53 protein-coding genes, 1 pseudogene and 1 riboswitch (2 of these 55 only partly in view) are annotated in these 54,774 nt (G+C 71.8%); of the genes and pseudogenes, 22 read left to right on the plus strand and 32 right to left on the minus strand.

Going from position 1 to position 54,774, the window contains the following annotated elements; genetic code table 11:
• A protein-coding gene (locus tag ACIREI_RS18440; protein ID WP_403333877.1) for a DUF6158 family protein crosses the window boundary here: on the minus strand, positions 1-152 show its 5' portion. It extends 112 nt beyond the left edge of the window; 152 of the gene's 264 nt are visible here — the first part of the coding sequence; its start codon is at positions 150-152; its stop codon lies off the left edge, out of view.
• Positions 153-210: 58 nt separating this feature from the next.
• On the opposite strand from ACIREI_RS18440, the gene ACIREI_RS18445 reads away from it, so the two are divergent.
• Positions 211-1,317, plus strand: coding sequence for a Vms1/Ankzf1 family peptidyl-tRNA hydrolase (locus ACIREI_RS18445; protein ID WP_403334343.1), 1,107 nt, complete (start codon positions 211-213; stop codon positions 1,315-1,317).
• A gap of 252 nt (positions 1,318-1,569) precedes the next feature.
• Here ACIREI_RS18445 and ACIREI_RS18450 read toward each other — a convergent pair whose 3' ends face one another.
• Both ACIREI_RS18450 and ACIREI_RS18455 read right to left on the minus strand, forming a co-directional pair.
• Positions 1,570-3,189 (minus strand): ABC-F family ATP-binding cassette domain-containing protein, encoded by a 1,620-nt coding sequence (locus ACIREI_RS18450; RefSeq protein ID WP_403333879.1) that lies wholly within the window; start codon positions 3,187-3,189, stop codon positions 1,570-1,572.
• Between the two features lie 235 nt (positions 3,190-3,424).
• Positions 3,425-4,078: a histidine phosphatase family protein gene (locus tag ACIREI_RS18455; RefSeq protein ID WP_403333881.1), complete on the minus strand. Its 654-nt coding sequence runs from the start codon at positions 4,076-4,078 to the stop codon at positions 3,425-3,427.
• Between the two features lie 72 nt (positions 4,079-4,150).
• Here ACIREI_RS18455 and ACIREI_RS18460 point away from each other — a divergent pair, with 72 nt between their 5' ends.
• The 3 genes from ACIREI_RS18460 (at position 4,151) to ACIREI_RS18470 (ending at position 6,847) form a co-directional block, all read left to right on the plus strand.
• Positions 4,151-5,644: a bifunctional phosphatase PAP2/diacylglycerol kinase family protein gene (locus ACIREI_RS18460; RefSeq protein ID WP_403333883.1), complete on the plus strand. Its 1,494-nt coding sequence runs from the start codon at positions 4,151-4,153 to the stop codon at positions 5,642-5,644.
• Positions 5,645-5,801: 157 nt separating this feature from the next.
• Positions 5,802-6,635 carry a class I SAM-dependent methyltransferase gene (locus ACIREI_RS18465; RefSeq protein WP_403333885.1) on the plus strand — a complete coding sequence of 278 codons (834 nt, stop codon included), beginning with the start codon at positions 5,802-5,804 and terminating at the stop codon, positions 6,633-6,635.
• Between the two features lie 41 nt (positions 6,636-6,676).
• Complete coding sequence (locus tag ACIREI_RS18470; protein WP_062702272.1) at positions 6,677-6,847, plus strand: hypothetical protein; 171 nt, start codon at positions 6,677-6,679, stop codon at positions 6,845-6,847.
• Positions 6,848-6,902: 55 nt separating this feature from the next.
• Here ACIREI_RS18470 and ACIREI_RS18475 read toward each other — a convergent pair whose 3' ends face one another.
• From ACIREI_RS18475 to ACIREI_RS18535, 13 genes are read right to left on the minus strand one after another with little or no spacing between them, the layout of a single operon-like run.
• Entirely contained in the window at positions 6,903-7,187 is a 285-nt protein-coding gene (locus ACIREI_RS18475; protein ID WP_274245718.1) for a gas vesicle protein K, read from the minus strand.
• Positions 7,184-7,372, minus strand: a complete 189-nt coding sequence (locus tag ACIREI_RS18480) for a gas vesicle protein (protein WP_031475810.1) — start codon at positions 7,370-7,372, stop codon at positions 7,184-7,186. The genes ACIREI_RS18475 and ACIREI_RS18480 overlap by 4 nt, the downstream gene beginning before the upstream one ends.
• Positions 7,369-8,163, minus strand: coding sequence for a GvpL/GvpF family gas vesicle protein (locus ACIREI_RS18485; RefSeq protein ID WP_403333887.1), 795 nt, complete (start codon positions 8,161-8,163; stop codon positions 7,369-7,371). Before ACIREI_RS18485 ends, ACIREI_RS18480 begins: the two co-directional genes overlap by 4 nt.
• Entirely contained in the window at positions 8,160-8,486 is a 327-nt protein-coding gene (locus ACIREI_RS18490) for a gas vesicle protein (protein ID WP_403333889.1), read from the minus strand. The genes ACIREI_RS18485 and ACIREI_RS18490 overlap by 4 nt, the downstream gene beginning before the upstream one ends.
• Positions 8,483-9,589 carry an SRPBCC family protein gene (locus tag ACIREI_RS18495; protein WP_403333891.1) on the minus strand — a complete coding sequence of 369 codons (1,107 nt, stop codon included), beginning with the start codon at positions 9,587-9,589 and terminating at the stop codon, positions 8,483-8,485. The genes ACIREI_RS18490 and ACIREI_RS18495 overlap by 4 nt, the downstream gene beginning before the upstream one ends.
• Entirely contained in the window at positions 9,589-10,314 is a 726-nt protein-coding gene (locus tag ACIREI_RS18500; RefSeq protein WP_403333893.1) for a DNA primase, read from the minus strand. The genes ACIREI_RS18495 and ACIREI_RS18500 overlap by 1 nt, the downstream gene beginning before the upstream one ends.
• Positions 10,311-10,574 (minus strand): gas vesicle protein GvpG, encoded by a 264-nt coding sequence (locus ACIREI_RS18505; protein WP_403333895.1) that lies wholly within the window; start codon positions 10,572-10,574, stop codon positions 10,311-10,313. The genes ACIREI_RS18500 and ACIREI_RS18505 overlap by 4 nt, the downstream gene beginning before the upstream one ends.
• A gap of 4 nt (positions 10,575-10,578) precedes the next feature.
• Positions 10,579-11,349 carry a GvpL/GvpF family gas vesicle protein gene (locus ACIREI_RS18510; RefSeq protein ID WP_403333897.1) on the minus strand — a complete coding sequence of 257 codons (771 nt, stop codon included), beginning with the start codon at positions 11,347-11,349 and terminating at the stop codon, positions 10,579-10,581.
• A complete protein-coding gene (locus tag ACIREI_RS18515) occupies positions 11,346-11,771 on the minus strand; it encodes a gas vesicle structural protein GvpA (protein ID WP_403333899.1) in 426 nt (141 codons plus the stop codon). The genes ACIREI_RS18510 and ACIREI_RS18515 overlap by 4 nt, the downstream gene beginning before the upstream one ends.
• 58 nt (positions 11,772-11,829) lie before the next feature.
• Positions 11,830-12,162, minus strand: a complete 333-nt coding sequence (locus ACIREI_RS18520; RefSeq protein WP_403333901.1) for a gas vesicle protein — start codon at positions 12,160-12,162, stop codon at positions 11,830-11,832.
• A gap of 60 nt (positions 12,163-12,222) precedes the next feature.
• A complete protein-coding gene (gene ligD, locus ACIREI_RS18525; RefSeq protein ID WP_403333902.1) occupies positions 12,223-13,152 on the minus strand; it encodes a non-homologous end-joining DNA ligase in 930 nt (309 codons plus the stop codon).
• On the minus strand, positions 13,149-14,996 hold the full coding sequence (locus ACIREI_RS18530; protein ID WP_403333904.1) for a transketolase: 1,848 nt from the start codon (positions 14,994-14,996) through the stop codon (positions 13,149-13,151). Before ACIREI_RS18530 ends, ligD begins: the two co-directional genes overlap by 4 nt.
• Positions 14,993-16,810 carry an FAD-dependent oxidoreductase gene (locus ACIREI_RS18535; RefSeq protein ID WP_403333906.1) on the minus strand — a complete coding sequence of 606 codons (1,818 nt, stop codon included), beginning with the start codon at positions 16,808-16,810 and terminating at the stop codon, positions 14,993-14,995. The genes ACIREI_RS18530 and ACIREI_RS18535 overlap by 4 nt, the downstream gene beginning before the upstream one ends.
• Positions 16,811-17,006: 196 nt before the next feature.
• On the opposite strand from ACIREI_RS18535, the gene ACIREI_RS18540 reads away from it, so the two are divergent.
• Together ACIREI_RS18540 and ACIREI_RS18545 are read left to right on the plus strand one after the other, a co-directional pair.
• On the plus strand, positions 17,007-17,963 hold the full coding sequence (locus ACIREI_RS18540; protein ID WP_403333908.1) for an LLM class F420-dependent oxidoreductase: 957 nt from the start codon (positions 17,007-17,009) through the stop codon (positions 17,961-17,963).
• A gap of 19 nt (positions 17,964-17,982) precedes the next feature.
• Positions 17,983-19,074, plus strand: coding sequence for an enolase C-terminal domain-like protein (locus ACIREI_RS18545; protein ID WP_403333910.1), 1,092 nt, complete (start codon positions 17,983-17,985; stop codon positions 19,072-19,074).
• A 22-nt stretch (positions 19,075-19,096) separates the two neighbouring features.
• On the opposite strand, the gene ACIREI_RS18550 is transcribed toward ACIREI_RS18545, so the two are convergent.
• Together ACIREI_RS18550 and ACIREI_RS18555 are read right to left on the minus strand one after the other, a co-directional pair.
• Positions 19,097-20,134, minus strand: a complete 1,038-nt coding sequence (locus ACIREI_RS18550) for an SDR family oxidoreductase (protein WP_403333912.1) — start codon at positions 20,132-20,134, stop codon at positions 19,097-19,099.
• Between the two features lie 6 nt (positions 20,135-20,140).
• Entirely contained in the window at positions 20,141-20,662 is a 522-nt protein-coding gene (locus tag ACIREI_RS18555; RefSeq protein ID WP_403333914.1) for a phage holin family protein, read from the minus strand.
• Between the two features lie 113 nt (positions 20,663-20,775).
• On the opposite strand from ACIREI_RS18555, the gene ACIREI_RS18560 reads away from it, so the two are divergent.
• Positions 20,776-21,132, plus strand: a complete 357-nt coding sequence (locus ACIREI_RS18560) for a VOC family protein (RefSeq protein ID WP_403333916.1) — start codon at positions 20,776-20,778, stop codon at positions 21,130-21,132.
• 57 nt (positions 21,133-21,189) lie between these two features.
• Here the strand turns inward: ACIREI_RS18560 and ACIREI_RS18565 are convergent, their stop codons facing one another.
• The 7 genes from ACIREI_RS18565 to ACIREI_RS18595 form a co-directional block, all read right to left on the minus strand.
• Positions 21,190-21,738 carry a GNAT family N-acetyltransferase gene (locus tag ACIREI_RS18565; RefSeq protein ID WP_403333918.1) on the minus strand — a complete coding sequence of 183 codons (549 nt, stop codon included), beginning with the start codon at positions 21,736-21,738 and terminating at the stop codon, positions 21,190-21,192.
• A gap of 20 nt (positions 21,739-21,758) precedes the next feature.
• Positions 21,759-22,001, minus strand: coding sequence for a DUF1049 domain-containing protein (locus ACIREI_RS18570; RefSeq protein ID WP_403333920.1), 243 nt, complete (start codon positions 21,999-22,001; stop codon positions 21,759-21,761).
• Between the two features lie 58 nt (positions 22,002-22,059).
• Positions 22,060-23,826 carry a CocE/NonD family hydrolase gene (locus tag ACIREI_RS18575; RefSeq protein ID WP_403334345.1) on the minus strand — a complete coding sequence of 589 codons (1,767 nt, stop codon included), beginning with the start codon at positions 23,824-23,826 and terminating at the stop codon, positions 22,060-22,062.
• Positions 23,827-23,982: 156 nt separating this feature from the next.
• Positions 23,983-24,921 carry an LD-carboxypeptidase gene (locus tag ACIREI_RS18580; protein WP_403333921.1) on the minus strand — a complete coding sequence of 313 codons (939 nt, stop codon included), beginning with the start codon at positions 24,919-24,921 and terminating at the stop codon, positions 23,983-23,985.
• Positions 24,918-26,882, minus strand: coding sequence for a prolyl oligopeptidase family serine peptidase (locus ACIREI_RS18585; RefSeq protein WP_403333923.1), 1,965 nt, complete (start codon positions 26,880-26,882; stop codon positions 24,918-24,920). Before ACIREI_RS18585 ends, ACIREI_RS18580 begins: the two co-directional genes overlap by 4 nt.
• Before the next feature lie 5 nt (positions 26,883-26,887).
• Complete coding sequence (locus ACIREI_RS18590; protein WP_403333925.1) at positions 26,888-28,192, minus strand: M20/M25/M40 family metallo-hydrolase; 1,305 nt, start codon at positions 28,190-28,192, stop codon at positions 26,888-26,890.
• Positions 28,185-29,018, minus strand: coding sequence for a M55 family metallopeptidase (locus ACIREI_RS18595; protein ID WP_403333927.1), 834 nt, complete (start codon positions 29,016-29,018; stop codon positions 28,185-28,187). Before ACIREI_RS18595 ends, ACIREI_RS18590 begins: the two co-directional genes overlap by 8 nt.
• A 151-nt stretch (positions 29,019-29,169) precedes the next feature.
• A riboswitch (cobalamin riboswitch) is annotated at positions 29,170-29,358 on the plus strand.
• A gap of 29 nt (positions 29,359-29,387) precedes the next feature.
• Here ACIREI_RS18595 and ACIREI_RS18600 point away from each other — a divergent pair.
• From ACIREI_RS18600 to ACIREI_RS18620, 5 genes are read left to right on the plus strand one after another with little or no spacing between them, the layout of a single operon-like run.
• On the plus strand, positions 29,388-30,095 hold the full coding sequence (locus tag ACIREI_RS18600) for an energy-coupling factor ABC transporter permease (protein ID WP_403333929.1): 708 nt from the start codon (positions 29,388-29,390) through the stop codon (positions 30,093-30,095).
• The gene (locus ACIREI_RS18605) at positions 30,092-30,466 is read left to right on the plus strand and encodes an energy-coupling factor ABC transporter substrate-binding protein (RefSeq protein ID WP_403333931.1); all 375 of its coding nucleotides are present in this window, start codon (positions 30,092-30,094) and stop codon (positions 30,464-30,466) included. The genes ACIREI_RS18600 and ACIREI_RS18605 overlap by 4 nt, the downstream gene beginning before the upstream one ends.
• A gap of 6 nt (positions 30,467-30,472) precedes the next feature.
• Positions 30,473-31,222, plus strand: a complete 750-nt coding sequence (cbiQ, locus tag ACIREI_RS18610) for a cobalt ECF transporter T component CbiQ (protein WP_403333933.1) — start codon at positions 30,473-30,475, stop codon at positions 31,220-31,222.
• Positions 31,219-32,052 (plus strand): ATP-binding cassette domain-containing protein, encoded by an 834-nt coding sequence (locus ACIREI_RS18615; protein WP_403333935.1) that lies wholly within the window; start codon positions 31,219-31,221, stop codon positions 32,050-32,052. Before cbiQ ends, ACIREI_RS18615 begins: the two co-directional genes overlap by 4 nt.
• A 59-nt stretch (positions 32,053-32,111) precedes the next feature.
• Positions 32,112-33,587, plus strand: a complete 1,476-nt coding sequence (locus tag ACIREI_RS18620; RefSeq protein WP_403333937.1) for an APC family permease — start codon at positions 32,112-32,114, stop codon at positions 33,585-33,587.
• A 19-nt stretch (positions 33,588-33,606) separates the two neighbouring features.
• On the opposite strand, the pseudogene ACIREI_RS18625 reads toward ACIREI_RS18620, so the two are convergent.
• A pseudogene (locus tag ACIREI_RS18625) lies at positions 33,607-33,780 on the minus strand (FAD-binding dehydrogenase); the annotation flags it as partial.
• Positions 33,781-33,855: 75 nt separating this feature from the next.
• Positions 33,856-34,947, minus strand: a complete 1,092-nt coding sequence (locus tag ACIREI_RS18630; protein WP_403333939.1) for a hemin ABC transporter substrate-binding protein — start codon at positions 34,945-34,947, stop codon at positions 33,856-33,858.
• A gap of 95 nt (positions 34,948-35,042) precedes the next feature.
• On the opposite strand from ACIREI_RS18630, the gene ACIREI_RS18635 reads away from it, so the two are divergent.
• The 4 genes from ACIREI_RS18635 to ACIREI_RS18650 all read left to right on the plus strand — a co-directional run bounded on the left by ACIREI_RS18635 (position 35,043) and on the right by ACIREI_RS18650 (position 40,276).
• Entirely contained in the window at positions 35,043-35,852 is an 810-nt protein-coding gene (locus ACIREI_RS18635) for a hypothetical protein (protein WP_403333941.1), read from the plus strand.
• A 38-nt stretch (positions 35,853-35,890) separates the two neighbouring features.
• Positions 35,891-36,859, plus strand: a complete 969-nt coding sequence (locus ACIREI_RS18640) for an HtaA domain-containing protein (protein ID WP_403333942.1) — start codon at positions 35,891-35,893, stop codon at positions 36,857-36,859.
• Between the two features lie 217 nt (positions 36,860-37,076).
• A complete protein-coding gene (locus tag ACIREI_RS18645) occupies positions 37,077-37,616 on the plus strand; it encodes a hypothetical protein (RefSeq protein ID WP_403333944.1) in 540 nt (179 codons plus the stop codon).
• Between the two features lie 116 nt (positions 37,617-37,732).
• Complete coding sequence (locus ACIREI_RS18650; protein ID WP_403333946.1) at positions 37,733-40,276, plus strand: immunoglobulin I-set domain protein; 2,544 nt, start codon at positions 37,733-37,735, stop codon at positions 40,274-40,276.
• Between the two features lie 93 nt (positions 40,277-40,369).
• Here ACIREI_RS18650 and ACIREI_RS18655 read toward each other — a convergent pair whose 3' ends face one another.
• The 4 genes from ACIREI_RS18655 to ACIREI_RS18670 form a co-directional block, all read right to left on the minus strand.
• Positions 40,370-41,095, minus strand: coding sequence for a class I SAM-dependent methyltransferase (locus ACIREI_RS18655; protein ID WP_403333947.1), 726 nt, complete (start codon positions 41,093-41,095; stop codon positions 40,370-40,372).
• A gap of 154 nt (positions 41,096-41,249) precedes the next feature.
• On the minus strand, positions 41,250-43,679 hold the full coding sequence (locus ACIREI_RS18660) for a SpoIIE family protein phosphatase (protein ID WP_403333949.1): 2,430 nt from the start codon (positions 43,677-43,679) through the stop codon (positions 41,250-41,252).
• 111 nt (positions 43,680-43,790) lie between these two features.
• On the minus strand, positions 43,791-46,175 hold the full coding sequence (locus ACIREI_RS18665; protein ID WP_403333951.1) for an MFS transporter: 2,385 nt from the start codon (positions 46,173-46,175) through the stop codon (positions 43,791-43,793).
• 146 nt (positions 46,176-46,321) lie between these two features.
• Complete coding sequence (locus ACIREI_RS18670; RefSeq protein WP_403333953.1) at positions 46,322-46,765, minus strand: SRPBCC family protein; 444 nt, start codon at positions 46,763-46,765, stop codon at positions 46,322-46,324.
• Between the two features lie 245 nt (positions 46,766-47,010).
• Between ACIREI_RS18670 and ACIREI_RS18675 the strand changes: the two genes are divergently transcribed.
• The 4 genes from ACIREI_RS18675 to ACIREI_RS18690 all read left to right on the plus strand — a co-directional run bounded on the left by ACIREI_RS18675 (position 47,011) and on the right by ACIREI_RS18690 (position 51,006).
• Positions 47,011-48,054: an Rv2578c family radical SAM protein gene (locus ACIREI_RS18675; RefSeq protein WP_403333954.1), complete on the plus strand. Its 1,044-nt coding sequence runs from the start codon at positions 47,011-47,013 to the stop codon at positions 48,052-48,054.
• A gap of 136 nt (positions 48,055-48,190) precedes the next feature.
• Positions 48,191-49,765 (plus strand): alpha/beta hydrolase, encoded by a 1,575-nt coding sequence (locus ACIREI_RS18680; RefSeq protein WP_403333956.1) that lies wholly within the window; start codon positions 48,191-48,193, stop codon positions 49,763-49,765.
• 268 nt (positions 49,766-50,033) lie between these two features.
• Positions 50,034-50,432 (plus strand): RidA family protein, encoded by a 399-nt coding sequence (locus ACIREI_RS18685; protein WP_403333957.1) that lies wholly within the window; start codon positions 50,034-50,036, stop codon positions 50,430-50,432.
• Positions 50,433-50,472: 40 nt separating this feature from the next.
• Positions 50,473-51,006 carry a GNAT family N-acetyltransferase gene (locus tag ACIREI_RS18690; protein WP_403333959.1) on the plus strand — a complete coding sequence of 178 codons (534 nt, stop codon included), beginning with the start codon at positions 50,473-50,475 and terminating at the stop codon, positions 51,004-51,006.
• Between the two features lie 129 nt (positions 51,007-51,135).
• Here ACIREI_RS18690 and ACIREI_RS18695 read toward each other — a convergent pair whose 3' ends face one another.
• A complete protein-coding gene (locus ACIREI_RS18695) occupies positions 51,136-51,765 on the minus strand; it encodes an adenylosuccinate lyase (RefSeq protein WP_403333961.1) in 630 nt (209 codons plus the stop codon).
• Positions 51,766-52,175: 410 nt separating this feature from the next.
• On the opposite strand from ACIREI_RS18695, the gene ACIREI_RS18700 reads away from it, so the two are divergent.
• Both ACIREI_RS18700 and ACIREI_RS18705 read left to right on the plus strand, forming a co-directional pair.
• Positions 52,176-53,993 (plus strand): 3-hydroxyacyl-CoA dehydrogenase family protein, encoded by a 1,818-nt coding sequence (locus ACIREI_RS18700; RefSeq protein ID WP_403333963.1) that lies wholly within the window; start codon positions 52,176-52,178, stop codon positions 53,991-53,993.
• A gap of 208 nt (positions 53,994-54,201) precedes the next feature.
• Positions 54,202-54,774, plus strand: the 5' portion of a protein-coding gene (locus tag ACIREI_RS18705) for a TetR family transcriptional regulator (protein WP_403333965.1). The gene runs 240 nt beyond the window's last position; the window shows 573 of its 813 coding nt (coding positions 1-573); it begins with the start codon at positions 54,202-54,204; the stop codon falls past the right edge of the window.

Below are 54,774 nucleotides of genomic sequence, written 5' to 3' on the forward strand. Positions count from 1 at the left end.
TTGTGGGCCCGCAGTGCGTCGTTCGAGCCGTACAGCAGCGTGTCGTGGCGCGTCCGGTGGATGGTCTCCAGCTCTTTCATGAGCTGTTGGTCGTCCAGCCGGCCGGGGTCGACTCCGGTCATGGTGGTGCCCCGCTCGTCGTGTTCATTCATGCGGTCCGGGTACCCGCCCGTGGAGCACACAGCCCCCGAGCGGCGTACGGGAGAGACCATGGATCTCGCCTTTCTGCATCCACTGTACGAACACTCCGGGCCCTGGGCCTCCGTGTACGTGGACACCTCACGGCACACGGAGGACACACCGCACGAGCGCCACCTGACCGCCCAGGCCCTGTCCCGGGAACTGGCCGATCAGGGCGCCGACGACGCGACCTGCCGGGCCGTACGGAACGCGCTGGAGGAGCTGGAGCACTCCTCCGAGCCCCATGGGCGTGCGGTCTTCGCCCGCGCCGGTGAGGTGGTCCTCGATCCGCCCCTGGCCCGCGCCCCGCTGCGCGACACCGCCCACTGGGCGCCGCTGCCGCACACCGCGCCGCTGCTGGAGCTGGCGGGTGAGGACCCGGTCTGCGTGGTGGCCTACGTCGACCGCAGGGGCGCCGCCTTCGAGCTGCGCAGCGCGCTGGGGCGGCAGGACGTCGGTTCGGTCACCGGCCGCCGGCATCCGATCCACCGTACGAGTACGTCCGACTGGTCCGAACGGCACTTTCAGCTCAAGGTGGAGAACACCTGGGAGCACAACGCGGCCGAGATCGCCGACGCGCTCACCGTCTGCCAGGAGGAGACGCGGGCCGACCTGCTGATCCTCGTAGGTGACGACCGCGAGCGGCGGACCGTGCACGAACGGCTGCCGCAGCGGCTGCACGACCTCGTGGTCGAGGCCGCGCACGGCACCGGCAGCCGGCTGCTCGACGAGGACGTCGAACGGGCTCGCCAGGAGCATGTACGGCAGCGGGCGGAGCGTGAGCTGGAGCGGTTCCTGGCGGCCCGTGCGCCGGATTCCGAGGGGCGCTCCGCCGCGGTGGAGGGCGTGCCCGCGCTGATCGAGGCCGCCCGGGAGCACCGGATCGACGAGCTTCTGATTCGCCCGGACGGTCCCGACGCGCACCGGGAGGTGTGGATCGGTGAGGAGCCGGACCAAGTGGCGGTGCGCCGTACGGATCTGAAGATCCTCGGCGAACAGCGCTCGTGGGCGGCGCGTGCGGACGACGCGCTGATCCGCTGCGCGGTCGCGACGGGCGCCCCCGCGCTGTCGGTGACGCCGGCGGCCCAGGGGGAGGCCCCGGTGGGCGGCCTGGGCGCGCTGCTGCGCTGGCAGTGACGGCCCCGGGTACGGACCGCCGGGTTTCTCGCCCCCGCCGCCCCTACCCGTCCCATCCTCCAGGGGCGCTGCCCCTTCGACCCCGCTCCCAGGGGGCTCCGCCCCCTGGACCCCCGCTCCTCAAACGCCGGAGGGGCTGAGATCTTCAGCCCGTCCGGCGTTTGAGGACGAGGCCCCTTCAGGGCCGAAGCGGGGGTCGGGGGCGGCAGCCCCCGGGGACGGGACGGGTAGGGGCGGCGGGGGCGCAAGAAGCTACCGGGTTCGCTCCACCCGGCGTTCGTCCCACACCGCCTCCGCCGTCTCCCGCACCCGCCCATCGCTGCCGAAGACCAGGTACCGGTCGAACGACCGCGCGAACCAGCGATCGTGCGTGACCGCCAGCACCGTCCCCTCGAAGGCCTCCAGCCCCTCCTGGAGCGCCTCCGCGGACTCCAGGTCGAGGTTGTCCGTCGGCTCGTCGAGGAGCAGGGCCGTGACCCCCTCCAGCTCCAGCAGCAGGATCTGGAAGCGGGCCTGCTGCCCTCCGGAGAGCCGGTCGAAGGCCTGCTCGGCCTGATGCGTGAGCTCGTAGCGGCGCAGCCGGGACATCGCCGCGCCCCGGTCCTGGGCGTGCTCCTTCCACAGGATGTCGAGGAGCGTACGACCGACGAGCTCCGGATGCGCGTGCGTCTGCGCGAAGTGCCCGGGCACGACACGCGCCCCCAGCTTCCACTCCCCCGTGTGCGCCACGTCCTCGCCGGCCAGCAGCCGCAGGAAGTGCGACTTGCCGGAGCCGTTGGAGCCGAGGACGGCGACGCGTTCGCCGTAGAAGACCTCCAGGGAGAACGGCTTCATCAGCCCCGTGAGCTCAAGTCCCTCGCAGGTGACGGCCCGCACCCCGGTACGGCCGCCCTTCAGCCGCATCCTGATGTCCTGCTCGCGCGGCGGCTCCGGGGGCGGGCCGGCCTCCTCGAACTTGCGCAGCCGGGTCTGGGCGGCGCGGTAGCGGGAGGCCATGTCGGGGCTGTTCTCGGCGGCTTGACGGAGCGTCAGCACCAGCTTCTTCAGCTGGGCGCGCTTCTCGTCCCAGCGCCTGCGCAACTCCTCGAAACGGGCGAAGCGTTCACGCCGTGCCGCGTGGTACGTCCCGAAGCCGCCGCCGTGCACCCAGGCGTCGGCGCCCGCCGGCGAGGGCTCCACCGACACGATCTTCTCGGCGGCGCGGGCGAGGAGTTCGCGGTCGTGGGAGACGAACAGGACCGTCTTGCGGGTCTCCTTCAGCCGCTCCTCCAGCCAGCGCTTGCCGGGCACGTCGAGGTAGTTGTCCGGCTCGTCGAGCAGGAGCACCTCGTCGGTGCCGCGCAGCAGCGCCTCCAGCACCAGCCGCTTCTGCTCGCCGCCCGACAGGGTCCGCACCTGCCGCCACTGCGCCTTCTCGTACGGCACGCCGAGCGCGGCCGTGGTGCACATGTCCCACAGCGTCTCGGCCTCGTACCCGCGCGCCTCGGCCCAGTCGGCGAGCGCCTGCGCGTACTTGAGCTGGGCGGCCTCGTCATCGACGGTCATGAGGGCGTGCTCGGCGGCGTCGACGGCCCGCGCGGCCTCGCGGATACGGGGCGCGGCGACCGAGACGAGCAGGTCGCGCACGGTCGTCTCGTCCCGTACGGACCCCACGAACTGCCGCATCACGCCGAGGCCGCCGCTGACGGTGACGGTGCCGCCGTGCGGTTTCAGCTCGCCGGAGATCAGCCGCAGCAGGGTCGTCTTGCCGGCCCCGTTGGGCCCGACCAGGGCGACGACAGCCCCTTCGCCCACCCGGAAGGACACGTCGCCGAGCAACGCCCTCCCGTCGGGGAGGTAGTACTCGAGATGCGCGGCTTCCAGATGTCCCATGGGGCCGAATTCTGAGGTCCACCGACGGCACGGGGCAAACGCTTATCCGACACACACGGTCCCGCTAAGCGTCGGCCCGCGCATTCCAGCCTGTCCGGCGTTTGAGGACGAGGCCCGTTCAGGGCCGAAGCGGGGGCCTGGGGGCGGCAGCCCCCAGGGGCGGGGTCGAAGGGGCGGCAGCCCCTTGAGGATGGGACGGGTAGGGGCGGCCGGGGCGAAAACCGCGGCGCAAGCCCTACTCGGCGTCCACCGGCCGCCCCGTGGGCCCACCCTCCCCCGCCGGAGCCACCACGGCCCCCGCCCAGCTCAACGCCTTCCACCCATCGGACGGCGTCCCCTCCAGAACCACCACCCCGGTGTTGTCGAGGGGATGCGCGGCGGCGAAGGGAACGTCGACGTTGTCCGCCCGGGCCGCCGTCCACATACGGATCGCGGCGCCATGGCTGACCACCGCGACGGTCCCGGCCCCGCTGGAGGCGGCCTCGGCCACCACGGCGTCATACCGCCCCAGCACCTCCGCCCCGCTCTCCCCGCCCGGCATGCGCAGCTCCGTGTCACCGGCCGCCCAGGCGAACACCGTCCTCATGTACAGCTCGCCCTGCGCGGTGTCCCCGCGCAGCATCTCCAGGTCCCCCGCGCACACCTCCCGGATCCCGTCGCGTACGAGCACGTCGAGGCCGCGCGCGGCGGCGAGCGGGGCGGCGGTGAGCTGGGTGCGGATCAGGGTGGAGGCGTAGATCGCCTCGATGTCCTCGTCGGCCAGCGCCTCGGGGAGTACCGCCGCCTGCTGTTCGCCGAGCGCGGTCAGGCCGGCGCCCGGGACGGCCGTGTCCAGCAGGTAGTCCACGTTGGAGGGCGTCTGGCCGTGGCGGACGAGGAGCAGGCGCATGTACGGGTTCCTCCGTGTGTCGGTCACCGTCGGCCGGACAGGAATCGGCCACTTCAGGGTACCCAGCCCTGTATGAGCCCAGACGTCGACCTCACCGTCCCGAAGCCCGGCCGGCACGCCCTGCGCGACCGGCTCCTCGCCCTCGACTCCCGGCTGTTCGAGTTCGCCGCGGAGCGGAACTGGCCGTATGCCGAGCGGGTCCTGCCGCGGCTGAGCCGGAGCGCGAACCACGGGGTGCTGTGGTTCGCGACGGCCGCCGCCATCGCCGCCGGCCGCACCCCACGGGGCCGTCGGGCCGCGGCCCGGGGGCTCGCCTCGTTGAGCCTGGCCTCGCTGACCATCAACACCCTCGGCAAGCGGTCGGTGCGCCGCCCCCGCCCGCTCCTGGACCCCGTACCGCTGGTCCGGCAGCTGAAGCGGCAGCCGATCACCACCTCGTTCCCGTCCGGGCATGCCGCGTCGGCCGCCGCGTTCGCGACCGGTGTCGCCCTGGAATCGCCCGCGTGGGGCCTGGCGGTGGCCCCGATCGCGTGGTCGGTGGCGCTGTCCCGCGTGTACACCGGCGTCCACTTCCCGAGCGACGTACTGGCGGGCGCCGCCCTGGGCGCGGGTGCGGCGTTCGCGGTGCGGGGCATGGTGCCGACGCGTGACCGGCTGATCCCGCCGGCCCGGCCCCGCACGGACGTTCCGGCGCTGCCGGACGGAGCCGGCCTGGTGGTGGTCGCCAACCAGGGGGCACGCACGGCGGACCGGGTGCACGCCCTGCTGGACGCGCTGCCGCGCGCCGAGGTCGTCGAGTGCGAACCGAGCTATGTCCGCGCCGAGTTGCGCAAGGCGGCGGCCCGCGCGCGGGTGCTCGGCGTGTGCGGCGGCGACGGCACGGTGAACGCGGCCGCCGAGGTGGCCCTGCGGCACGGTCTGCCCCTCGCGGTGCTGCCCGGCGGCACGCTGAACCACTTCGCCCACGACCTGGGCGTGGAGGACGAACGCGATCTGGTCCGGGCCGTCCAGCGGGGCGAGGCGGTGCGCGTGGACGTGGGCCGGTTCACCTGCGACGGCCGGCACGGTCTGTTCCTCAACACCTGCAGTCTGGGCGTGTATCCGGAGCTCGTGCGCAAGCGCGACCGCTTCGCGCCCCGGATCGGTGCCTGGCCGGCCGGCGTGTTCGCGGCCCTGCGCGTGCTGCGCAGCGGCCGCCACCCGCTGCACGCCGAAGTCGGCGGCCGCGCCCACCCGTTGTGGCTGCTGTTCGCCGGGAACGGCACCTACCACCGGCTGGGCCTCGCCCCCGCCCGCCGCCTGGACCTCGCGGACGGCGTGCTCGACGTACGGGTCGTGCACGGCGGCCGCCGCCCCGCCCTGCGCCTGCTCGCGGCCGCCCTCGCGGGCCCGCTGACCCGCTCCCCGGCCCATGCGGCGGTCCAGGTGGGCCGACTGCACCTGTCGGGGGTCACACCGGGCGCGCTTCTCGCGTACGACGGTGAAGTCACCGAGGTGGGGGGCGAGGTGACGCTGGAGAAGCTGCCGGAGGCGCTGACGGTCTACCGTCCGCTGCACAGCTCCTGAGCAGCCATCTCCTGACGATCAGCCATCTTCTGACGGCTAGTCAGTCCAGATGGCAAAACATGGGTCTCACCATTCGACATGCGAGCGTACGGTGTCACGTACCGCCCGGCAGGGCCGCGCGCCCCGTGAGCGGTACGACGAGACGAGGGGAACAGCCATGTCGAAGGCACCGTCGAAGGCACAGGAGACCGCCGTCTACACGCACGGGCACCACGAGTCCGTGCTGCGCTCGCACACCTGGCGCACCGCCGCCAACTCGGCGACCTATCTGCTCGGCTCGCTGAAGCCGCACATGAGGATCCTGGACGTCGGCTGCGGACCGGGCACCATCACCGCCGACCTGGCGGCCCTGGTCCCCGACGGGCACGTCACCGGTGTCGACCGGGCGCCGGAGATCCTGGAGCAGGCCCGGGCCACGGCCAGCGGACGGGGTCTGACGAACGTCGATTTCGCCGTCGCGGACGTCCACGCCCTGGACTTCCCGGACGACACGTTCTGTGTGGTCCACGCCCACCAGGTGCTCCAGCACGTCGGCGATCCGGTGGGTGCGCTGCGCGAGATGAGGCGGGTCACCAGACCGGGCGGCTTCATCGCGGTCCGCGACTCGGACTACGCGGCCATGACCTGGTACCCCGCGTCCGGGGGGATGGACGACTGGCTGGACCTGTACCGCCGGGTCGCCCGTGCCAACGGTGGCGAACCGGACGCCGGACGCCGGCTGAAGTCGTGGGCACTGCGGGCGGGGCTCACCGACGTCACGGCCACGTCGAGCACCTGGACCTTCGCCACGCCGGACGAGCGGGCCTGGTGGAGCGGTCTGTGGGCGGACCGCACGCTGGCCTCGGCCTATGCCGAGCGGGCCACGCAGGGCGGGCACGCGAGCGCCGAGCAGCTGCGGGCCGTGTCGGAGGCGTGGCGGGAGTGGGGACGCCAGGAGGACGGCTGGTTCAGCGTGCTGCACGGGGAGATTCTGTGCCGTAAGGAAGTCTGAATCGCGAATTTCTGGTGACTCGGCAAGCAGGAGGTCAAATCATGGTTCCTATTCTGCTCGTGTTGCTACTGGCCCTGATCCTGTTCGGTGCCGGATTCGCGCTGAAGGCCCTGTGGTGGATCGCGATCGCGGTTCTCGTGGTGTGGCTCCTTGGTTTCGTCATGCGTGGCACGACCACGGCAGGCGGCCGGGGTCGCTGGTATCGGTGGTGAGTTGATTTCATTCCCAGGGGAATCAGGGGGAATCGGGAAATCATTTCCCTCCCTTTCACTCCCTGGGAAGCAGCGGTCCCAGCGGCCCGAGGTCCAGGTTCAGGTCCTCGGGCCGCAGTCCGTAGCGCTCGCGCAGCTCGGTCATACGGTCGTCGAGCAGCATCAGCGTGAGCCCGATCCGTTCCTCCTGCTCCTCGCTCAGGTCACCCTCGTCGAAGCGGCGCAGCGCCTGGCGCTCCATGAGCTGGCGCAGTAGTTCCACGACTGTCAGGACGAGCTTCACCAGGTCGCGTTCCACGGTGTCGGGCTCGAGGTCCAGCCGGTTGCGGCGAGACGTCATGTCAGCTCCCCCCAGGGTGACGGGACCTGCTCGTTGACGGAGCTGATCAGCGCGTTCAGATCGATGCGGACGAGGTCGACGTCCGCGATGCGCAGGGTGATGTCCCCCGTGACGACGACGCCTCCGGCGAGCAGCCGGTCGAGCAGATCCACGAGGGCGATCTCACGGCGTTCGACGACGGTCACGGGCCCACCTCCGGCTCCTCCACCGCGAACTCCCCGGTGAAGGAATAGGCCGCCCAGGGTCCGGTGAGTTCGACCCGAATTCCGGGGGCGTCGTCCTTGGCGCGGTCCACGAGTTCCACGAATTCCTCGGAATCCGCACGCGGCACCAGATAGGCGGCGTTGAGCACATTCTGCCCGGGCGCGCGGGAAAGGGCGGAGTTCTGCGGGGCGTGCATCCGGGAATCCTCGGCGAACGAGGAAAGCGTTTCGTGCAGTCGGCCGGCGAATTCGGTGGCCCGGTGCCACACGTCCTCGCGGGCCTGTGTCTGCATACGGCGGCGGCGCAGATAGTCGCGGCCCGACACGGCCTTGGCCTCGGGCCGGGGCTCGGCGGGCTTCGCGGCCTCCGCCGGTTGCGTCTCGGCGTACACCTTCACGCCCCACTCCACCCGCCCCTCCAGCCGGTCGAGGACGCGGCGGAAGTCCTCCTCGCGTGCCTCCATCATGGTCCGTACGCCGCTGTCGTCCCGGAAGACGGTGGCCAGCCGCAACGGCAGCGGGGTCGTGACGACGGTGAGCGCGTCGATGACCGTCTGGTGGGCGCGGGCCGTCGCGGTGAGCCAGTCCAGGTCCTCCAGGTGGGCACGGAGCGGCTCCTCGGCGAAGTCCACCTCCGGCACCGTACTGACCACGGCGATCAGGCCGTGGTGCGTCAGCTGCTTCGGCGGCGCCCCGGCGACCCCGGACAGCTGGGCCTGCAGGGCGGAGCGAAAGGGGCGGCAGACGGCGTAGACGTAGCGCAGGCCGGTCATGGGGCCTCCTCCTCTTCCCCTGCGGGCTCCAGCTGGGCCAGACGTTCGCGCAACTCGGCGTTCTCCCGGGCGAGTTCGTTGCGGCGGGCACGGGAGGACAACGCCGGGTCGTCCTCCCACCAGTCGATGCCCATCTCCTTCGCCTTGTCGACCGAGGCGACGATGAGGCGCAGCTTGACGGTGAGCAGCTCGATGTCGAGCAGGTTGATCCGGATGTCGCCCGCGATGACGATGCCCTTGTCCAGCACCCTTTCCAGGATGTCGGCGAGGTTGGCGCCGCTGCCCTGGCCGTAGGGCTCGGGAAGCCGGCTGGACATCGTCATCGTCGGCTCCCGCCGCCGGCGTACTCGGGTTCGTCCTCGTCCTCGTACTCGGGCTCGTCCTCGTACGCGTCCTCGGGCTCCTCTTCGTCCTCGTCCTCTTCGTCCTCTTCGTCGACTTCTTCGTCTTCCTCGTACGCGCCCTCGGGCTCCTCGTCCTCCGCGTACTCGCCGGTCTCCTCGCTCTCGCCGTTCTCGTCGTACTCCTCCTCGTCCTCGTCCTCCGCGACCGCGTCCTCATGGCTGCGGACGACCTCGCCGTCGCGGATCTCGCCACGCCAGCCGTCCTCGGCCTCTCCCTTGAGGGTGACGAAGCGGACGTAGTTCTTGAGGTCGAGACGGGCCCGGCGGCCCTGGGCGCGCCAGAGGTTGCCGGTCTTCTCGAACAGGCCCTGGGGGTAGTACTCGACGACCAGCAGGACGCGGGTGAGGCTGTCGTCGAGCCGGTGGAAGGAGACGACGCCCTTGGTGGTGCCCTTCGCACCCTCCGACGTCCAGGCGATCCGGTCGTCCGGTATCTGCTCGGTGGTGTGCGCCTTCCAGCTGCGGTTGGACCAGAAGACCTTGAGCTGCCAGTCGGAGGTCGTGTCGTCGGCGCGCTTCGCGCTCTTCACGCCCTTCGCGAAGGTGCTGAAGTCCTGGTACTGGGTCCACTGGTCGTACGCGGTGCGCAGCGGCACGCCCACATCGACGTACTCGATGATGACGGTGGGCTTGTTGCCCGCCGCGCCCTTGCCCTTCCCCTTGGCGTCCTTCGCCTTGCCGGCGAGGTTCTTGAACGCCCCGACCACGCTGTCCTTGGCGCTGGTGGCGCCGACCTCCAGCGCGCTGCGCAGCGGGCCCTTGCCCTCGGCGAGCTTGCGGCCGCCGTCGAGGGCGAGCTTGCCCAGGCCCGGGCTGCGGCCCTCGGCGACATCGGTCAGCTTGACCGTGGCCTCGCCGAGTTTGCGTCCGGCCCCGACGAGCATCCGCTGGGCCTGCGCGGCGAGGTACTCCTGGAGTTCGGCCTTGAGCCGGTCGGCGGCCTCGCTGTGGGCCAGACCGGCAAGTGGTTGCTTCGCCGCTCCGCCGGCCGCGGAGCTCACGGATCCGAGGGTGTCGGTCATCACCCGTCACCGCCCTTCGACTGGCGCGCCCGGCCGCTGCGGGCGGATCCGCGAGCCCCAGCCGTCTTGCGCTCGGCCGACTTGCCGGTCCCGCTCCGCTTCGCCGCCGCCTTCCCGGGCGCTGTCCTGCCGGCGGTGGTCTTCTTCGCCGCCGTTTTCTTCGCGGGGGCCTTCTTGGCCGCCTTCTTGGCGGTCTTCTTCGGCGCGCCCCGCTTCGCCGTCGCCTTCCGGGACGGCTCCTCGTCCTCGGGCTCTTCCTCGGACTCCTCGGACTCCGCGAGCTCCTCGGATTCCTCGCGGTCCTCGGGCTCGTCCGATGCGCCTTCCTCGTCCTCGGCGCGCGGCTCCTCGTCCTCGGCCTCCTCCTCGGACTCCTCGTCCTGCCCGCCGAGATCCGGCGTCGGCACCGCCCCCGAGAGCTGCTCGCGCATCTTGGTGGTACGTCCGTGCAGCCGGTCGGCGAGCGCGTCGAGCCGGCGCTCCACCAGGGCGCCGGACGCTGCCCCGCCGACGCCGCGCAGGTCCTCGCGCAGCTGGTCCCCGATTTCCTTGAGCTGCGGGTTGTTCTGCAGCTGCTGGGAGACCGCGTCGGTGATGGCCCGTGGGCTCAGATGCATGCGCTTGCCCGCCACGAGAGTGCCGACGGCGACCGCCATTTTCAGTTTCCTCGTCCGTCCGAGGACGTATCCGGCCCCTACCGCGAGGCCCAGTCCCGCTCGGTTCATCGTGCTGTCCCGTCGCCGTTGCCGTACCCTGCGCGCAGGCCGATCTCCAGCCGGTCGAGGAGTTCGTCCTCCCGGCGGTCGAACTCCTCCTCGTCGATCTCGCCCGCGTTCAACTGCTCTTCCAGATTCGCCAGTTCGGCCCGTACAGCGGACGGGTCGTAGTAGAGGCGTTCCGCCTCGCGCAGCACCTGTCTGATCACCCAGCCGCTGCCGCGCACCGGGGCGAACGGCAGCAGCAGGACCTCTCCGATCAGTCCCACGGCCTCACCCCTTCGCCGTTCCGCCGCCGGACATGCTGTCCGCGGGCTCGGCGGGGCCGGGCTCGACGAAGCTGTACGGCGGCAGCGGGCCGTTGACCCGCAGGTCGAGGTGCGGATGACCCTTGCGCAGCTGCTCGACGGCGGTCATGAACGTCTCGGCCGAGTCCCGGGCGACCAGGAACGACACGTTGGCGAGCCAGCCGGTGGACTCGGGACCCACGCTGACCGCGTCGGCGACCGGTTCCAGCGTGTGCTGGACGTCGGTCGCGTCCTCGGCCTCCTGGGCCTTGACCGCGGCGACCACCATCTCGCCGAGCCGGAGCCGGTCCTCGTAGGTTCCGCCGCCGGACTGCCGGTTGGCCTGCGTCATGGCCCGGATCTCCGGGTTCTCGGCCAGGACGCGGTGCAGCACGGCCTCCTCGGCGTGTGTGGCCTTCACGTTGTACTCGACCTTGCCGTCGAGGGCCCGCAGGCGTTCCTTGTAGTGCTCCATGCGTTCGGCGAGCACCCCGGTGACCGTGTCGTCATCGGGGGCGACGCTGCCGAAGCGCATGGGCAGGACGCAGCCGGTCGCGCCCGCCTCGGCGAGCACGTTGGAGTGGGCGAGCAGCTCCCTGCGCTTGGGGCGCAGATCCTCCGGGGCGTCGCTGACCAGGGCGGCGAGCGAACCCTCCGTCAGGACGCGCACCGGGCGCGGCGGGTCTCCGACACCGGCCAAGTCCTTCGGAAGGTCGGAATGCGAGCTCGCGGTGATGCCGTACACATAGGTACTCACTCCTGCTCCTCCTTCCTACGCGTCGTGCCGGCCTTGCGGGTCCGCTGCCTGGGCTGCTCCTCGCCTTCCTCACGCGCCTGCTTGAAGGCGTCGGAGATGGTCTCGGCGGCGCCGGACAGCGCCCCCTTGGACTTGCCGCGCGCACCGGACTCGGTGATCTCGCCGACCATGTCGGGCAGGCCCGGGCTCTTGCGCGGCCCGGCCTCCAGGTCGAGCCGGTTGCACGCCTCCGCGAAGCGGAGATAGGTGTCGACGCTGGCGACGACGACTCGGACGTCGATCTTCAGGATTTCGATGCCGACCAGGGAGACTCGCACGAAAGCGTCAATCACGAGCCCCCTGTCGAGGACGAGCTCCAGTACGTCGTAGAGGCCGCTGCTGCCGCCTCCGCCGCCGGTCTGCTGTGCCGGGACAACGGTCATGCCGACCGTTCCTCCTTGTCCTTGTCTCATGACGGTGTGCTGGGCGTGGGCGGACGGCCTACCGACCGCCGCTCCTGTGAGCGTCGGAACGCCCACGTTCGTACCGGCGCACGCGCCGGTACCCGGTGAGCTGCCCCTCGGGGTCGAGATCGACCTGGTAGCTCGCCATCAGGCTCATCGTGTCGGGGACGCGGGCCAGTTCCAGGACCTCGATCTCGAGCGTCCAGCCGTCCTCCGTCTGCTCGAAGGACGACACCGTCTCCGCGTTCATGCCGGTGAGTTCGGCGAGCTGTGTCCGTGCCTGGCGCAGGACCTCCATCGGGGTCGGCCGTTCGTCCGCCCCGCCCGTCTGCCGTCTGGATGACTTGGGTGTGTTCTGTGAATCATTCATGGGCGCCTCCTGCGCCGAGTGGCCAGGAAGGCGCGGGCCAAACCCTCCGGGGCGGCTTCTTCAACCCCGCAGGGCGTCGAGCCTGCGCCGCGCCGGTCCGAGGGCGCGGCCGCGGTCCAGCAGCCCGGACCACGGGTTGGTGCGGGCGTGCTCCACCGCGTCGGCGATGCTCCAGCGGCGGGCGTCCAGGTCCGGGTCGTCCAGCTCGGCCCAGGTCAGGGGTGTGGCGACGGGTGCGCCGGGCCGGGCGCGGACGGTGTAGGGGACGACGGCGGTCTGGGCGTAGGCGTTGCGCTGCACGTCGAGGTAGAGGCGGTCGCCGCGGTCCTTCTTGCGGGCGGCGGTGGTGAGCCGGTCCGGGTGGGCCGACTCGAGCAGGCCGGCGACGTCCTTGGCGAACTCCCGGACCTCGTCGAAGTCGTGGTGCCCGTTCAGCGGGACGACGATGTGCAGGCCGCGCGAGCCGGTGGTCATCGGCGCCGACGGCAGCCCCAGTTCGTCGAGGAGCTCACCGAGGAGCCCGGCCGCCTCCCTGACCTGCGCGAAGGAGTCCTCGGCCGGGTCGAGGTCGAAGACCAGCCGGTCGGGCCGGTCGAGGCGGTCGGTGCGGGAGAGCCAGCGGTGCAGGGTGAGGCAGGCCTGGTCGGTGAGGAAGACGAGGCTCGCGGTGTCGTCGCAGACCGTGTGACAGACCGTGCCGTCCTCTTTGGGCACCTCGATGCGGGTGATCCACTCCGGGTAGTTCTCCGGAGTGTTCTTCTGCATGAACCTCGGCCCGTCGACGCCGTCGGGAAGCCGCTCCAGCATGAGGGGGCGGCCGCGCAGATGCGGCAGCATGAACGCGGCGACGGACCGGTGGTAGTCGACGAGGTCGCCCTTGGTGTACTCCTTGGCGCCGCCGCCCCCGGGAAACAGCACCTTGTCGACGCGTTTGACCTCGACGGTACGGCGACCGGCCCGTACCTTCCTGGTGGCGTCGTCGCCGGTCATCGTACGACGGCCTCCTCGACCAGCAGCTTGCCCGCGGCGGCGATGGACGCGGCGTCGATCCCGGCCGCGTGCAGCTGCTCGTCCGGGGATGCCGAGCCCGGCATCATGCGGACGGCGAGGCGGACCAGGCGGGGCACGGGGCGCCCGTCGAGGAAGGCGTCGAGGACGGCGTCGCCGATCCCGCCCTCCTCGTGGTGGTCCTCCACCGTCAGCAGGCAGCCGGTGTCCTCGGCGGCCCGGCGCAGGGTGTCCCGGTCGACGGGCTTGACGGAGTAGAGGTCGACGACCCTGACCTGGATGCCCTCGCGGTCCAGGGCGTCGGCGGCGGCGAGGGCCTCGTGCACGGTGGCGCCGGCGGCGACGACGGTCAGCCGGTCGTAGGGGCTGGACCGCAGCACCTTGCTGCCGCCGACGGGGAACTCCTCGTCGGATCCGTAGATGACCGGGCTCGCGCCGCGCGAGGTGCGCAGATAGCGGACGCCTTCCAGTGCGGCCATGGCGGCGACGAGCTGGGCGGTCTGGTTGGCGTCGCACGGGTACAACACGGTCGAGCCGTGCACGGCCCGCATCATCGCCAGGTCCTCCAGGCCCATCTGGCTCGGCCCGTCCTGCCCGATCGCGACACCGGCGTGCGAGCCGACGAGGTTGATTCCGGCGCCGCTGACCGACGCCATGCGCACGAAATCGTAGGCGCGGGTCAGGAAGGCGGCGAAGGTGGAGGCGTACGGCACCCATCCGCGCGTCGAGAGCCCCACCGCGGCGGCGACCAGCTGCTGCTCGGCGATGTAGCACTCGAAGAAGCGGTCGGGGTGTGCCTTGGCAAAGAACTCGGCGCGCGTGGAGTCGCTGACCTCGCCGTCGAGGGCGACGACGTCACCGCGGCCGGTGCCGAGCGCGGCGAGCGCCTCGCCGTAGGCGTTGCGCGTGGCGACCTCCTCCCCCTTCTCCCAGCGGGGCAGTTCGAGGTGCCCGGCCGGGACGGCGTGCAGCATGCGGGCGGCGGGCGGTTCGTGGACGCGGACGTGGATGTCGCGGGGGCCGCCGAGCTCGGCGATCGCCTCGTCGGCGTCCGGCAGCGGCTTCCCGTGCAGTCCTTCGCGGTCCTGGACGGACTGGACGCCCTTGCCCTTGAGCGTGCGGGCGAGGACGACGGTGGGCTGCCCGCTGGTGGACCGCGCCTCCCCGTACGCCCGGTCGACGGCGTCCACGTCATGCCCGTCCACCTCGACGGTGTGCCAGCCGAAGGCCTGGAAGCGGCGGGCGTAGGCGTCCAGATCATGCCCGTGCCTGGTCGGCCCGCGCTGCCCGAGCCGGTTCACGTCGACGATCACGGTGAGGTTGTCCAGATGCTCGTACGCCGCGTGCTCGGCGGCCTCCCACACGGACCCCTCGGCGAGCTCACTGTCGCCGCACAGCACCCACACCCGGTACCCGGCCCGGTCGAGCCGCTTCCCGGCCAGCGCGATCCCGACCCCGATCGGCAGCCCCTGCCCGAGCGATCCGGTGGCCGTCTCCAGCCACGGCAGCCGGCGCGGCGTGGGGTGCCCTTCGAGACGGCTGCCGATCTTGCGGAAGGTGAGCAGTTCGCCGTCCTCTATGGCGCCCGCCGCCTTGTACGCCGAGTACAGCAGGGGCGAGGCGTGTCCCTTGGACAGGACGAAGCGGTCGTTGCCGGGGTGGGCGGGCCGGTCGAAGTCATAGCGAAGGTGGTTCGCGAGGAGTACGGCCGTCAGATCGGCGGCAGACATCGACGACGTCGGATGCCCCGACCCGGCCGCGGCTGAGGCCCGCACACTGTCCACCCGCAACTGCTGGGCGAGCTCGACGAGTTCAGCGGTGTTCATGAGGCTCCTTCCGAAGGGTTGTGGGAGCGGGGGTCGGGCGGTTCGGGAGCTGTGGGGGCGTCGGGGTGGGGCTTGTGGGTGGACGGGGTGCCGGGGGGTGGTTCGCCGCCTGCGGGGTCGTCTCCGGCCGGCCCGGGCGCGGGTCGCTTCACGGGGCCGGGGGGCTCGGCGTGCTTGGCGGCGTCGGGATCCTGGACGGGGTCGGGCGGTTCCGGCTTCTCGGGGGTGCCCGCGCGGCCACCCGGGCGCGAGTCCCCGCCGCCCTTGACGGCATCGGGCCGCCGGACGGAAAGGGGCGCGCCGAAGCGCTTGCTGTCCTGGGCCTCCACCGCGTCAGGGTGCTCCGCGGCGCCCCCGGCGCCCGCGGATCCTGGCCGCGCGGCCTTGGCGGGTTCCCCGCCGGGCTGGTTCATCGCAGGCTCCCCACCGGGCTGGCTCTTCGCAGGCTCACCGCCCGACCAACTCCTCGCAGGCTCACGACCGGACCGGCTCTCCATCCCCCGCTCCCCGTCCTTGGCCACCCGGGCCAGCTCAGGCGACGCGGTGTCGAGCGGTACCGACCACGACCGCACCAGGCCCAACTGCACGGCCTGGCGGGGCAGTACGGCGTCCAGGAGCCAGTCGGCGGCGACGCGGACGCGGTTGCCGGGCATCGCGGCGAGGTGGTAGCCACGGGTGACGGCGCCCGCCGCCACTCCGGAGAGGTGGACGCCGAGCGGGTTGGCGGCCGCCTTGACGCCGCCCAGGTCCACGACGAAGCCCATGTCGCGGTGGCGGTAGGCGCGCCGCTCCCCCATGCCGAGGGACGCGGCGACGTTGTGGGCCACGGCCTTGCCCTGCCGCCAGGCGTGCTGGGCGGTCATCGGCGTGTACTGGCCGGGCTTCTCCAGGTCGGGCACGGCGGCCCCGTCGCCGGCGGCGAACACCTCGGGCCGGCCCGGCACTTGGAGGTGCGCATCGACGAGGAGGCGGCCCCGCTCCAGGGGCAGTCCGAGGGACTCGGCGAGCGGATCGGGCCGTACGCCGACGCACCACACCAGCGTGCGGGTGTCGACGAACTCGCCGTCGGTCAGCAGCACTCCGCCGTGCGTGGCCTCCTTCACGGAGGTGCCCATCCGCACCTCCACGCCCCGCTGCCGCAGCACCCGGTCGGCGGTGCGCGACAGCCGCTGGTCCAGCTCGGGCAGGACGCGGTCGGCGATGTCGAGCAGCAGCCAGCGGGGCCGTATGCCTGCCCGCAGAGGATGTTTGCGCACCTGGGCGTCGGTGAACAGCTTGCCCTGCGCGGCGACCTCCGTACCGGTGTATCCGGCACCCACCACCACGAAGGTGCAGCGCGCCGAGCAGTTCTCGGGGTCGTCGGCGGCGGCCGCGAGTTCCACCTGCCGGGTCACGTGGTCACGCAGATAGAGCGCCTCGGGCAGGCCGCGGAAGCCGTGGGCGTGCTCGGCGACGCCAGGGATGGGCAGCAGCTTGTTGACGCTGCCCGCGGCGAGGATCAGCCGGTCGAAGGTGAGGCTCCCGCCGTCGCCCTCGGGGCCGGTGTAGTGCACGGTGTGCCCGTCGAGGTCGATGGCGTCGGCCTCACCCAGCACCAGCCGGACGTGCGGCAGGGTGCCGGAGAGGGAGACGGTCACCCGGCGCGGTTCCAGGATGCCGGCGGCGACCTGGGGCAGCAGGGGCAGGTACAGGAAGTAGTCGGTCGGGTTCAGCAGGGTGATGTCGGCTTGGTGCCGGGTGAGCCGGGACAGGGTGCGGGCTGCCCGGTACCCGGCGAATCCGGCGCCGACGATCACTATGCGGGGTCGACTCACGGTTGACCTCCGGGGCTGTCGCGTACCTCGGGAGCCTTCCGCGTCCCCCTGGCCAGGGCCCCCAAACGTCGTCCCCCGGGCAGCGCCGGTTTCCGGCACGCCGACCCGGCCGGCCCGGTTTCCTGCCTGGCCGCCGGGTACCCGGACGGCGACCCGTCCCGCCGCGACGCGACGCGGCAGTCCCGGAGGTGCCCCCATGCCCGAGTACGGCTATTTCCTGGCGTGCGAGGAGTTCCGTCCCGCCGAACTCGTCGAGCAGGCGAGGATGGCGGAACAGGCCGGATTCCAGTCGCTGTGGATCTCGGACCACTACCACCCGTGGAACGACGCGCAGGGCGAGAGCCCGTTCGTGTGGTCGGTGATCGGTGCGATCTCGGAGGCGGTGTCGCTGCCCGTCGAAACGGCGGTGACCTGCCCGACCGTGCGGATGCACCCGGCGGTGGTGGCGCAGGCCGCGGCGACGTCCGCGGTCATGACGAACGGCCGTTTCCGGCTCGGGGTCGGCTCCGGCGAGGCCCTGAACGAGCACATCCTCGGCCATGTCTGGCCGCCCGCGAGCGTGCGCCTGGAGATGCTGGAGGAGGCGATCCTGGTCATGCGCCGGCTGTTCACCGGCGAGGAGGTCAGCCATTACGGCGCCCACTACCGGGTGGAGAACGCCCGCCTCTACACGGTCCCCGACGAGCCGGTCCAGATCGACATCTCCGGCTTCGGCCCGGCGGCGACGTCGCTCGCGGCCCGGGTCGGCGACGGCTTCATCACGATGATGCCGGACGAGGAACTGGTCACCCAGTTCCGCAAGGGCGGCGGACACGGCAAGCCGGTCATGGGCGGCACGAAGGTCTGCTACGGCACCGACCGCGACGAGGCCGTACACACCGTACGGCGGCTGTGGTCCAACCAGTTGCTGCCCGGCGAGATGGCCCAGATCCTGCCCTCGCCGCGCCATTTCGAGCAGCTGGAACCGCTGGTCACCGAGCGGATGGTGAGCGAGAACACGGTGTGCGGGGACGACGTCGACGAGCATGTGTCCGAGCTGAACGCCTTCGCCGACGCGGGCTTCGACCGGGTCTACGTCAGCCAGATCGGCCCCGACCAGCGCGGGTTCTTCGACTTCTACCGTACGAAGGTGCTGCCGCAGCTGCAGCGGTGACGAGGGGCGGGCCCACGCGATGAAACTCCACCTTCCCGTCGTCTCCGTCTACACGGTGCCCACCGACGCCCCCGAGGCGGACGGCACGCTGGCCTGGAACTCCACGACCGTGGTGATCGCCGAGGTGACGGCCGCCGACGCGACCGGCACCGGCTGGACGTACGGCCCGGCGGCGGTCGGCGACTTCCTGCGCGACCATCTCGCACCCCTGGTCGAGGGCCGCGACGCCCTGGACATCCCGGCCACGCACGAGGCGATGGCGCGCGCTGTCCGCAACGCGGGCCGCCCGGGCGTCGCCGCCTGCGCGATCTCCGCGCTGGACATCGCCCTGTGGGACCTCAAGTCCCGCCTCCTCGAACTGCCTCTGACCCGGCTGCTGGGCAGCTGCCGGGAACACGTCCCCGTCTACGGCAGCGGAGGCTTCACGACGTACCACGACAAGCACTTGGCCGCGCAGTTGAACGGCTGGGTCCACGGCCAGCACATCCCACGCGTGAAGATCAAGATCGGCGAGGACTGGGGCCGCGCGGTCCTGCGCGACGTCTCCCGGGTCGAAGCGGCCCGCCAAGTGATCGGCGCCGAGGCGGAGTTGTACGTCGACGCCAACGGCGCCTACACCCGCAAGCAGGCCGTCCGCGTCGGCCGGGCCCTCGCCGGGCACGGCGTCGGCTGGTTCGAGGAGCCGGTGTCCTCGGACGACCTGACGGGCCTGCGCCTGATCCGCGACGCCCTGCCGTGCGACATCACGGCCGGCGAATACGGCTACGACCTCCCGTACTTCGCCCGTATGATCGCCGCGGGCGCGGTCGACTGCCTCCAGATCGACGCGACCCGGTGCGGCGGCCTGACCGAGTTCCTGCGCGCCGCCGCCCTGGCCCAGGCCCACGGACTGCAGGTCTCGGCCCACTGCGCGCCGCACGCCCACGCCGCCGCGTGCGCCGCGATCCCCAACCTCCGCCACATCGAGTGGTTCCACGACCACGTCCGCATCGAGGACATGTTCTTCGACGGCGCCCTGGACCCGACGGGCGGCACGGTGACCCCGACGCACGGCATCGGCCACGGGCTGACGCTGAGGGCGGAGGAGGTCCAGGAGTACCGGGTCGCCTAATGGTCCAGGAATACCGGGGCTCCTAGTGGCGCAGCAGGCGGGTCAGCCGGCGTGCCGCCAGCACACCGGCGCCGACCGTGAGGGCCTGCCCCATCCTGCCGCGATTGCGCGAGAGCCACTCCTGTGAGCTGCCCCGATGGGACTCCTCGTCGAAACGCCCGTGCGCCCCGAAGTCACGCCCCCGCGCCCCGTCCGCCGCCGTCCACAGGTTCCCCGGCCCCAGCTGTTCGCCCTCGTCCTGCTGTGCCTCGAAGCCGGTCCTCGCCAGATAGCGGTCCAGCAGTCCGGGAACGACCGCGTTGGCCATCAGCGTCGCCGCCGTGGAGCCCCCCACCCAGTACTCCCGGCGCCGTCCGTGCCCGGCCGCATGCACGATCGCCCGTGCGGCGACCTCGGGCTGGTACACCGGCGCCACCGGCCGGGCCCGCCCCGGGAGACGGTTCAACACCCACTCGAACTGGGGGGTGTTGACCGCCGGCAGCTGCACCATCGTCGTACGCACCCGGCTTCCCTCGTGCAGCAGCTCGCACCGCAGTGACTCGTTGAACCCCTGGATGGCGTGCTTGGCGCCGCAGTACGCCGACTGCAGCGGAATCCCCCGGTAGGCGAGCGCGGAGCCGACCTGCACGATCGTGCCCCGGTCGCGCGGCAGCATGTGGTGCAGGGCGGCCCGGGTGCCGAACACATAGCCCAGGTACGTCACTTCGGTCACCCGCCGGAACTCGTCCGGGGTGATCTCGGTGAACGGCGCATAGATGCCGGCGAAGGCGTTGTTGACCCAGACGTCGATGCGCCCGAACGTGTCGACGACCTTCTGCGCCGCGTCGTCGACGGCCTTCGCGTCGGCCATGTCCACGCTCACGACCAGGGCCTCACCCCCGGCCCGCTGCACCTCGTCCGCGGCCCCGGCGAGGCCCTCACGCCCCCGGGCCAGCAGGGCGACCCGGTCGCCCCGCGCGGCGAAGGCGAGGGCCGCGGCCCGGCCGACGCCGCCGCTGGCCCCCGTCACCACGACGGCCCTGCCACGTCCCGGCAGGGCGATCTCCCACGGCCTGCGCACCGCGCATCACGCCCGGTGGTGCGGCTGCTCGGGGTCGATGTCGTCCGGATGCGGCGTCCGCGCATCCGGCATGTCCGGCGTCACCGCGCCGGGCACTCCCGTCCCGGGCGGGCCGGGCGGCATCGGCGGGTACGGCAGGCCGAGGCCGCCCGGCGGGGCGGCCGGTGCCGTGCCGCCGACGGTGCGTCCATGGGCGGCGGCCCGCTCGCCCTCGTGCTCCGCTGTCGGCCGGGACGCCGACGGGCGTGCCGCGCTCCGCAGCGCATACGCCACCACGCCGAGGATGACCGCGGTGATCAGCGCGGCGGCCCAGTCCGGCAGCCCGGTGGCGAGACCCAGCCCCAGGGCGAGCGCGAGGGCGGCGCCCGCGTACAGGGCGACGGCGCCGGAGCCGGCGTACAGCACGGCCCGGCGGCGTTGCCGTCGGGTCTGCTCGCGCAGTTCGTCCCGCACGGTCTCGCGTGCCACCTGCGCCAGTTCGTCGACCAGTTCCTTGTCCAGGTGCTCAAGATGATCGAAGCGGTTCATTGCCGCCGAGTACCCGTACACGCGTACGGGTAACGCGCGCGGTCCCGCGCCGGAGTGAGGGGATCGCGTGAAACGATCTCCCGGTCCGAGCGCCCCCAACTAGGCTCGTACGCATGGAGATCCTGGGAACCACGCTGCGCGTATGCGTCGACGACCTGGAGAGGGCAGTCCCCTTCTACGAGCGCCTCGCGGGCGGCACAGCCCTCCGCTTCGAACGCGGCGGCGTGCAGGTGGCCGCGATCGGCTGCTTCCTGCTGATGAGCGGGCCGGAGGCCGAGCTGGAGGTGCTGCGCAAGGTCGCGGCCACGATCGCCGTCAAGGACGTCGACGAGGCCCACCGGGTGCTCAGCGAGCTGGGCGCGCACATCATCGCCGGTCCGGTGCCGACGCCGGTGGGCCGCAACCTGATCGCGATGCATCCGGACGGGGCGATCTACGAGTACGTGGACCGTCAGGGCTCGGGGTCGTAGACGAGGCCGCCCGCAATCTTCGGGTCGACGGGCTCGGCGCGCGATGCGGACCGGCTTTCAAGCGCGCATCTCGGCGGTGACGGCCCACCGCTGATGGTCGCGCCAGGCCCCGTCGATGAAGAGCATGCCCGGCGAGAAACCCTCCAGGCGGAAGCCGCAAGCGCGGGCGAGGGCGATCGAGGCGGTGTTGGCGGGCTGGACGTTGATCTCCAGCCGGTGCAGCCGCATCGGCCCGAAGGCGTGGCCCACCACCAGGTCCAGGCCCTCCCGCATCAGGCCCCGCCCGGCCGCGTGGGCGAAGGCGCCGTACCCGAGGGCCCCGCTCTGGAAGGCGCCCGCGACGATGTTGTTGATGTTGATGAACCCGGCGATCCCGCCGCCGTCGTCCTTCGCGCAGACCAGGAAGCCCGCCTTGGTCGGATCCTCGATCAGCCGCCCTGCGTAGGCGGCGTACGCGGCGGCGCTGTCCGGCGGGAAGAGCCACGGCTGGTGCAGTTCCTTGCTCTCCCGGACACGCGCGGTGAACTCGCCACCGTCCTGGTAGGTGAAGTGGCGTATGCCCACACGAGGGCCCTCGGCGAGATATGGGGACGCGGGATGAGGCATTCCGCCAGCCTACGGCGCCGCTAGCGGCGCCGGCCCATGAAGTAGGCCCCGCACAGCGCGCCGATCACGCCCATGCCGAACAGGGCCAGCCACAGCGGCATCGTCACCTCGGGGACCAGCAGCCGGATCTCGGTCTCGCGGGTGTTCTCGAAGATGAAGGTCAGGGCGAGGGCGACGAGCACCAGAACGGCGACCCTGGCGGGGGTCAGCGCCCCGCCCGGCCCGCTCCGCCGCCCGCCGTTCTGCGACGTCTTCGCGGTCATACGACCAGGATGCTCCCGACGGCGCGGTCACGCACGGTGAGCGGCTGTCCCGGGCCGCTCAGCCGACCACCGGCAGCCGGAGCACCCCCGTCTCCCCGGGTGCGCTGACCACCGTCACCGGCTTGATCCCCCGGTTCCCGAAGTACGCGTCGTCACTGGCGGCGATCACGAACCGCAGCCGGTGCCCCTTCTCGTACCGGTGCACGATCCCCGGCAGGGTGACGGTGAAGCTCTTGGTGACGTCGGCCACCCGCACCGGGGCGACCAGCCTGTGCACCAGCGTCTTACTGCCGTCGGGGGCGATGTCGTACAGCTTGGCGAACAGGACGAGCTTGTCGGCGGCGTCCCCCGAGTGCTGGGTCCGCTCGGCCTTCGGGGAGACGACCTTCAGCGTGGCCCGGGGCGCGCCCACGACGTCGGTGGTGCGCGCGAGCGGCTCGCTGGTCCAGCCGAGGTAGGTGCCGGGGGTGTCGTACGGCGCGGGGTCCGGCAGTCCGAGGATCCCGTACAGCGAGCTCTCCGAATGGCTCGTGGAGACGGGCCAGTTGGTGTACGTACGGCTTCCGCGCGCCACCTTGCCGCGGTTGTCGACGAGTTTGCCGTCGCCGGAGAGGTAGAGGGTCCGGCTGAGCGCGGGGACGCGGTCGGCGGTGGCGTAGGTGCCGTCGGGGTCGGTGATCCAGTCGCGGTAGTAGGCGAAGGCCGGCCCGGTGTCGACGTTCTTCTTCCCCAGGTAGCGGTCGAACCAGGCGAGGATGCGGCGGCCGGCGTAGCTGGTCTCCAGGTTGCCCTGGCCGAGGTTGAGTTCACCGGCGGCCGGGTCGGTGATGCCGCCGCTGTGGCCCCAGGACTGCCAGATCATCTTCGTCGCGGTCCCCTGGCCCTTGAGCGTCTTGTACGTCGCCGTCGCCTCGTTGAGGTTGAAGAGGCTGTCGGCCTGGCCCTGGACGAGGAGGGTGGGGGCCTTGACGCGGTTCAGGTACGACACCGGCGAGACACTGCGCGCGTAGGCGAGCAGCTCGGCGGTCTGCTGCGCGGGGTAGCGGCCGGAGTTGAGGGTGCGGACGGTGTCGCAGGCCTTGGTGACGAAGTGCAGGCAGGCCAGGGAGTTGATGCGGGACGGGTCGAGGTTCGGCTCCAGCAGGGGCTGGCCCTCGCCGATGAGGTAGAAGCCGTTGGCCCACTGCCATTTGAAGGCGCCGGGCACGTTGTTGCTCCCGGCGGCGTTGTTCGGGTCGAGGGAGTAGGCCAGGTCGTTCCAGGTGATCATCGGGACCAGCGCGTCGAGGCGCTGGTCGACCGCGGCCGTGGCCAGCTGGATGGCTCCGCCGTAGGAGCCGCCGACCATGCCGACGCGTGGGTCGCCGGGGGCGTCGAGGGTGACGAAGTCAGCCTTCGTGCCGTCGTCGGCGGCGCGTCCGCCGCCCAGGAAGTCGACCAGGCGCGAGGCGGCGACGCCGTCGATGGTGGGGTCGTCGAGCGAGATCAGGCAGCCGGACCTGCCGAAGCCGAGCCCGGAGTAGACGAGGGAGACGTAGCCGCGCTGGGCGAAGGCCTTGCCGATCGCGTCGGTCGAGCCGTCGGACTTGCTGCCGCCGAAGCCGTTGGTGGCGAGGACGGCGGGCGCGGGGTGGGCGCGGTCCACGCCGGCGGGCCGGTAGAGGTCGGCGTCGACGGTGCAGGTGCGGCCGCCTGCCTGGACGGTGAACTTCAGGGCGGTGACGGTGAACTGGCCGGTTACGGCGGCGGCCGGAGCGGTGAGCGCGAGGGGTGCGGTGAGCGTGGTGCCGAGGACGAGAGCGAATGGGGCTCGGAATCTGGGCATCCGACGGGACACGGGGGACCTCCACACTGAGGCACGCTGGGGAACAGCCCTGCTTACCGACCAGTAAGTACTGGCCGGTTGTCATGGTGTGACACGTGTCAGACGAGGTCAATCGCCGTGACGGAGGTTTCTTGACGGAAGTTCAGTGAAGACGGGTCAGGCGAGGGCGGGCTCGTCGAGGGTCAAGGTCCCCGCGTCGGCGTCGAGTTCGGCGCGCACTCCGAAGGGAATCGTCAGCGCACCTTCACCGTGCCCGAACCCGAACTCCTCCACAACGGGCACACCGAGGCCACCCAGCCGGTCCAGGAGCAGCGCACGCACCCGCGCGTACGGCTCGCACTCCTGCCACGACCCGAGCAGCACCCCGCGCACGCCGTCGAACAGGCCCGCGCGCCGGAGTTGGGTGAGGTAGCGGTCGAGCCGGTACGTCTCCTCGCCGACGTCCTCCAGGCAGAGCAGGCCGCCGCGTGCGGAGGTCCTGGCGTGCGGGGTGCCCGTCTCGGCGGCGAGCAGGCAGAGGCAGCCGCCGAGCGTGACGCCGCGCGCCCGGCCGGGGACCAGCGCGCGGCCGCCGGTGGAGGTGATCGTGCGCACCGACTCCGGCTCGAACAGGGTGGCCTTCAGATGCTCCTGCGCCCGCGCGTTCTTGATGAAGTCGACGCCCGCCGCCATCGGCCCGTAGAGCGTGGCCAGACCCAGCCGACCGGCGAACGCCTCGTGCAGCACGGTGATGTCGCTGAAGCCGACGAACACCTTCGGTCCGGCCGCCCGCATCGCGTCCCAGTCGAGCAGGTCGATCATCCGCTGCACCCCGTACCCGCCCCGCGCGCACAGCACCGCGTCCACGGACGGATCGCACCAGGCGGTCTGGAGATCGGCGGCCCGGCCGGCGTCCGTGCCCGCCAGATAGTCGAACTCGCCGTGCCGGTCCAGCACATGGGGTGCCACCACGGGGTCGAGGTCCCAGCCCCGCAGCACGTCGAGGCCTGCCTGCAGCCGCTCCTCGGGCACGGGCCCGCTGGGGGCGACGACGGCCACGCGGGCGCCGGGGGCGAGTCGGGACGGTCGTACGAGTGGCCGTACGGGCGCGTTCACTTGGCGAGCTCCAGCTTCGGGATGCCGGTCGGATGCAGTCCGAAGACCTGAGCGTACAGGGAGAGTTCGGACTCCAGGACGCGGATCATGGTCTCGGCCCGCCGGAATCCGTGGCCCTCCCCCTCGAAGGCGACGTAGGCGTGCGGCACCCGGCGGCCCTCCAGACGGGCCAGGAACCGCTCGCACTGGGAGGGAGGGCAGATGACGTCGTCCAGGCCCTGCAGCAGCAGGAAGGGCGCGGTGAGACGGTCGGCGTGTGCGGCGGGCGAGCGTTCCGCGTAGCGAGCCGGTACCTCGGCGAGGGGGCCGACCAGGGTCTCCAGGTACCGCGACTCGAGGTCGTGGGTCTCTCCGGCGCCCCAGCCGGCCAGGTCGAGGATGGGGTAGAGGATCGTGCCGCAGGCGTAGACGTCGGTCGTGGTGAGCGACGCCGCCGCGGTCCAGCCGCCCGCGCTGCCGCCGCGGATGGCGAGCCGGTCCCGGTCGGCGGTGCCCTCGTCGGCGAGGGCGAGCGCGACGGCCGCGCAGTCCTCGACGTCGACCACGCCCCACTGCTCGCGCAGCCGGTCGCGGTAGGCCCTGCCGTAGCCGGTGGAGCCGCCGTAGTTGACCTCCGCGACCCCGATGCCGCGCGAGGTGAAGTAGGCGATGGCCAGGTCGAGCACGAGGGGCGCCCGGCCGGTCGGCCCGCCGTGCGCCCAGACGACGTACGGCGGCGGGGTGCCGCCGGGGGCGACGCAGCCGGGGTTGTGGGGCGGGTAGATGTGCGCGTGGATCTCGTCTCCGGCGGGGCCGGTGAAGGTGCGGATCTGCGGTTCGGGGTAGTAGGCGGGGTCGACGGCGTCGTCGTGCTCGGCGCCGATGACCCTGGCCCGGCCCGTACAGGTGTCGAGCTCGACCACCTCGTGCGCGCTGCGCGGGCTGGCGCCGACGGCGACGATCCGCTCGCCGTGCACCGCGAGGGTGGGCTCGAACTCCGTCCAGGGGCCCGCCGCGTCGACGATCTCGCCGGTCTCCGGGTCCAGGACCCCGAGGGCGGTCGACCCGCGTCCGTGCACGACGGCGATCAGTCCGCCCGCCAGCGGGGCGAACCAGCGCAGGCCGGGCTTCCACAGCGGCCCGCCGAACTCCTCCTCGCGCGGGCACAGGGGCTCGCCGTCGCGGTAGAGGTTCCACCAGCCGCTGCAGTCGCTCGCGTACAGCAGCCGGCCGTCCGGCGACCAGTCCACCTGCGCGATGGACTCCTCCGGCCCGCCGGCGACGGTCCGCGGGCCGCCGAGCGTGCCGTCGGCGCCGACCTCGGCGACCAGCAGCTCCGTACCGTCCCACGGCATCCGCGGATGGTCCCAGACGAGCCACGCCGCGCGCCGCCCGTCGGGCGAGAGCCGCGGCCCGGTGACGAACCGGTGCCGGTCGTCGGTGAGTTCGCGTACGGCGTCCCGGTCCCCGGCCGCCGAGCCGTCCAGCGGGACGGCGGCCAGGACGCGGCGCACATCGGTGGGGCCCTCGCCGGTGAACTCCTCCAGCACGCACCACACTTCACCGAGTTCGAGTCGCACCTGCGGTTCCACCCAGCGCAGTCCACCGCCCACCGCGGAGACGGGAGTGAGCGGGCGCGGCTCGCCGCCCTCGTCGTACCGGTAGAGCCGCTGATCGGCGAAGTCGACGAAGACGACGAGCGGCCTGCCGTCGACCACCACGCCCGCCCAGGGATGTCCGCCGTACTCGACGACCCGGCTGCGCACGTTCCACGGCGCGGGCAGCACCGACTCCTCCACACCGTCGGCCCGTCGCCGCACCAGGGTGCGCCGCCCGCCCTCCGTGGGCCGGGGCTCGGTCCACCACGCCTCGTCGCCGACGAAGCCCACGTACTCGGGGTGCCCGTCGTGCCTGGCGGCGAGGGCCGCGTCGATGGGCGAGGGCCAGGAACCGTACGCCAGCGTCCGCACCGTCTGCCTCAACTCCCCTAGGCCGTCCGCAGAAACCGGTCGAGTACGCGGACGCCGAAGTGCAGCGCCTCGACCGGCACCCGCTCGTCGACGCCGTGGAACATGGCCCCGTAGTCGTAGCCGTCCGGCAGCTTCAGCGGGGAGAAGCCGTAGCCGGTGATGCCGAGCCGCGAGAACTGCTTGGCGTCCGTGCCGCCGGGCATGCAGTACGGCACCACGTGCCCCTCGGGCGCGAACTCCTCGACGGCGGCGCGCATCCTGGCGTACGTCGGCGAGTCCACCGGCGACTGGAGGGCCACCTCGCGATGGTGGAACTCCCACTCCACGTCGGGCCCGGTGAGTTCGTCGAGGGTGGCGCGGAACTCGTCCTCGACGCCCGGCAGATAGCGGCCGTCGATATGGGCCACGGCCTCCCCCGGGATGACGTTGACCTTGTAACCGGCTTCCAGCATCGTCGGGTTGGCGCTGTTGCGGACGGTCGCCTCGACGAGCGCGGCCGCCGGCCCGAGCTTCTCCAGCAGCCCGTCGACGTCGTCCAGGTCGGCCTCCAGGCCGTACAGCGCGGCGAGTTCGGCGAGGGCGGCGCGGACCGTCGGGGTCAGCCGCAGCGGCCACTCGTGGGCGCCGATCCGGGTGACGGCGGCGGCGAGGCGGGTGACCGCGTTCTCCCGGTTGGGCCTGGAGCCGTGCGCCGCCCGCCCGCGGGCGGTGAGCCGGACCCAGCCGGTGCCGCGCTCCCCGGCCGCGATGGGATAGATCTGCCGCCCGCCGCCGTCGTGGAAGGTGAAGGCACCGGCCTCGCTGATGCCCTCGGTGCAGCCCTCGAAGAGCCCCGCGTGCCGGTCGGCGAGAAATCCGGAGCCGTCCTCGGCGCTCGCCTCCTCGTCGGCGGTGAACGCGATCACGACGTCCCGCCGGGGCCGCACGCCCTCCCGCGCCCAGGCCCGGACGACCGCGAGGACCATCGCGTCCATGTTCTTCATGTCGACCGCGCCCCGGCCCCACACGACCCCGTCACGGATCTCCCCGGAGAAGGGGTGCACGCTCCACTCCCCCGCCTGCGCGGGCACCACGTCCAGATGACCGTGCACGAGCAGCGCGTCCGCCGACGGGTCGGTGCCCTCGATCCGGGCGACCACGTTCGTACGGCCGCTCGTGCGCTCCAGCAGGGTGGGCTCCAGGCCCGCCTCGGCCAGCCGCGCGGCCGCGTACTCGGCGGCGGGCCGCTCCCGGCAGTCGCCGCCGCCCCGGTTGGTGGTGTCGATGCGGATGAGGTCGGAGGTGAACGTCACGACCTCGTCCAGTGCCTGCCCGTCAGCCATACTGCTCCTCCACCGCGGCCGAGACGATCGTGGTCACTGCCTTGAAGGTACGGATTCCCTCGTACATCCGCTCGCTGGTGTACGCCACCTTCCGCTCCCCGATCCGTTCGACGCCGGGGACGACGGTGGCGGCCATGGCGAGATGCTCGGCGTCGAACTCGACGGCGACGGTGAAGGGCCCGCCGCTCACCGGCGCCTGACGGACCGCCAGCGCGGCGGCCTCCTTGGCGGCGGCCCGGATGTCGGCGGCGGTCCTGGCCGGCGTACGGCACACGGCCGCGTACCGCGAGACGTGGTCCTTCACGGCGACCTTCAGCGCCCCGGGCGCGTACCCGAGCGCGTCCTCGCAGGCCACGTCGTCGCCGGTGACGAGCACGACGGGCACGCCGTATTCGGCGACGACATGCGCGTTCAGCAGCCCCTCGCTCGCCCGCACGTCGTTCAGCCACACCCCGGTGATGGAGTTGGCGAGGTAGGTGTGCGCGAGGACGCCCTCCATGCCGGCGCCCGCGTGGTAGCCGACGAAGGCGATGCCGTCCACGTCGCCGTGCTGGACGCCCTCGACCATGGACAGCGCCTTGTGCCGGCCGGTGAGCATCTCCGCCCGCTCGTCGAGCCGCTCCAGCAGGAGATTGCGCATGGTCCAGTGCGCCTCGTTGATGACGACGTCGTCGGCACCGCCGTCGAAGAACCCCAGCACCGCGGCATTGACGTCCGAGGTGAACATCCCCCGGCACCGCTCCCACTGGGGCGTTCCGGGCAGCACGTCGGCCGGCCAGGTCACTCCGGTGGCGCCCTCCATGTCGGCGCTGATGAGGATCTTCATGTGGATTCACGTTACGCGCCGGCGAGGGAACTTCCTACGAGTCGGAGAGCCGTATCGAGGGCGGGTCCCGTCCTTGCGGCAGGCGCCTGACGAGCGGCGAGCGCCCCTTTCGAGCCCCCGAGGCGCGCTTGTCAGCCACCCTGTGCGGGCACTACTGTCACCACGCCTTGGTGAACGGGAAATCCGGTGTGATGCCGGTGCGGCCCTCGCCACTGTGAATCGGGAAGTCCGGCTCCAGCCCTCGAACGGGCAGCCACTGGGACCTTCGGGACCCGGGAAGGCGGAGCACGGGCGGTGGTACCCGTCAGCCAGGAGACCGGCCAAGGCGCGTCAACCATCCACGAGGTGCTGGAGAGGGTCTGCTGAGCCATGCACATAGCCGAGGGTTTCCTGCCTCCGGCGCACGCCGTCGCCTGGGGCGTCGCGTCCGCGCCGTTCGTCGTCCACGGAGTCCGTTCACTCACCCGTGAGGTCAGGGAGCACCCCGAGAGCACACTGCTCCTCGGCGCCTCCGGGGCCTTCACGTTCGTCCTGTCCGCGCTGAAGCTGCCCTCGGTGACCGGCAGCTGCTCCCACCCCACCGGCACCGGCCTCGGCGCCATCCTGTTCCGGCCGCCGATCATGGCGGTCCTGGGCACCATCACCCTGCTCTTCCAGGCGCTGCTGCTCGCGCACGGCGGCCTGACCACGCTCGGCGCCAACGTCTTCTCGATGGCGATCGTCGGGCCCTGGGCCGGATACGCCCTGTACAGACTGCTGCGGCGGTACGACGTGCCGCTGATGGTGGCGGTGTTCTTCGGGGCGTTCGTCGCCGACCTGTCCACCTACTGCGTCACCAGCGTCCAGCTGGCGCTCGCCTTCCCCGACCCGAGCAGCGGATTCCTGGGCGCGCTCGGCAAGTTCGGCTCCATCTTCGCCGTCACCCAGATCCCCCTCGCGGTGAGCGAGGGCCTGCTCACGGTGCTCGTGATGCGGCTGCTGGTGCAGTCCAGCAAGGGGGAACTGACCCGGCTGGGCGTGCTCCTCACCAAGGACAAGAAGCAGTCCGGGACCGAGACCGAGGCGGTGGCCCGATGAGCAGGAACACGAAGATCAACCTCTTGCTGCTGCTCGTCGTGGCCGCCCTCGCCGTGCTGCCGCTGGCCCTCGGCCTCGGCGACCACAAGGAGGAGCCGTTCACGGGCGCCGACGCCGAGGCGGAGACCGCGATCACCGAGATCGAGCCGGACTACAAGCCCTGGTTCTCGCCGCTGTACGAACCGCCGTCCGGGGAGATCGAGTCGGCGCTCTTCGCCCTCCAGGCGGCCCTCGGCGCCGGTGTCCTCGCCTACTACTTCGGTCTGCACCGGGGGCGGCGGCAGGGCGAACAGCGGGCGCTGGAGCGGGTGGGGGACACCGGCGGCGCAGCCGGTGACACCGCCGGGGAATCCACGGCCGAAAGGGCCTGACCTCCCGTGCTGCCGATCGACGCGGCGGCGCACAGCAGTCGCTGGCGCCGCCGTCACCCCGTGGACAAGGCCGTGCTCGGGCTCGGTCTCACCGTGCTCGCGATCTCGCTGCCGCCCTGGCCGGGCGCGGCCCTGGTGCTCCTGACGTCAGTCATAGTGCTGCTGGGACCGGCGGGCGTGCCCGGCCGTCGGCTGTGGCGCGCCTACCGCGTGCCGCTGGGCTTCTGCGTGACCGGCGCGGTCACGTTGCTCGTCCAGGTCGGCGGGCCGGAGCGCTTCGTGTCCCTCGCCGACGACGGTCCGCTGCGCGCCGGTGAGCTGCTGCTGCGTACCTCGGCCGCCTCGCTCGGGGTGCTGCTGTTCGCCTTCACCACCCCGATGTCCGACCTGCTGCCCCGCCTGGTGAAGGCCGGGGTGCCCGCGCCGGTCGTGGACGTCGCCCTGGTGACGTACCGCATGAGCTTCCTGCTCCTGGACTCCATGCGCCGTATCCGGGAGGCCCAGGCCGCCCGGCTCGGGCACATGAGCCGGGCCGCGGAGTGGCGTTCCCTGGCCGGGCTCGGGGCCACCGCCTTCGTGCGGGCCTTCGACCGGGCCACCCGTCTCCAGGCCGGGCTCGCCGGGCGCGGCTACGACGGCACCCTGCGCGTCCTGGTGCCCGAGGCCCGGGTCTCCGTCCGCTTCACGGCCGTGAGTTGCGCGCTCCTCGCAGCGCTGGCCGCCCTCACCCTCGTACTGGAAAAGGCCCTGCCATGAGCGAGCCCACCGCACTGGTCGCCCTGCGGGGCGCGTCCTACGCCTACGAGGACGGCCCCGTCGTGCTCAGCGACCTCGACTTCGACGTCCGCGAGGGGCGCGCGCTGGCGCTGCTCGGCCGCAACGGCAGTGGCAAGACCACGCTGATGCGGCTGCTCAGCGGCGGACTTCGCCCGCGCGACGGGCAGTTGACGGTGGAGGGTGCGCCGGTCGCCTACGACCGCAAGGGCCTGACCCGGCTGCGTACGACCGTTCAGCTGGTGGTGCAGGATCCCGACGACCAGCTCTTCGCCGCGTCCGTCGCCCAGGACGTCTCCTTCGGCCCGCTGAACCTCGGTCTGCCCGACGTCGAGGTGCGCGCGCGGGTCGACGAGGCGCTCGCCGCCCTGGACATCACCGCGCTGGCCGACCGGCCCACGCACCTGCTGTCGTACGGGCAGCGCAAGCGCACCGCCATCGCGGGCGCCGTCGCGATGCGGCCGCGGGTGCTGATCCTGGACGAACCGACCGCCGGGCTCGACCCGGACGGCCAGGAGCGTCTGCTGGCCACCCTCGACGGGCTGCGCGCGGGCGGCACCACGGTGGTCATGGCCACCCACGACGTCGACCTGGCCCTGCGCTGGGCGGACGACGCGGCGCTCCTCACCCCGTCCGGCGCACGCACCGGTCCGGCGCCGGAGATGCTGGTCCGCACCGATCTGCTGCGGCAGGCCGGACTGCGGTTGCCGTGGGGGGTGGCGGCGGCCCAACTCCTGCGGTCACAAGGGCTGTTGTCCGAGGCGGCAGCCGGTCCCTCCACCGCCGAGGACCTGGCCGCGCTCGTTCAATGACCTGAATGTCTCCTTACTCCCTGTTGTATGGATCCACGTACTAAAGGGAGTGAAGGAATATGGCCGACGACATCGCGGACGCGGGGCGACCCCCGTCCGCCGGCTTGAAGCCCGATGCGATCGGGTTCGTCGACGCGCTCGTCATCGGACTCAACTCCACCTCCCCGGCGTACTCGGTGGCGGCGGTCATCGGCCCGGTCGTGGCACTGGTGGGGATCCACGCCCCCGGCGTGATGCTGGCGTCTTTCGTGCCCATGCTGCTGATCGCATCGGCCTTCTTCTACCTCAACAAGGCCGACCAGGACTGCGGCACCACCTTCTCCTGGGTCACCCGGGCCATGGGGCCGTGGGCCGGGTGGCTCGGCGGCTGGGCCATCACGATGACCGGGGTGCTGGTCGTCGGATCACTGGCGGACGTCGCCGTGACCTTCGCCCTGCTCGCCTTCGGCCTCGACAGCTGGGCCGAGAACGACGCCGTGCGCCGGCTGCTGACGGTGCTGGTCATCCTGCTGATGACGGCCGTGTGCGTCATCGGCACCGAGGTGTCGGCGAAGGTGCAGAACGTCCTGATCACCGCCCAGGTCGTCTGTCTGCTCGCCTTCGCCGTGGTGGCGCTGTACCGGGTCTACGCCGACACCGGCACGCTCGGCTCCGTCGAACCGTCGATCGGCTGGCTGGACCCCTTCGGAGCCGGCGGGGCGTCCCTGACCGGGGCCCTGCTGCTCGGCGTGTTCATCTACTGGGGCTGGGAGTCGGCCGTCAATCTCACCGAGGAGGTGGAGGACTCCGCCACCGCCCCCGGCAGGGCGGCCGTGTGGTCGACGGTCATTCTGCTGGTGACCTATGTGGCGGTGGGCTTCGCCGTGGTCGCCTACGCCGGAACCGCCTACCTGGCCGAGAACGCGGCCGAGGAGGAGTTCGTCTTCGCCCTGCTCGCCGGCGAGGCGATGGGCGGCTGGGACTGGGTGGTGCTGCTCTCGGTCTCCACGTCCGCGCTGGCGTCGACACAGACGACGATCATCCCGGCGTCCCGTACGGCACTGTCGATGGCGCGCCGTCATGCGCTGCCCGCGCGTTTCGCCCGCATCCACCCGCGCTTCCGCACCCCTGACGTGAGCACATGGTGGGTCGCCGCCATCGCCATCGCCTGGTATCTCGTCGTCAACGAGATCAGTGCCAACGCGCTGTTCGACTCGCTCACCGCGCTCTCGCTGCTGATCGCGTTCTACTACGCGCTCACCGGTGTCGCCTGCGCCGTGTACTACCGCCGCCAACTCACCAGCAGCGTCCACCACTTCGTCCTGATCGGCCTCGGTCCGCTCGTCGGTGCCGTGCTGCTGGCCTGGCTGCTGGTGGAATCGGTCATCGACATGTCCGACCCCGCCAACTCCTACAGCGGCGACTCCTGGTTCGGACTCGGTCCCCCACTCGTCATCGGCATCGGCATCACCACCACGGGCGTCCTCCTCATGGCCGTGTGGCGGCTGGTGGCTCCCGCCTTCTGGTCGGAACGCCCCGGCGTGGTCGGCCCGTGAGCCCTCAGGTCGCCGTCGCCGCTGCCGCCGCCCGCCCCGCCGTGCGGCCGTGGGCGAGCGCGTTGCGGATGCCCATGACCTGGACGTCCTTGGTGTAGGGGTTGTCGATCTCGCGGTCGCGGGCCTCGATCTGCTGCCTGAGGTCGGCGAGATCGATCAGGTTGTCACCGGTCAGCTCGTTCATGCCGGCGACGGCGGTGGCCCAGGGGGTTTCGAGGCCGCCAGGTGTTGCGGCCGTCAACTTCCCGGGCCCGCCGGGAAGTTGACCTCAACCCCGATGAAGGCGGTCGACCAGGATGTCGATCACCAACGGCGTCCGCGGCCCGTACCCCAGCAACACCCCGTCCTCCAGGTCCACGACCCGCCGGTTCATCCCCGCCGGCGTCTGGCCGATCCCCGGGATGTCGACCAGCCCGTCGATGCCGCCGACCGATTCCAACCCCTTGGTCATCATCAGGATCACGTCCGGCTGCGCCCGCACCAGGGCCTCACTGGTGATCGGCGTGAACGGCTTGTCCAGCCCGGCCTCCTTGCCCGCGTCGACCGCCCCCGCCGCCTCGATCAGCGAGTCGGCGCCCGAGCCCTTGCCACCGATCAGGTAGACCGCCGCGCTGCCACGCATGTACAGGAAGGCGACCTTGGGCTTACTGCCGTCGGGTACGGCGGCGCGGGCCGCGGCGAGTTCGTCGCTCATCCGCTTGTTGAGTGCCTTGCCCGCGTCGGGGACGCCGAGCGCCTCGGCGATGCGGGTGGTGCGCGTGGTGACGTCCGCGAGTTCGGTGGCCGGGTCCAGTACGACGACGGGGACGCCGGCGTCGCGGATCTGGTCGATGGCCTCGGCCGGGCCGGTGTCGGTGTCGGCCAGCACGACCGTCGGCCGCAGCGAGAGCACGCTCTCCGCGCTCACGTCGTGCGCCTTGGTGACCTGCGGGAGCTTCTTCGCCTCCGCGAAGGTGGCGGTGATGTCGCGGCCGACGACACGGTCACCGAGGCCCAGCGTGAACACGATCTCCGCGACGCCCCCGTTGAGCGGCAGGATGCGCGAGGCGTCCTTCACCGTCACCTCGCGCCCGTCGGAGGAGTCGACGGTGACCGGCAGCTTCGGGGCGGGCGGCTCACCTTCGAGCGGGACGAGGGTGTTCTTCGCCAGCTGCTTCTCGGCGGCGGCCGCGCGCTCGCTCGCGGAGGCGGGTGACGCGTCCGCCGCCGAGGAGCCACCGCCCCCGCCGCCACAGGCACCCGTCAGCAACGCGAGCGCCAGAGCCAGGGGCGCGAGGGCGCTGCCACGCCGGAGCCTGGGACGGGTTCTTTCGGCCACTCGATGGGGTCTTCCGGCCAGCAGGTGGGGTCTTCCGGTCATTCGCATCGTTCGGGCCCTCCGGTCTCTCGTATCGCACCCAGTTGATCAATAGCTTAGGTTAGGTTTACCTTATTAACTCCTGGTGGGGGTGCGACGTGAAATCGCCAAGTGGCCTGCGCGGCAGGCGAGTTGCCCGTACGACCGTGATGGCGGCCTCGGTCGCCGCTGTCCTCCTGGTGCTTCCGGCCGCCTCGCCGGCGGTCGCGGCGGGCGCCTCGGCGACGGGTCCGGAGGGCCAGAAACTCACGGTCTCCAAGTCCTCGGGACTCAACCCGGCAGGCGAGACCGTGACCGTGTCCGGCACCGGCTACAACACCGAGAAGGGCATCTACGTCGCCTTCTGTGTGGACAACGGCGCCGGCAAGACCCCCACGCCCTGCATAGGCGGAGTGGACATGTCCGGCGAGTCCGGGGCGTCCGTGTGGATCTCCTCCAACCCGCCCTCGTACGGCGAGGGGTTGGCGAAGCCGTACGAAGGCAGCGGCCACGAGGGCTCGTTCAGCGTGCGGCTCAAGGTGCGCGCCAAGGACGCCAACACCGACTGCACGAAGTCCGGCGTGAAATGCGCCGTCATCACCCGCAACGACCACACCCGGGGCGGTGACCAGAGCCAGACGGTCCGGATTCCGGTGACCTTCACCGGCAGCGGCGGCAGTGCGTCGGCCGGCGACAGTGCGACGGCGACGCCCGGGGCGACCGCCGGCACGAGCACGACCAGCGGTGCCACGGCCGGCTCGGACACCGGCGCCGGCACCGGCACCGGCGGGGAGAGCACCTCCGACGGGCCGCTCGCCAGCACCGGGTCCATCGCGCTGACGGCCGGGATCACCGCGGCCGGCCTGGTCGCGGCCGGCACCGGAGCCTGGCTCTGGGCGCGTCGGCGCCGGACGGCGAACGCGGGTTGACCCGCACTCAACCGCAGGCCGAAGAAGGAGACTTGACCATGACGAAAAGACCCGGCGGCGCCGCCGTGACGGGCGGCGCCCTGCTCGCGCTGTTGTACCCGGGCGCGGGGTCGGCGGCCGCACAGGACACGGACGCGTTCCCGCGCACGGTGTCCGGCGGGTACGTGAGCTGGACGACGACCGGCTCGGAACCGGCCGGCCACGGCTTGGCGTTCGACGTCACCGAACCCGCCGTACAGAGTTCCACCGACCTCGCCTGGTTCCCGGCCACGGGCGGCGGGGCGGACCCCGAAACCGGCGCGGCGGACGTCGAGTTGGCGGGCGCGGCCCGGCTGGTGCCGTCCACCGGCTCGGTACAGCCGCTGACGCTGGGCGGCCTCAGGCTGCGCCTGGACGGCGACGGGGGCGCGCTCCACGCCCGTACGGCCGTCGGCGGCCAGGCCCGCGATGTGGCGCTGGCCGACGTGGCGGCGAGCGGCGCCGGTCCCGTCGTACGGAGCAGTGGCGTGACGTGGACGGGGCTGAGGGCGTCCCTCACGGACGAGGGTGCGCGGCTGCTGTCGGAGTGGAGCGGCAGCACGTTCGCGAAGGGCGACGGGCTCGGCCTGCTCGAGGTGACGGTGGGGACCGGGGGCACCACCCCTGCGCCCACCACGGAACCGCCGGCCGAGACACCGCTGCCGTCGCCGGGCGCGAGCGCGCCGGAGAAACAGCGGCCGACGGATGGGAAACGAGCGGAGCCGTCGGCGGCGGTGACCCGGGCCGCGCTGACGGCGGGCGGTGAACAGGAGGTCACCGGCGCGGGGTTCGAGCCCGGCGAGGTGGTGCTCGTCACGATCGACGAGGACACCCGGTACCAGGCGGTGGCGGACGAAGAGGGCCGGATCTCCCGGGCGTTCCCGGTGTACGTGACGGCCGTCGAGGGTGCGCACACCGTCGAGCTCCACACCGTGACGGGAGAGCACGCCGCTGTCGCGCAGTTCGAGGTTCGATCCGCCTCGGACTGATCCGGCGGGTTCAACGTGTTCAGCGTGTCGACGCACGCGAATTCCATCGAGGAGCGGACCGCACGGTCCGCTCCTCGGCATGCCCAAATCCCTTGCAGACAACGGGAGTTGAAAGCGCTTTGCCGAGTGTTGACAATCCCCGGAAGTTCGTATTTAGGTTTGCCTTACCTAACTCCAACCGGAGTGGGGGCACCCCCAGAAAGGTGAAGCGCTCACCATGAGAGCTGTTCCTTCCGCCCGTATCGCCGCCCGCTCGGGCCTCGCCGTCGCCGCCTCCGCCGCCCTGACCCTGGGCCTGGCGACCTCGGCCTCGGCCGCCACCTCGACCCGCACGGTCACCGACGGCGGCGTCACGTACAACCTGTCGGTGACCGCCCCGGGCACCGCCGCCGCGGCCGGCCAGGTCGTCAACGTCACCGGCTCCGGCTTCAACACCGGCCAGGGCATCTACGTCGGCCTGTGCGTGGTCGACGGCGCGCAGGGCGCGAACAAGCCCACCCCGTGCCTGGGCGGCCAGGACGAGGACGGCTCGACCGGCGCCTCGCACTGGGTGAACAACACCTTCGGCGGCATGTTCGCCAACAGCTCCAAGTTCGGCTCCGGCGGCACCTTCAACGTGAACATCTACGTCAAGGCTACCCTCGACGACGGCTCCGTCTGCGGCCAGGACGTCGACTGCGCGTTCGTCACGCGTGCCGACCACTTCGACAGCAGCGACCGCAAGTACGACGTGCACGTCCCGATCACCTTCCAGTAAGGGCACGTAGCTCCGACTGGTCCACGGGCCGGCCCTCCGGCCGGCCCGTTCCGGCGCGCTTCCACCGACCCATCCATCCGGCCGGGCCCCCCAACCGGACGAGTGAGGAATCCTCCATGCAACTCAGACGCCCGGCGGCGCTCCTCGGCTCCGCCGCGCTCATGACCGCGTCCGTCGCCGTGGGCCCGGCCGCGCAGGCCGCCGACACACCGAAGACCGGCATCGGCGCGGGCGGCCAGAAGCTCTCCGTCTCCGCCACCGCGAACCTGGACCCCGACGGCGAGACGCTCCACGTCACCGGCGAGGGCTACGACACCACCAAGGCGATCTACGTCGCCCTGTGCCGGGACAACGGCGACGGCAAGATACCGAGCCCCTGCATCGGCGGCGCCGACGAGGACGGCAGCGGCAGCTCGTCGCACTGGATCGTCCCCGAGGGCGACGAGTACGCGGGCGATCTCGCCCAGCACTGGGGCGCGAGCGGCACCTTCGACGTCGAGATCAAGGTGCAGGCCAAGGACGCGAGCGTCGACTGCCTCAGGTACGCCTGCTCGGTCGTCACCCGCGTCGACCACCGCAACGCCGGCGACCGCTCCCAGGACGTCCGCGTCCCCGTCACCTGGGAGGGCCAGGACACCGGTGGTGGCGACGACGGCGGCGACGGCGTGGAGGTGCCGCCCGGCACGATCAGCTACGTCCAGTCCACCGCGTTCACCACCGTCGGACGCCCCCAGGACCTGCTGCTGCACCCCGACTCCGGGAAGCTGTACGTCGGTTCGGACGAGATCGCCGACACCGCCGATGTGACCGAGCGGGGCCTGTACGCCCTCGATCCCAAGGACGGCAAGGTCCTCAGCCACATCTCCCAGGGGCCTGGCCTCAACGGTGCGATGGCCGCCCGCGCGGTCCGCCGGATCATCGGCCCGCTCGCCGGTGACGGCGTGGTCTTCCACTATCCGCTGCGCGGCATCGGCACCGCCAAGGACGGCGACACGGCCGCGCAGGGCCACTGGTTCAACGGCACCACCTTCACCGGCGTCGGGCAGGACGCCGACACCACGTCCGTGCTGGTGGCGGCCGGCCCCGAGCTGCGCCGCGTCGACCTCGCCACCGGCACCGTGAAGAACACGGTCACGCTCGAAGGCGGCAGCCAACTCGGCGTGGACGCCGCCCGGGGCGTGGCCTGGTCCATCGGCACCTCCGGGGACAAGCAGGTGCTGCGCCGGGTCGACACCAAGACCTTCCAGGTCACCGCCACGGCCGAAATCCCCGCGGACTCCTACTACTTCGTCGAGACGGACCCGGCGACCGGCAACGTCTGGCTGGGCGGCGGCACGTCGGTGCTCGTCCTCGACGAGGACGGCAAGCAGCTGACCGCGCTGACCGGCACGGACCGGCCCGTGGCGGCGGCCTTCGACAAGACCACCGGGCGGGCCTTCGTGCTGCGCGGGGACATCGCCGGCAGCGCGTCGGACGACGACGACGGCTCCCTGGAGATCCTGGACAGCGCGACCTTCCGGCAGGCGGCCGCGCCGGTCACCCTCGCGGGCAGCGACTCGAGCACCTACGCGGGCATCGCCGTCGCTCCCGGCGCCACGTCCGTGTACGTCACCAAGTACACGACGAACGAGGTCGTCAGGCTCGACCTGCGCATGTCCCCCAAGGTGACCCAGTCCCCCACCGACCGCACCGTCGCCCCCGGCGACGAGGTCTCGTTCGTCGCGGCGGCCGAGGGCACCCCGGAGCCGACCGTGAGCTGGCAGGTCAGCCCGGACGGCGGCCAGACCTGGTCGACGGTCGAGGGCGCGACGAAGAACGCGTACTCCTTCACCGCGAAGGCGGCGCAGGACGGCTACCGGTACCGCGCCGAGTTCAAGAACTCCGTGGGCACGACCCGTACGTCGCCGGTCACCCTGACCGTCAAGGAGTCCTCCGGAGACGGCGGCACCGACGGCGGCGAGAACACCGAGCCGTCCGGCACCAGGACCGAGACCGGCTCCGAGGGCCAGAAGCTCACCGTCACCCCGGTCAACAACCTGGCCACCGAGAACCAGACGCTGAAGGTCACCGGCTCCGGCTACGACGTCGACAAGGGCATCTACGTCGCCCTGTGCGTCGACAACGGCGACGGCGAACTGCCCACGCCGTGCATCGGCGGCGTCGACATGAGCGGCGAGTCCCACTCCTCGGCCTGGATCTCCTCCAACCCGCCGGACTACGGCGAGGATCTCGCGACCCCGTACGGCGACGGCGGTTCCTTCGAGGTCGAGCTCACCGTCGACGCCAAGGACGAGTTCACCGACTGCTTCAAGGCCACGTGCGTTCTCGCCACCCGCGCCGACCACACCCTCTCGGGCGACCGCTCCCAGGATGTGAAGGTCCCGGTCAGCTTCGTCGGCCAGGACCCGGTGGACACCGATCCCGAGACCGGTGACAGCGGCGGCACGGGCGGCTCCGGCTCGTCGGGCGGCACGACGGGCGGCGGATCGGACACCACCGGCGGCAGCACCACCGGTTCGGCCACCGGCGGCACCGGCACGTCCACCGCGGGCGGCAGCCTCGCCTCCACCGGCGTCACCGTGGTCTCCGCCGCCGCGCTCGCGGCCGCGTTGACGGCCACCGGCTGGATGGCGTACCGCCGCGGCCGCAGGGTCGAGTGATCTCACGGTGGTTCGTCCTCCGGTCCCCTCGGCCGGAGGACGAACCACCGCCGTCTCAGACCTGTGCCCGGCCGCGGCGGTCCCTTCGTGCCGTCACGCCGTACGGCCCGCCACCACCCACTTCGACGGCAGCTCGATCCGAGTGCCGTCCGGCCCGTACTCGGTGGTGACCAGCGGCAGTTCGCCGCTCGCGAGGACGGTGAGCCCTGCCGCGCGCAGATACTCGGGCATCGCGTCGTCGGCGACCTCGCCCGGGGCGATACCGTGCCGGAAAATGGGTGCGAGCTTGGGCGGCGGCCCCGTCGGGTGCTGGGCGAGGCCCATGAGGACGGGCTTGGCGGACTCGGAGAGTTCGACGAGGAAGACCCGGCCCCGCTCGCCGACCAGCGTGGCGATGCCGTCGACCATGGGCTGCCGGTCGTCGGACTCGGCCTGGTGGAGCACGCCCCGCATATAGACGTTGGCGTCGCCGAGTTCGGCGTGCAGCGTCTCGGCCTCGGACTTCTCCCCGGCGTCGAACAGCCGGTACGTCGCCTGCCCGGCGGGATCCGCCTGCCGGGCGTGGTCGAGGGCCGCGGCGGACAGGTCCGCGCCGAGGACGTGCCGGAAGCGGTCGGCGAGGAAACGGGTCTGGGTGCCGTTGCCGCAGCCGAGGTCCACCATCGGTAGGCCGGGATCTGCCAGGTGCGCGTCGAAGAGGGCCAGGTGAGGGCCGGCGGTCAGGGCCGGCTCCGCGTCCCAGAACACCGCCCCCTGTTCGCCGGGAGCCTCACGCCAGAAGCTCTCCCAGGCCTCCCGGTATCGACTGGTCACGCTCATGCCCAACTCCCCAGGGTGCGACGCCGACCCGTCGTCCAGTGACGGGCGAGTACGGTTTATCGCGGCCCGGTCGCGGCTACAAGCGCGTGGCGCATTCCTTCACTCCGCATTCGAGAGCGGTACGCCGTCGTGCGCCCCTCGGGGCACAAGTGATTCAGCGGCGTGGGAGCGTGAGTTCGAACCAGACGGTCTTTCCGGCGCTCGTACGGCTCGTGCCCCACTCGCGCGCCAGCGTGCTCACCACGCGCAGCCCCCGCCCGGCCTCGTCGCCGGGCCCGGCGTTGAGCAGCGTCGGCAGTTCGTGATCGTCGTCGTCCACCTCGCACAGCAGCGTGTCACCGCGGACGAGGCGCAGTGCGACGGGTCGGCTGTGGGAGTGCCGTACGGCGTTGGTGACGAGCTCGCCGACCAGCAGTTCGGCGGTGTGGACGAGGCGCGACAGGCCCCACTCGTGCAGCTGTTCCCGGACCACGGCGCGGGCCCGGCCGATCTGTCTCGGGTCGAGGTCGATGCGCCACTCGGCGACGTCGTCCGGCTCGATGCCGTTGAGGCGGGCCATCAGCAGGGCGACGTCGTCCTTGCGGCCGCCCCGTGTGTTGAGGGCGCGGATGATGGTGTCGCAGGCGTCGTCCATGGACGCGGCCGGGTGGGCGGCGGACTCGCACAGGGTCGCGAGACCGACCCCGATGTCCTCGCCGCGGACCTCGACGAGACCGTCGGTGCACATCACGATCCGGTCGCCGGGCTCCACGCGCACGCGTACCGCTTCGAAGGGCACCCCGCCGACGCCGATCGGCGCACCCGTGGGCAGGTCGAGCAGCTCGCTGCGCCCGTCCTCGGCGCGGACCAGGACGGGCGGGATGTGTCCGGCGTTGGCGAGGTGCAGCTCGCTCGCGATCGGGTCGTAGACGGCGTACAGACAGGTCGCGAGGTAGGTGTCACCGAGGCGCTGGGCGAGGTCGTCGAGGTTGCGCAGCAGCTGGGCGGGCGGCAGGTCGAGGGCGGCCATGGTCTGTACGGCCGTCCGCAACTGCCCCATCATGGCCGCCGAGTTGAGGCCGTGCCCCATGACGTCGCCGACGACGAGGGCGGTGCGGGCGCCGGGCAGTTTCACGGAGTCGAACCAGTCGCCGCCGACCCGGCCGAGCAGGGTGCCGGGCAGATAGCGGGTGGCGATGTCGCAGCCCGCCATGTGCGGCGGGATGTGCGGCAGCATGCTGTCCTGGAGGGTCTCGGCGACGGACTCCTGGTACGTGTACATCCGCGCGTTGTCGAGCACGAGGCCCGCGCGGGCGGCGAGTTCGGCGCCGGTGACGCGGTCCATGTCGTTGAACTCGACGCGTTCCGGGTGGCGCAGCAGAATCATGAAGCCTAGGACGACCTGGCGTGCCTTCAGCGGCACCACCAGCATCGAACGGCCCGTGATGAGCGGCCGGATGTCGCGCTTCTCGAACTGCGAGGCGATCGCGTGCCCCATCTGCTCGCTGATGCGCGGCACCAGAACGGGCTCACCGCTGGTCATGCACTGGAAGAACGGCGTGTGCGCCGGGAACGGCATGGCCTCGCCGACCGGCACGACGTCGTCCCAGCGGCCGGGTTCGTCGGTGTGCTCGACGGCGACCCGGTGCCACATGGTGGTCGTGTCCGGCACGCCCTCGGGGAACCCCTCGCCGGCGACGACCTGTTCGCGCAGGTAGGTGCCGGCGACGTCGGTGAAGCGGGGCACGACGGCCTTGCTGACCTCGATGATGGTCCGGGCCAGGTCGAGGGAGGTGCCGATGCGGCCGCTGACCTCGTTGAGGAACTCCAGGCGTTCGCGTACGGCGGCGTACTCGAGGTCCTCGCCGTCGTCGGTGTACTCCTGCGGTAACGGCAGGCCCTCGGCGGCGGCGCGCTCCCGGCGTGCCCTGCGCTCCACGCGCCGGGGAACTCCCCAGTCGGGGGTGACGGGCACCCGGTCGTTCTGGCTGAACTCCAGTACGGGGTAACCGAGTTCGAGGACCTGCCCGACGATGCGGGCGCCCTCCTCGACGCTCATGCTGGGCAGGATCTCGGGGAGCCGGCGGGCGAGTTCCTCGGCCCCGGGGAAGTCGGTGTGCAGGGCGAAGGCGGGGGCGACGCGTTCGAAGCCGGTGGGCTCGTCGGGCTCGCTGCCCTGCTGAAGTGCGCCCACATCGGCGCCGAGCACCAGCAGCCGCTCCGGTCCTGGACCCACCAACGGGTACGCCCACCACAGGACGTCGACGCGGTCGCGGTCGGGCACGGTCAGTCGGGCGCGGCCCGCGGCAGGGTAGAACAGCCGCCCGTCGAGGGAGGATTCGAGATCGTGACCGAGCCCGTCGTACGCCCCGTACGCCCCGTACGGCGTGAGATCGTCCTCCTCGGGCAGCGCCCCGGAGACGGGCAGCAGGTCGACGGCCGGGCGCCCGATCGCCTCCTCCTTGACGGCGCCGAACAGACGGCGTGCGCCGGAGCTCCAGTGGGAGACGAGGCCCTCGCGGTCCACTACGACGACGGCAAGCGGGACACGGCCGACCGCGGCGTGTTCTGTCACCGCGCCGTCCCTCTCGGTGCCACGGTCCATTGGCCCAGGCCCTCTCTCCCCACGGCTCCGCAAGATCTGTGCCGCCTGGTCCACCGTACGGCTCCCGGCAGTGGTGATGTGCGGCAATGCGGGAATTGGTGTGACGGCGACTCAGTCGTCGTGGCCGAGCTGAAGGTCGCGTTCCGTTCGGCCTCCTCCGGCGACTTGGAGCACGGTGGCGACCGGCGGGTAACCCGTGGCGATGACGGTGTACTCGCCGCTGGAGAGGTCGACGAACCGGAAGGTTCCGTCGGGACCGGTGGTGAGCGTCTCCCTGACGTTGCCGGCCGGGTCGAGCAGCGTCACGCGCGCGTCCTCGACGGGCCGCCCACCACCGGCCCGCACGGTGCCGCGCAGTGTGGCGCCGCCGGCGAGCTCGATGTCCTGGCGTGTCTCACGGGCCACCTGGACGGTGACGGGGACGGCGGCCGGACGGAAGGCGGGCGAGCTCGCCGCGAGGGTGTACTGGCCGGCCACCAGCTCGGTGATGACATAGCCGCCGTCGGGCCCGCTGCGGGTCGTGGCGACGACCTCGCCGTACACGTCGGTGAGCGTGACGGTGGCGTCCACGGGTGTGCCGTCCGGGGTACGCACGCTCCCGGCGAGGCGTCCGGCGCCACCGAGGACGATGTCCAGCTCCACGGGGTGCTCGCCGACGGTCACGGAGACGGCCTGCGGCTGATGACCGCCCGCCGACGCGATCAGCACGTACGGCCCCGCGGCGGGCGTCGCCAGCGCGTACCGCCCGTCCTCGCCGCTCGTGCCGCGCCCGACCTGCTGCCCGGCCACGTCGATGAGCGTGAGCGCCGCGCGCGGTACGCCCGTGCCGTCCGGGTGCTGAACGGTGCCGCAGACAGGGACCCCGGGGGCGTAGGGGGACCGGGCTGATGGAAGCTGGGCGTCCACGGGCGCGGCATCCGTCTCCGGTGCCGGGACGCTGTGGGACACCAGGGGCTTTTCCTTGAGGAAGAGGGCGATGAGCAGGCCGAGCACGAGCACCGGCACGAGGTAGAGGAAGATCCTCGGCATGGCGTCGGCGTAGGCCCGGACGTAACCGTCGCGCAGTGCCGCGGGCATGGCGTGCACGAGCTGCGGGGTGAGGGACTCGGGGTCGGGCAGCTCAGAGCCCGCGCGCGCGGGCAGGCGTTCGGCCAGGGCGTCGGCGAGCCGGCCGGCGAAGAGGGTGCCGAAGACCGCCGCGCCGACGCTGCCGCCGAGCTGCCGGAAGTAGTTGTTGGCGCTGGTGGCGGTGCCGAGGTCGGCGGGGCGCACGGAGTTCTGCACGGCGAGGATCAGGACCGGCATCACCATGCCGATGCCGGCGCCGAGGACGGCCATCCAGATGCTGTAGTGCAGCCGGGGCGTGTCGACTTCGAGGCGGGACAGCAGCCACATGCCGACGACCGAGAGCGCGCTGCCGAGCACGGGGTAGATCTTGTAGCGGCCGGTGTGGCTGATGAGTTGACCGGCGACGATCGAGGTGCCGACGATGCCGGCCATCATCGGCAGCATCAGCAGGCCCGACTCGGTGGCCGTGGCCCCGTCGACCATCTGCAGGAACGTCGGCAGATAGCCGGCGGCGCCGAAGAGGGCGACGCCGATCACGAGGCCGACCAGGCTGGTGACGTTGAAGACGGAGTCCCTGAACAGCCGCAGCGGGATGAGGGGTTCGACGGCGAAGTGCTCGACGACGAGGAACAGGACGGTGGAGACGACCGCTCCCGCGCCGAGGCCGAGGATGACACGCGAGTCCCAGGCGTACTCGGTGCCGCCCCAACTGGTCAGCAGGACCAGGCAGGTGGAGGCGGCGGCGAGCAGCAGGGAGCCGAGGATGTCGAGCCGGGCCTTGGCCCTGGGCTTCGGCAGTTTCAGGGCGAGGGTGACGACGGCCAGGGTGACGAGGCCGAAGGGGACGTTGATGTAGAAGCACCACCGCCAGGAGAGGTGGTCCGTGAAGTAGCCGCCCAGCAGGGGTCCGGCGACCGAGGCGAGGCCGAACGCGGCGCCGATCAGGCCCATGAAGCGGCCGCGCTCCCGGGGCGGCACGATGTCCGCGACGATCGCCTGGACGCCGATCATGAGCCCGCCCGCTCCGACGCCCTGGATCGCGCGGTAGGCGATGAGCTGGTCCATGGTCTCGGCCCGTCCGGCGAGCGCGGAGCCGACGACGAAGACGACGATCGCGAACTGGAAGACGCCCTTGCGGCCGAGGAGATCGCCGAGCTTGCCGTAGACGGGCAGACCGACAGTGGCGGTGAGCAGGTAGGCGGTGATCGCCCAGGACATCCTGTCCAGGCCGTGCAGCTCACCGACGATCTTCGGCAGCGCGGTGGCGACGATCATCTGCTCCAGCGCGGCCAGCAGCAGCGCGAGCATCAGCGCGAAGAAGACCAACCGCACCCGCCGCGGGCTCAGTTGATTCGCCGGGCCCTGGGGCGGAGCCTGTGGAGGAGGTGCGGTGACGGTCTCGTCCTGCACCAAAGTCGCGCCGCCCACGTTCCGCTCCCCTCGCCGCACCTGCTCACATTTCCCGCATTAAGCGACAACTACGAGCAAGCACGGCGAGTTACGGCACTACCCCGGACACGACGGAGTTCCACTCGATCCGGTGAGGCGGCCAAGGCCCCTCAGGCGCCAGGGACTTACTTCGCGACCTCGGCGGCGAGCTTGTCGAGCACCGCGTCGTAGATCCGCCCGAGGCCCTTGGGCGCGAAGGTCCTCTCGAAGAAGCCGCCGATGCCGCCGGCGCCCTGCCAGGTGGTGGTGACGACGACCCGGGACTTGCCCTCGCCGGCCGGGGTGACCCGCCAGGTGGTGACCATGGAGGAGTTGCGGTCCTTCTCGACGAGCTCGCCGTCGGTCGGCTCGGTGACCTCCAGGAGGCAGTCGCGCACGCGCTTGCTGGTGGCCTGGAGCTTCCAGTGGACGAGGGTGCCCTCGCCGTCGCCGCCCTCGCGCACCTCGTACTCGCTGAAGTGCTCGGGGAGCAGATTCGCGCGCGTGCCGCTGTAGTCGGCGAGGGCGTCGAACACCTTCTCCGCGTCCGCCGCGACGACCCGCTCCGTAGTGGCCTCGACCTGCGCCATTGACTTCCTCCAGGACCAGAATTCTCGGGGGTTGGGGCAAGCCAACCACCCCGCTCCCGGACCGCCCAAATCGGGGGCCCGCTCAGCTCCCCGAAGCGATCACACATCGATCGAAAACGAAGCCAGGGATGGAGGCCGAGGACATAAGCCCAGGACAGAGCCCGACACCAGAAGTCAGGGATACAGGTCGCACGATCAAGGGAACATGTGTTCTATTCTGGGGGCAGTGCTACCGAGGAGGCGTCATGCGCTGGGAGAACCTCACCCTGGAGTCCGACCACAGCCGGGCCGACTCCGCGCTGTTCGGCGCGGACGCCGTGGTGACCCGCACCTTCGACACGCCAGAGTTCGCCGGCATCACGTTCCACGAGATCCGGGCGCGCTCGATCATCAACCGGGTGCCGGGCGCCTCGCGGATGCCCTTCGAGTGGACGGTCAACCCCTATCGGGGCTGCACGCACGCGTGCGTGTACTGCTTCGCCCGCAAGACCCACAGCTATCTGGACCTCGACACGGGCCTCGGCTTCGACTCGCAGATCGTGGTCAAGGTGAACGCCCCGGAGCTGCTGCGCCGCCAGCTCTCCTCGCGCCGTTGGCAGGGCGAGCACATAGCGATGGGCACGAATGTCGACTGCTACCAGCGCGCCGAGGGCCGCTACCGCCTGATGCCGGGCATCCTCACCGCCCTGCGCGACCACGCCAACCCCTACTCGATCCTCACCAAGGGCACGCTGATCCTGCGCGACCTCGACCTGCTGAAGCAGTCCGCCGAGGTGACGGACGTCGGTGTCTCCGTCTCGGTCGGCTTCACCGACCCCGAGCTGTGGCGCACGGTGGAGCCGGGCACGCCCGCCCCCGAGCGGCGCCTGGACGTCGTAAGGACCCTGACCGAGCACGGCCTCGGGTGCGGTGTGCTGATGGCGCCGGTGATTCCGTTCCTGAGCGACAGCCCGGCGCAACTGCGGGCCACCGTGCGGGCGATCGCCGCCTCCGGGGCCACCTCCGTCACGCCGCTGGTGCTGCATCTGCGGCCGGGGGCCCGCGAGTGGTTCATGGCCTGGCTCGGGCGCGAGCACCCGTATCTGGTCCGCCGTTACGAGCGGCTGTACGCGGACGGCGCCTACGCGCCGAAGTGGTACCAGCGCCGGATCACCCGCCAGGTCCACGACCTGGCGCAGGAGTACGGCATCGGCCCCACGCGCGCGGGCATGCCCCGGCGGATCCGCGAGCCCGAGCCGGAGCCCACCGAGCACACGCGCTCCGAACCGACCCAACTCTCACTCATCTGAGGGCATTGGAGCGCATCCCTCGGCCCAATCGGGTCAAGTCCCGCCGGAAGGAGTTCTTCCAGGCGCCCTTTCCGGGACGAATGCGGCAGTGACCGCGGCACTCGCGGTCCGTGCCCCTCCGTCCTGGAAGGACCCCATGAGAGAACGCGCAGCCGTACTGTGCGCCGCCGCCGTCGTGGCCGGGGCCCTGACGGCCGTCCCCGCCGAGGCGAGCCCGCCCCCCACCGCGGACACCGCTCACGCCGCCCCGCTCACCTGGAAGGAATGCGGCACCAAGAAGTACCCGACGCTCCAGTGCGCGTCCCTCGAGGTGCCGCTCGACCACTCCCGTCCGCGGGGACGGCAGATCACCCTCGCGCTGTCCCGCGTCCCGCACACCGCGAAGAAGTACCAGGGCCCCCTGCTGGTCAATCCGGGCGGCCCCGGCGCCAGCGGTCTGACGCTCGCCGGATTCGTCGCCGCCGCACTGCCCAAGGCGGTGGCGGCGCAGTACGACGTCATCGGCTTCGACCCGCGCGGAGTCGGCAAGAGCAAGCCGGCCCTCGACTGCAGGCCCGGCCACTTCGCCGCGGTGCGCCGGGACGCCGTGCCGAGCACGGCGCAGATCGAGCAGGCCAACCTCGCCCGCGCCAAGGCCTTCGCGCGGGCCTGCGGCGAGAAGTACGGGGACGTACTGCCGTACATCGACACGATCAGCGCCGTGCGGGACATCGAACGGATCCGCGTCGCACTCGGCGCGCGGCAGATCAACTACTTCGGCTACTCGTACGGCACCTATCTCGGCGCGGTCTACGCGAAGCTCTTCCCGGAGCGGGTGCGGCGCGCGGTCCTGGACTCGGTCGTCGACCCCACCGGCGTCTGGTACGACGACAACCTCGCGCAGGACCACGCCTTCAACGACCGGCACCGCGCGTTCATGGCGTGGATCGCCAAGCACGACACGACGTACCGGCTCGGCACCGATCCGCAGCGGGTCGAGGCGAAGTGGTACGCGATGCGGGCGGCTCTCGCCAGGAAGCCGGCCGGCGGCACGGTGGGCGCCTCCGAGCTGGAGGACACCTTCATCCCCGGCGGCTACTACAACGGCTACTGGCCCTACCTCGCCGAGGCGTTCGCGGCATACGTGAACGGCAAAGACGCCGATCCGCTGGTCGAGGCGTACGAGAAGTTCGGCGCCGCCGACGAGTCCGACGACAACGGCTACAGCATCTACACCTCGGTGCAGTGCCGTGACGCCGCCTGGCCGCGCGACTGGCGCGAGTGGCAGGCGGACAACTGGGCCGCGTACGCGAAGGCGCCGTTCATGACCTGGAACAACGCCTGGTACAACGCGCCGTGCGCATTCTGGCCGACGAGCTCGCTCGCCCCGGTGAACGTCGCCAATGGCAAGGTCCCGCCGGTGCTGCTGTTCCAGGCGACCGAGGACGCGGCCACCCCGTACGAGGGCGCCGTCACCGTGCGCCGGCTGCTGGCGCGCTCCAGTCTGGTGGTCGAGCGCGGCGGCGGCAACCACGGCATCACGCTGAGCGGGAACGCCTGCCTCGACGAGCACCTCGCGGCGTACCTGACCGACGGCACGGTGCCGCGCGGCCGGAGTACGGTCGACGCGGTGTGCGAGGCCCTGCCCGACCCGAAGCCGGTCAGCTCCAAGGTCGCGTCCACGTCGTCGCGCGCTGCCGAACTGCACGCGCTGCTCGGCTTCCGCCGCTAGGCCCTGTCGTTTGGATCAGCTCGGCTGTGAGGATGGGTTCCTCTCGGCCGACCCGAGCGAGGTCTGGTGCGTGCAGCTGCAAGGCGGAGGAGGGAGTCGACGCGGAGCGTCGGCGAGTGACGACAACGCCGCTGGGGTCCCCCCTCTGGGGGAGCGCGTGCCAGACCCCGCGACGCCGGGATGATCCAAACGACAGGGCCTAGAGGGGGCTCTGAGCGCCTGACGGTCCGTCGGGGGCGTTGTCAGACCCATGGTCCACCATGGAGGCATGAGTGAGCTGACCAGGATTCCCGCCCCCGACGGAGTCGCCCCCGCCGCCCAGTACACGCATGTCGTGCTCGGCTCCGGCCGTTTCGTCGCCGTCTCCGGCCAGCTCGCCCTGGACGAGGACGGCGAGCTGGTCGGCGAGGGCGACCCGGCGGCCCAGGCCCGCCAGGTCTTCGAGAACCTGCGGCGCTGCCTGGCCGCGGCGGGCGCGACGTTCGACGACGTCGTCAAACTCACCTACTTCGTCACGGACATGGCGCACATGCCCGCGATCCGCGCGGCCCGCGCCGAGCACATATCCGACGACCGGCTGCCGGCCGCGTCGGCGGTGCGGGTCGCCGGGCTGGTGCGGCCGGAGTTCCTGATGGAGGTCGAGGCGTTCGCGGTGGTGCCGGGTTAATGGAAGGCGAGACCGGGTGGGCGGTGTCTACGGTGCCGTCATGGACGACGACGGCATACTGATCCGCCCCATGACGACGGCCGACTGCGCGCGCGTCGCCGAGATCCGCATCGGCGGCTGGCGAAGCGCCTACAAGGACCTCGTACCGCAGTCCCACCTGGACGCCCTCGACGTGGCACAGGACACCGAGCGCCGCCGCGCCCACCTCGCGCAGGCCGACGGGAGTGTGCTGAACGTGGTCGCCGAGCGCTACGGCGAGGTCGTCGGCTGGGCCTGCCACGGACCGTACCGGGACGGCGAAGTGCGCACCGAGGACGCGGAGTTGTACGCCCTCTACGTGGATCCCGGACGGTTCGGCGGCGGCATCGGGCACGCCCTGCTCCAGGAATCGCTGCGCCGGTGCACGGCCGCCGGGCACGCGCGCATGCTGCTCTGGGTCCTCGAACACAACACCCGTGCCCGGCGCTTCTACGAACGGGCGGGCTTCCGCCCGGACGGCGCCGAGGAGCCCTTCGAGGTGGACGGCGTGGACGTGCCCGAGGTGCGGTACACGCGGGAGCTGGTGCCGGGCTGACGGCCACCGTCGGCGCAGGCGGCCCGCGGGTTTCCTTCAGGAGCCCGCGTGCCCTGTGGCAGCCGGGCCGGCCCCGCCGCGACCGGGCTCGGCGCAGGGCCCGTGGACGCCGTAGGCTGCCTCGGCCGTTCAGGCATCAGGCGCATCACCGCCGCGCGAGTCGCTACCGGCCCGCCGGGAACCTCCCCTCTGACGAGGGATCCGCGCCAGCGCACGCACCGCCGCCTCCGCGAGGGCCGGGTGGGCCAGTGCCTCGTTCAGGACGCGTCTGGCCCGGGTGTCGCCGAGCTCGCCGAGGCCCTCCACACAGGCGAGGGCCACGCGGCGGTAGGGGTCGTGCGGGCGCAGGCGTCGCTCCAGGGTGGTGATGAGGGCGGGCACGGCCTCGGGAGCGCGCAGCTCGACCAGGAGCCGGACGGGGAGCAGGGCGTAGGCGACGCGGAGTTCGTTGGTGGCGAGGGCCGCCGCCGCGCGAGCCGTGCGCGGGTCGCCGAGCCGGGCGAGGGCGTGGGCGGCGGAGACGCAGCGCTGCGGGTCACGGTGGTTCAGGAGCAGGACGAGGGACTCGAAGGCCCGGCGGTCCCCGGCGAGACCCAGCCGGAAGGCGGCCAACTCCCTGGCCCACAGCGGCTGCCCGGGCGCGGTGAGCACCTCGGCGAGTTCGTCGAGGTCCTCCGTCGCCACGAGGCGGTCGTACGCGGCCGACGCTCCGGACTCCTGCCGTAAGCGCTCCGTGAGTGATCGCAACTCTTCGTCCATGAAGCCGAGCGTATGCAAGCGGCGCGCCTCGCGGGACCTACATCACAAAGACGAGGTCTGGCGTGCTCGTTACCCACCGGTTAAGCTCATACGAGCGAGTTACCCACTCGCAGATTTGCTTGCAGCGGCCTGGTGACGCAGCCGCCGCAAGTGGGGCACCTCCCACGCCTTTAAGGCAGTGGGGGCGCTGGTCGGTTCGGTACATCAGGTACCTCAGTACGACTCGGCTCCGGGACAGGGCCGGTCGGATCAACCGTTCCCCGGGGCGTGTGCGCGCTCCCGGTGACGGCACCGGGCGTGTGCGCCAGTAGCCCGGCAACACCCGCACTCACTCCTTTCCGCACCCGGTGCGCCTCCTCGGCGCACCCGGGCGCGCTTCCAGTCGTCACCCTCATTCCTGGAGTCCCGCGATGGCCACTCCCCTGTCCGACACCGCGTCCGACACCCCTCTGTCCCCGCTCAAGACCGTTGCCGTCGTCGGCCTCGGCACCATGGGCACCGGCATCGCCGAGGTCCTGGCCAAGGCCGGTCGCGAGGTCATCGGCATCGACATCAGCGAGGCCGCGGCCGCCAAGGCCGTCGCCGCCCTGGAGTCCTCGACCGCCCGTGCCGTGGAGCGCGGCCGGCTGACCGAGGAGGAGCGCGCGGAGGCCCTCGCCCGGGTCCGCACCTTCACCGATCTCCAGGCCGCGGCCGACGCGGACCTGGTCATCGAGGTGGCGCCGGAGTCGTACGAGGTCAAGCAGCAGATCTTCCGCGAGCTGGACGGGATCGTGCGCCCCGAGACGATCCTGGCGACCGGCACCAACGCCCTGTCGGTCACGCGCCTGGCCGCCGACTCGGCCCGCCCCGAGCGCGTGCTCGGCCTGCACTTCTTCAACCCGGCGCCGGCGATGCGGCTGGTCGAGGTCGTCTCGTCCGTGCTGACCGCGCCGACGGCCGTCACCGCGGTCACGAACCTCGCCCTCGACCTCGGCAAGGAGCCCGTCGCGGTCGGCGACCGGCCCGGGTTCGTCGCCGACGGGCTGCTGTTCGGCTACCTCAACCAGGCCGCCGCGATGTACGAGGCGAAGTACGCCTCCCGCGAGGACATCGACGCCGCGATGCGGCTGGGCTGCGGGCTGCCGATGGGCCCGCTGGCCCTGCTCGACCTGATCGGCATCGACACCGCGCGCCGGGTCCTGGAGGCCATGTACGCCGAGTCCCACGACCGGCTGCACGCCCCCGCGCCGATCCTCAAGCAGCTCAGCGAGGCGGGCCTGACGGGCCGTAAGTCGGGCCGTGGCTTCTACACGTACGAGGCGCCGGGCAGCGCCACCGTCGTGCGGGACGCGCTGACGCCGCTGGACGGCGCCGCCCTGACCTCCGGCCGCACGGTCCGCTCGGTCGGTGTCGCGGGCTCGGGCACCATGGCGTCCGGTATCGCGGAGGTCTTCGCCAAGGCCGGGTACGCGGTCGTGCTCGCCGCCCGCAGCGAGGAGAAGGCGCAGGCCGCGAAGGCCCGTATCGGCAAGTCGCTTTCCCGCTCTGTCGACAAGGGGCGGATGACCGCCGAGGCCGCCGCGCAGACCCTGGACCTGATCACCGCGGCGGGTTCGTACGACGCGTTCGCCGACGTCGATCTGGCCGTCGAGGCCGTCGCCGAGGACCTGGAGATCAAGCGGCAGCTGTTCGCGACGCTGGACAAGGTCTGCAAGCCGGGCGCGGTCCTGGCCACCACCACCTCGTCGCTGCCCGTCGTCGCCTGTGCCCGTGCCACCTCGCGTCCGCAGGACGTGATCGGCATGCACTTCTTCAACCCGGCGCCGGCGATGAAGCTGGTCGAGGTCGTCCGTACGGTGCTGACGGCCGACGACGTCCACGCCACGGTCCGCGAGGTCTGCGGCCGGATCAAGAAGCACGCCGTGGACTGCGGTGACCGTGCCGGATTCATCGTGAACGCGCTGTTGTTCCCGTACTTGAACAACGCGATCAAGATGGTGCAGGAGCACTACGCGACGCTCGACGACATCGACGCGGCGATGAAGCTGGGCGGCGGCTACCCGATGGGTCCGTTCGAGCTGCTGGACGTCGTCGGGCTCGATGTCTCCCTCGCGATCGAGAAGGTCCTGCACCGCGAGTTCCGCGACCCCGGCCTCGCTCCGGCGCCGCTCCTGGAGCACCTGGTGGCCGCGGGCTGCCTCGGCCGCAAGACGGGCCGCGGCTTCCGCGAATATGCCCGGCGCTGAGCGGCCCGGCGACTGGTTCAGAAGCGGTCAGGACTGGGGCGGGCTGCTGGACCCCGGCAGCCCGCCCCCGCCCGGCCCGCGCAGCTCTCCCCCGGCCGACCGAAGCAGCTCGCCGCCACCCGCCCGACCCGGTACTCCCCCGCCCGCGCAGGGCGGGGTAAACCCCGTGCATGCGCATCAAGCTGCGCACATGCAGTACGTTCGGGTCATGCCCCAGCCCGCCAAGTCCTCACGTACACCAGCCACGCCCGACGCGCCGGAAAGTGCCGCAGGCAGTCGCGCGGCCGCCCAACGGCTCAAGATGCGCCGCGAACTGGCGGCCGCGGCGATGGAGCTGTTCGCGACCAAGGGGTACGAGGCGACCACCGTCGACGAGATCGCGGCCGCGGCCGGGGTCGCCCGGCGCACCTTCTTCCGCCACTTCCGCTCCAAGGAAGAGGCGATCTTCCCGGACCACGACGACACCCTGATCCGCGCCGAGGCGGTGCTCAACGCCGCCCCGGCCCATGAGCACCCGCTCGACACGGTGTGCCGCGGCATCAAGGAAGTCATGCGGATGTACGCGGCCCGGCCGGAGATCTCGGTCGCCCGCTACAAGCTCACGCGCGAGGTGCCCACCCTGCGCGAGGCCGAGATCGCGTCGGTGGCCCGCTACGAACGCCTCTTCACCCGCTACCTCCTCGGCCACTTCGACGAGCACGCCCACGACGACGACGCCAACGACGACCCGCTGCTGGCGGAGGTCGCCGCGTCCGCGGTGGTCACCGCGCACAACCACGTC

It is taken from the genome of Streptomyces sp. NPDC093591, assembly GCF_044764885.1.
Taxonomy (GTDB): domain Bacteria; phylum Actinomycetota; class Actinomycetes; order Streptomycetales; family Streptomycetaceae; genus Streptomyces.

Excerpts from the sequence above, each read along its gene's own strand:
- ACIREI_RS18445 (WP_403334343.1), top strand. The coding sequence starts at position 211 with ATGGATCTCGCCTTTCTGCATCCACTGTACGAACACTCCGGGCCCTGG.
- ACIREI_RS18450 (WP_403333879.1), bottom strand. The coding sequence starts at position 3,189 with ATGGGACATCTGGAAGCCGCGCATCTCGAGTACTACCTCCCCGACGGG.
- ACIREI_RS18455 (WP_403333881.1), bottom strand. The coding sequence starts at position 4,078 with ATGCGCCTGCTCCTCGTCCGCCACGGCCAGACGCCCTCCAACGTGGAC.
- ACIREI_RS18460 (WP_403333883.1), top strand. The coding sequence starts at position 4,151 with ATGAGCCCAGACGTCGACCTCACCGTCCCGAAGCCCGGCCGGCACGCC.
- ACIREI_RS18465 (WP_403333885.1), top strand. The coding sequence starts at position 5,802 with ATGTCGAAGGCACCGTCGAAGGCACAGGAGACCGCCGTCTACACGCAC.
- ACIREI_RS18470 (WP_062702272.1), top strand. The coding sequence starts at position 6,677 with ATGGTTCCTATTCTGCTCGTGTTGCTACTGGCCCTGATCCTGTTCGGT.
- ACIREI_RS18475 (WP_274245718.1), bottom strand. The coding sequence starts at position 7,187 with ATGACGTCTCGCCGCAACCGGCTGGACCTCGAGCCCGACACCGTGGAA.
- ACIREI_RS18485 (WP_403333887.1), bottom strand. The coding sequence starts at position 8,163 with ATGACCGGCCTGCGCTACGTCTACGCCGTCTGCCGCCCCTTTCGCTCC.
- ACIREI_RS18490 (WP_403333889.1), bottom strand. The coding sequence starts at position 8,486 with ATGACGATGTCCAGCCGGCTTCCCGAGCCCTACGGCCAGGGCAGCGGC.
- ACIREI_RS18495 (WP_403333891.1), bottom strand. The coding sequence starts at position 9,589 with ATGACCGACACCCTCGGATCCGTGAGCTCCGCGGCCGGCGGAGCGGCG.
- ACIREI_RS18500 (WP_403333893.1), bottom strand. The coding sequence starts at position 10,314 with ATGAACCGAGCGGGACTGGGCCTCGCGGTAGGGGCCGGATACGTCCTC.
- ACIREI_RS18515 (WP_403333899.1), bottom strand. The coding sequence starts at position 11,771 with ATGACCGTTGTCCCGGCACAGCAGACCGGCGGCGGAGGCGGCAGCAGC.
- ACIREI_RS18520 (WP_403333901.1), bottom strand. The coding sequence starts at position 12,162 with ATGAATGATTCACAGAACACACCCAAGTCATCCAGACGGCAGACGGGC.
- ligD (WP_403333902.1), bottom strand. The coding sequence starts at position 13,152 with ATGACCGGCGACGACGCCACCAGGAAGGTACGGGCCGGTCGCCGTACC.
- ACIREI_RS18530 (WP_403333904.1), bottom strand. The coding sequence starts at position 14,996 with ATGAACACCGCTGAACTCGTCGAGCTCGCCCAGCAGTTGCGGGTGGAC.
- ACIREI_RS18540 (WP_403333908.1), top strand. The coding sequence starts at position 17,007 with ATGCCCGAGTACGGCTATTTCCTGGCGTGCGAGGAGTTCCGTCCCGCC.
- ACIREI_RS18545 (WP_403333910.1), top strand. The coding sequence starts at position 17,983 with ATGAAACTCCACCTTCCCGTCGTCTCCGTCTACACGGTGCCCACCGAC.
- ACIREI_RS18555 (WP_403333914.1), bottom strand. The coding sequence starts at position 20,662 with ATGAACCGCTTCGATCATCTTGAGCACCTGGACAAGGAACTGGTCGAC.
- ACIREI_RS18560 (WP_403333916.1), top strand. The coding sequence starts at position 20,776 with ATGGAGATCCTGGGAACCACGCTGCGCGTATGCGTCGACGACCTGGAG.
- ACIREI_RS18565 (WP_403333918.1), bottom strand. The coding sequence starts at position 21,738 with ATGCCTCATCCCGCGTCCCCATATCTCGCCGAGGGCCCTCGTGTGGGC.
- ACIREI_RS18570 (WP_403333920.1), bottom strand. The coding sequence starts at position 22,001 with ATGACCGCGAAGACGTCGCAGAACGGCGGGCGGCGGAGCGGGCCGGGC.
- ACIREI_RS18575 (WP_403334345.1), bottom strand. The coding sequence starts at position 23,826 with ATGCCCAGATTCCGAGCCCCATTCGCTCTCGTCCTCGGCACCACGCTC.
- ACIREI_RS18590 (WP_403333925.1), bottom strand. The coding sequence starts at position 28,192 with ATGGCTGACGGGCAGGCACTGGACGAGGTCGTGACGTTCACCTCCGAC.
- ACIREI_RS18595 (WP_403333927.1), bottom strand. The coding sequence starts at position 29,018 with ATGAAGATCCTCATCAGCGCCGACATGGAGGGCGCCACCGGAGTGACC.
- ACIREI_RS18600 (WP_403333929.1), top strand. The coding sequence starts at position 29,388 with ATGCACATAGCCGAGGGTTTCCTGCCTCCGGCGCACGCCGTCGCCTGG.
- ACIREI_RS18605 (WP_403333931.1), top strand. The coding sequence starts at position 30,092 with ATGAGCAGGAACACGAAGATCAACCTCTTGCTGCTGCTCGTCGTGGCC.
- ACIREI_RS18615 (WP_403333935.1), top strand. The coding sequence starts at position 31,219 with ATGAGCGAGCCCACCGCACTGGTCGCCCTGCGGGGCGCGTCCTACGCC.
- ACIREI_RS18620 (WP_403333937.1), top strand. The coding sequence starts at position 32,112 with ATGGCCGACGACATCGCGGACGCGGGGCGACCCCCGTCCGCCGGCTTG.
- ACIREI_RS18630 (WP_403333939.1), bottom strand. The coding sequence starts at position 34,947 with ATGACCGGAAGACCCCACCTGCTGGCCGGAAGACCCCATCGAGTGGCC.
- ACIREI_RS18640 (WP_403333942.1), top strand. The coding sequence starts at position 35,891 with ATGACGAAAAGACCCGGCGGCGCCGCCGTGACGGGCGGCGCCCTGCTC.
- ACIREI_RS18645 (WP_403333944.1), top strand. The coding sequence starts at position 37,077 with ATGAGAGCTGTTCCTTCCGCCCGTATCGCCGCCCGCTCGGGCCTCGCC.
- ACIREI_RS18650 (WP_403333946.1), top strand. The coding sequence starts at position 37,733 with ATGCAACTCAGACGCCCGGCGGCGCTCCTCGGCTCCGCCGCGCTCATG.
- ACIREI_RS18655 (WP_403333947.1), bottom strand. The coding sequence starts at position 41,095 with ATGAGCGTGACCAGTCGATACCGGGAGGCCTGGGAGAGCTTCTGGCGT.
- ACIREI_RS18660 (WP_403333949.1), bottom strand. The coding sequence starts at position 43,679 with ATGGACCGTGGCACCGAGAGGGACGGCGCGGTGACAGAACACGCCGCG.
- ACIREI_RS18670 (WP_403333953.1), bottom strand. The coding sequence starts at position 46,765 with ATGGCGCAGGTCGAGGCCACTACGGAGCGGGTCGTCGCGGCGGACGCG.
- ACIREI_RS18675 (WP_403333954.1), top strand. The coding sequence starts at position 47,011 with ATGCGCTGGGAGAACCTCACCCTGGAGTCCGACCACAGCCGGGCCGAC.
- ACIREI_RS18680 (WP_403333956.1), top strand. The coding sequence starts at position 48,191 with ATGAGAGAACGCGCAGCCGTACTGTGCGCCGCCGCCGTCGTGGCCGGG.
- ACIREI_RS18685 (WP_403333957.1), top strand. The coding sequence starts at position 50,034 with ATGAGTGAGCTGACCAGGATTCCCGCCCCCGACGGAGTCGCCCCCGCC.
- ACIREI_RS18690 (WP_403333959.1), top strand. The coding sequence starts at position 50,473 with ATGGACGACGACGGCATACTGATCCGCCCCATGACGACGGCCGACTGC.
- ACIREI_RS18695 (WP_403333961.1), bottom strand. The coding sequence starts at position 51,765 with ATGGACGAAGAGTTGCGATCACTCACGGAGCGCTTACGGCAGGAGTCC.
- ACIREI_RS18700 (WP_403333963.1), top strand. The coding sequence starts at position 52,176 with ATGGCCACTCCCCTGTCCGACACCGCGTCCGACACCCCTCTGTCCCCG.